The 57,671-nt window shown below is 39.8% G+C and carries 50 protein-coding genes (2 of these 50 cut by a window edge); 13 read left to right on the top strand and 37 right to left on the bottom strand.

All coding sequences use genetic code 11. The features are described from left to right. The 4 genes from murA to AC2VNP_RS09340 all read right to left on the bottom strand — a co-directional run. Positions 1-5, bottom strand: the start of a protein-coding gene (gene murA / locus AC2VNP_RS09355) for a UDP-N-acetylglucosamine 1-carboxyvinyltransferase (protein WP_486917074.1). Its footprint begins 1,282 nt before the window's first position; only the first 5 of its 1,287 coding nucleotides appear in the window; the start codon lies at positions 3-5; its stop codon lies off the left edge, out of view. A gap of 307 nt (positions 6-312) precedes the next feature. Further along, positions 313-957: a fructose-6-phosphate aldolase gene (gene fsa / locus AC2VNP_RS09350; protein WP_486917073.1), complete on the bottom strand. Its 645-nt coding sequence runs from the start codon at positions 955-957 to the stop codon at positions 313-315. 104 nt (positions 958-1,061) lie between these two features. After that, positions 1,062-1,925, bottom strand: a complete 864-nt coding sequence (gene fba / locus AC2VNP_RS09345; protein WP_486917072.1) for a class II fructose-1,6-bisphosphate aldolase — start codon at positions 1,923-1,925, stop codon at positions 1,062-1,064. A gap of 458 nt (positions 1,926-2,383) precedes the next feature. Continuing rightward, positions 2,384-2,758, bottom strand: a complete 375-nt coding sequence (locus tag AC2VNP_RS09340) for a response regulator (protein ID WP_486917071.1) — start codon at positions 2,756-2,758, stop codon at positions 2,384-2,386. Between the two features lie 153 nt (positions 2,759-2,911). Between AC2VNP_RS09340 and AC2VNP_RS09335 the strand changes: the two genes are divergently transcribed. Then, a complete protein-coding gene (locus AC2VNP_RS09335; protein WP_486917070.1) occupies positions 2,912-3,448 on the top strand; it encodes a DUF2529 family protein in 537 nt (178 codons plus the stop codon). A 338-nt stretch (positions 3,449-3,786) separates the two neighbouring features. On the opposite strand, the gene pyrG is transcribed toward AC2VNP_RS09335, so the two are convergent. The 9 genes from pyrG to AC2VNP_RS09290 form a co-directional block, all read right to left on the bottom strand. Beyond that, positions 3,787-5,424, bottom strand: a complete 1,638-nt coding sequence (gene pyrG, locus AC2VNP_RS09330) for a CTP synthase (protein ID WP_486917069.1) — start codon at positions 5,422-5,424, stop codon at positions 3,787-3,789. 536 nt (positions 5,425-5,960) lie between these two features. Continuing rightward, positions 5,961-6,479 carry a DNA-directed RNA polymerase subunit delta gene (gene rpoE, locus AC2VNP_RS09325; RefSeq protein ID WP_486917068.1) on the bottom strand — a complete coding sequence of 173 codons (519 nt, stop codon included), beginning with the start codon at positions 6,477-6,479 and terminating at the stop codon, positions 5,961-5,963. A 684-nt stretch (positions 6,480-7,163) separates the two neighbouring features. Beyond that, positions 7,164-10,427, bottom strand: coding sequence for a fused isobutyryl-CoA mutase/GTPase IcmF (icmF, locus tag AC2VNP_RS09320; RefSeq protein WP_486917067.1), 3,264 nt, complete (start codon positions 10,425-10,427; stop codon positions 7,164-7,166). 37 nt (positions 10,428-10,464) lie between these two features. Then, positions 10,465-11,088 carry a TetR/AcrR family transcriptional regulator gene (locus AC2VNP_RS09315; RefSeq protein ID WP_486917066.1) on the bottom strand — a complete coding sequence of 208 codons (624 nt, stop codon included), beginning with the start codon at positions 11,086-11,088 and terminating at the stop codon, positions 10,465-10,467. Between the two features lie 96 nt (positions 11,089-11,184). Continuing rightward, positions 11,185-12,327, bottom strand: a complete 1,143-nt coding sequence (locus AC2VNP_RS09310) for an acyl-CoA dehydrogenase (RefSeq protein WP_486917065.1) — start codon at positions 12,325-12,327, stop codon at positions 11,185-11,187. A gap of 85 nt (positions 12,328-12,412) precedes the next feature. Beyond that, positions 12,413-13,555 (bottom strand): acyl-CoA dehydrogenase, encoded by a 1,143-nt coding sequence (locus tag AC2VNP_RS09305; RefSeq protein WP_486917064.1) that lies wholly within the window; start codon positions 13,553-13,555, stop codon positions 12,413-12,415. 27 nt (positions 13,556-13,582) lie between these two features. Beyond that, positions 13,583-14,434: a 3-hydroxybutyryl-CoA dehydrogenase gene (locus AC2VNP_RS09300; RefSeq protein WP_486917063.1), complete on the bottom strand. Its 852-nt coding sequence runs from the start codon at positions 14,432-14,434 to the stop codon at positions 13,583-13,585. A gap of 433 nt (positions 14,435-14,867) precedes the next feature. Next, positions 14,868-16,046 (bottom strand): acetyl-CoA C-acetyltransferase, encoded by a 1,179-nt coding sequence (locus AC2VNP_RS09295; protein ID WP_486917062.1) that lies wholly within the window; start codon positions 16,044-16,046, stop codon positions 14,868-14,870. A gap of 184 nt (positions 16,047-16,230) precedes the next feature. Beyond that, complete coding sequence (locus tag AC2VNP_RS09290) at positions 16,231-18,342, bottom strand: (Fe-S)-binding protein (protein ID WP_486917061.1); 2,112 nt, start codon at positions 18,340-18,342, stop codon at positions 16,231-16,233. Between the two features lie 367 nt (positions 18,343-18,709). Here AC2VNP_RS09290 and cls point away from each other — a divergent pair, with 367 nt between their 5' ends. Together cls and AC2VNP_RS09280 are read left to right on the top strand one after the other, a co-directional pair. Further along, positions 18,710-19,906, top strand: a complete 1,197-nt coding sequence (gene cls / locus AC2VNP_RS09285; RefSeq protein ID WP_486917060.1) for a cardiolipin synthase — start codon at positions 18,710-18,712, stop codon at positions 19,904-19,906. Positions 19,907-20,123: 217 nt separating this feature from the next. Then, positions 20,124-21,998, top strand: a complete 1,875-nt coding sequence (locus tag AC2VNP_RS09280; RefSeq protein ID WP_486917059.1) for a heavy metal translocating P-type ATPase — start codon at positions 20,124-20,126, stop codon at positions 21,996-21,998. Here AC2VNP_RS09280 and AC2VNP_RS09275 read toward each other — a convergent pair. From AC2VNP_RS09275 to speE, 6 genes are all read right to left on the bottom strand, one after another. Further along, positions 21,995-22,777 (bottom strand): alpha/beta fold hydrolase, encoded by a 783-nt coding sequence (locus AC2VNP_RS09275; protein ID WP_486917058.1) that lies wholly within the window; start codon positions 22,775-22,777, stop codon positions 21,995-21,997. The genes AC2VNP_RS09280 and AC2VNP_RS09275 overlap by 4 nt on opposite strands. 31 nt (positions 22,778-22,808) lie before the next feature. Further along, positions 22,809-22,979 (bottom strand): XapX domain-containing protein, encoded by a 171-nt coding sequence (locus tag AC2VNP_RS09270; RefSeq protein WP_275119272.1) that lies wholly within the window; start codon positions 22,977-22,979, stop codon positions 22,809-22,811. Positions 22,980-23,719: 740 nt separating this feature from the next. Then, on the bottom strand, positions 23,720-25,387 hold the full coding sequence (gene argS / locus AC2VNP_RS09265; protein ID WP_486917057.1) for an arginine--tRNA ligase: 1,668 nt from the start codon (positions 25,385-25,387) through the stop codon (positions 23,720-23,722). Then, a complete protein-coding gene (locus AC2VNP_RS09260; RefSeq protein ID WP_486917056.1) occupies positions 25,384-25,827 on the bottom strand; it encodes a YwiB family protein in 444 nt (147 codons plus the stop codon). Before AC2VNP_RS09260 ends, argS begins: the two co-directional genes overlap by 4 nt. A 222-nt stretch (positions 25,828-26,049) precedes the next feature. Further along, positions 26,050-26,925 carry an agmatinase gene (gene speB, locus AC2VNP_RS09255; RefSeq protein ID WP_486917055.1) on the bottom strand — a complete coding sequence of 292 codons (876 nt, stop codon included), beginning with the start codon at positions 26,923-26,925 and terminating at the stop codon, positions 26,050-26,052. Between the two features lie 14 nt (positions 26,926-26,939). Further along, the gene (speE, locus tag AC2VNP_RS09250; protein ID WP_486917054.1) at positions 26,940-27,767 is read right to left on the bottom strand and encodes a spermidine synthase; all 828 of its coding nucleotides are present in this window, start codon (positions 27,765-27,767) and stop codon (positions 26,940-26,942) included. Positions 27,768-28,228: 461 nt separating this feature from the next. On the opposite strand from speE, the gene AC2VNP_RS09245 reads away from it, so the two are divergent. Then, on the top strand, positions 28,229-30,298 hold the full coding sequence (locus AC2VNP_RS09245; RefSeq protein WP_486917053.1) for a transglycosylase domain-containing protein: 2,070 nt from the start codon (positions 28,229-28,231) through the stop codon (positions 30,296-30,298). A 771-nt stretch (positions 30,299-31,069) separates the two neighbouring features. Here the strand turns inward: AC2VNP_RS09245 and AC2VNP_RS09240 are convergent. Next, a complete protein-coding gene (locus AC2VNP_RS09240; protein WP_486917052.1) occupies positions 31,070-31,603 on the bottom strand; it encodes a YwhD family protein in 534 nt (177 codons plus the stop codon). Positions 31,604-31,804: 201 nt separating this feature from the next. On the opposite strand from AC2VNP_RS09240, the gene AC2VNP_RS09235 reads away from it, so the two are divergent. After that, positions 31,805-31,993 (top strand): 2-hydroxymuconate tautomerase, encoded by a 189-nt coding sequence (locus AC2VNP_RS09235; RefSeq protein WP_486917051.1) that lies wholly within the window; start codon positions 31,805-31,807, stop codon positions 31,991-31,993. Positions 31,994-32,244: 251 nt separating this feature from the next. Here the strand turns inward: AC2VNP_RS09235 and AC2VNP_RS09230 are convergent, their stop codons facing one another. Beyond that, the gene (locus AC2VNP_RS09230; protein WP_486917050.1) at positions 32,245-32,748 is read right to left on the bottom strand and encodes a YwgA family protein; all 504 of its coding nucleotides are present in this window, start codon (positions 32,746-32,748) and stop codon (positions 32,245-32,247) included. A gap of 14 nt (positions 32,749-32,762) precedes the next feature. Then, positions 32,763-34,058: an HD domain-containing protein gene (locus tag AC2VNP_RS09225; protein ID WP_486917049.1), complete on the bottom strand. Its 1,296-nt coding sequence runs from the start codon at positions 34,056-34,058 to the stop codon at positions 32,763-32,765. Between the two features lie 150 nt (positions 34,059-34,208). Here AC2VNP_RS09225 and AC2VNP_RS09220 point away from each other — a divergent pair, with 150 nt between their 5' ends. Further along, complete coding sequence (locus tag AC2VNP_RS09220) at positions 34,209-34,910, top strand: class I SAM-dependent methyltransferase (RefSeq protein WP_486917048.1); 702 nt, start codon at positions 34,209-34,211, stop codon at positions 34,908-34,910. A 49-nt stretch (positions 34,911-34,959) separates the two neighbouring features. On the opposite strand, the gene AC2VNP_RS09215 is transcribed toward AC2VNP_RS09220, so the two are convergent. Beyond that, positions 34,960-35,181, bottom strand: coding sequence for a YuzB family protein (locus tag AC2VNP_RS09215; protein WP_486917047.1), 222 nt, complete (start codon positions 35,179-35,181; stop codon positions 34,960-34,962). A 144-nt stretch (positions 35,182-35,325) separates the two neighbouring features. Here AC2VNP_RS09215 and lipL point away from each other — a divergent pair, with 144 nt between their 5' ends. Beyond that, positions 35,326-36,168: an octanoyl-[GcvH]:protein N-octanoyltransferase gene (lipL, locus tag AC2VNP_RS09210; RefSeq protein ID WP_486917046.1), complete on the top strand. Its 843-nt coding sequence runs from the start codon at positions 35,326-35,328 to the stop codon at positions 36,166-36,168. A 40-nt stretch (positions 36,169-36,208) separates the two neighbouring features. Here the strand turns inward: lipL and pta are convergent, their stop codons facing one another. Then, a complete protein-coding gene (gene pta, locus AC2VNP_RS09205; RefSeq protein ID WP_486917045.1) occupies positions 36,209-37,198 on the bottom strand; it encodes a phosphate acetyltransferase in 990 nt (329 codons plus the stop codon). Positions 37,199-37,555: 357 nt separating this feature from the next. On the opposite strand from pta, the gene AC2VNP_RS09200 reads away from it, so the two are divergent. The 4 genes from AC2VNP_RS09200 to gerQ all read left to right on the top strand — a co-directional run bounded on the left by AC2VNP_RS09200 (position 37,556) and on the right by gerQ (position 40,587). Continuing rightward, positions 37,556-38,296: an enoyl-CoA hydratase/isomerase family protein gene (locus AC2VNP_RS09200; protein ID WP_486917044.1), complete on the top strand. Its 741-nt coding sequence runs from the start codon at positions 37,556-37,558 to the stop codon at positions 38,294-38,296. A 146-nt stretch (positions 38,297-38,442) separates the two neighbouring features. Then, positions 38,443-39,192, top strand: coding sequence for a hydrogen peroxide-dependent heme synthase (hemQ, locus tag AC2VNP_RS09195; RefSeq protein ID WP_486917043.1), 750 nt, complete (start codon positions 38,443-38,445; stop codon positions 39,190-39,192). 271 nt (positions 39,193-39,463) lie between these two features. Then, positions 39,464-39,895, top strand: coding sequence for a cell wall hydrolase (locus tag AC2VNP_RS09190; protein ID WP_486917042.1), 432 nt, complete (start codon positions 39,464-39,466; stop codon positions 39,893-39,895). A gap of 38 nt (positions 39,896-39,933) precedes the next feature. After that, on the top strand, positions 39,934-40,587 hold the full coding sequence (gene gerQ, locus AC2VNP_RS09185) for a spore coat protein GerQ (protein ID WP_486917041.1): 654 nt from the start codon (positions 39,934-39,936) through the stop codon (positions 40,585-40,587). 141 nt (positions 40,588-40,728) lie between these two features. Here gerQ and AC2VNP_RS09180 read toward each other — a convergent pair whose 3' ends face one another. From AC2VNP_RS09180 to AC2VNP_RS09130, 11 genes are all read right to left on the bottom strand, one after another. Then, the gene (locus tag AC2VNP_RS09180; RefSeq protein ID WP_486917040.1) at positions 40,729-41,100 is read right to left on the bottom strand and encodes a DUF423 domain-containing protein; all 372 of its coding nucleotides are present in this window, start codon (positions 41,098-41,100) and stop codon (positions 40,729-40,731) included. A 99-nt stretch (positions 41,101-41,199) separates the two neighbouring features. Beyond that, the gene (locus AC2VNP_RS09175) at positions 41,200-41,472 is read right to left on the bottom strand and encodes a DUF5327 family protein (RefSeq protein ID WP_275119252.1); all 273 of its coding nucleotides are present in this window, start codon (positions 41,470-41,472) and stop codon (positions 41,200-41,202) included. Beyond that, positions 41,399-43,072: an ATP-binding protein gene (locus tag AC2VNP_RS09170; RefSeq protein ID WP_486917039.1), complete on the bottom strand. Its 1,674-nt coding sequence runs from the start codon at positions 43,070-43,072 to the stop codon at positions 41,399-41,401. The genes AC2VNP_RS09175 and AC2VNP_RS09170 overlap by 74 nt, the downstream gene beginning before the upstream one ends. A 133-nt stretch (positions 43,073-43,205) precedes the next feature. Continuing rightward, the gene (locus tag AC2VNP_RS09165; RefSeq protein ID WP_486917038.1) at positions 43,206-44,987 is read right to left on the bottom strand and encodes a M3 family oligoendopeptidase; all 1,782 of its coding nucleotides are present in this window, start codon (positions 44,985-44,987) and stop codon (positions 43,206-43,208) included. Positions 44,988-45,707: 720 nt separating this feature from the next. After that, positions 45,708-46,061 (bottom strand): MerR family transcriptional regulator, encoded by a 354-nt coding sequence (locus AC2VNP_RS09160; protein ID WP_486917037.1) that lies wholly within the window; start codon positions 46,059-46,061, stop codon positions 45,708-45,710. A 40-nt stretch (positions 46,062-46,101) separates the two neighbouring features. Continuing rightward, on the bottom strand, positions 46,102-46,827 hold the full coding sequence (locus AC2VNP_RS09155) for an exonuclease domain-containing protein (RefSeq protein ID WP_486917036.1): 726 nt from the start codon (positions 46,825-46,827) through the stop codon (positions 46,102-46,104). Next, positions 46,824-47,810: a DUF294 nucleotidyltransferase-like domain-containing protein gene (locus AC2VNP_RS09150; protein ID WP_486917035.1), complete on the bottom strand. Its 987-nt coding sequence runs from the start codon at positions 47,808-47,810 to the stop codon at positions 46,824-46,826. Before AC2VNP_RS09150 ends, AC2VNP_RS09155 begins: the two co-directional genes overlap by 4 nt. A 21-nt stretch (positions 47,811-47,831) precedes the next feature. Then, a complete protein-coding gene (locus AC2VNP_RS09145; RefSeq protein WP_486917034.1) occupies positions 47,832-49,097 on the bottom strand; it encodes an ammonium transporter in 1,266 nt (421 codons plus the stop codon). Between the two features lie 596 nt (positions 49,098-49,693). Beyond that, positions 49,694-50,413 (bottom strand): uracil-DNA glycosylase, encoded by a 720-nt coding sequence (locus AC2VNP_RS09140; protein WP_486917079.1) that lies wholly within the window; start codon positions 50,411-50,413, stop codon positions 49,694-49,696. Between the two features lie 101 nt (positions 50,414-50,514). Next, on the bottom strand, positions 50,515-51,291 hold the full coding sequence (locus AC2VNP_RS09135; protein ID WP_486917033.1) for an inositol monophosphatase family protein: 777 nt from the start codon (positions 51,289-51,291) through the stop codon (positions 50,515-50,517). A gap of 24 nt (positions 51,292-51,315) precedes the next feature. Continuing rightward, entirely contained in the window at positions 51,316-53,292 is a 1,977-nt protein-coding gene (locus AC2VNP_RS09130; protein ID WP_486917032.1) for a sensor histidine kinase, read from the bottom strand. A 252-nt stretch (positions 53,293-53,544) separates the two neighbouring features. On the opposite strand from AC2VNP_RS09130, the gene AC2VNP_RS09125 reads away from it, so the two are divergent. Together AC2VNP_RS09125 and bshB2 are read left to right on the top strand one after the other, a co-directional pair. Then, positions 53,545-53,889, top strand: a complete 345-nt coding sequence (locus AC2VNP_RS09125; RefSeq protein WP_486917031.1) for a YojF family protein — start codon at positions 53,545-53,547, stop codon at positions 53,887-53,889. An 11-nt stretch (positions 53,890-53,900) separates the two neighbouring features. Further along, a complete protein-coding gene (gene bshB2 / locus AC2VNP_RS09120) occupies positions 53,901-54,566 on the top strand; it encodes a bacillithiol biosynthesis deacetylase BshB2 (protein ID WP_486917030.1) in 666 nt (221 codons plus the stop codon). 120 nt (positions 54,567-54,686) lie between these two features. Here the strand turns inward: bshB2 and glnA are convergent, their stop codons facing one another. Together glnA and cshA are read right to left on the bottom strand one after the other, a co-directional pair. Then, positions 54,687-56,045 carry a type I glutamate--ammonia ligase gene (gene glnA / locus AC2VNP_RS09115; RefSeq protein WP_486917029.1) on the bottom strand — a complete coding sequence of 453 codons (1,359 nt, stop codon included), beginning with the start codon at positions 56,043-56,045 and terminating at the stop codon, positions 54,687-54,689. 397 nt (positions 56,046-56,442) lie between these two features. Beyond that, positions 56,443-57,671, bottom strand: the 3' portion of a protein-coding gene (gene cshA / locus AC2VNP_RS09110; RefSeq protein ID WP_486917028.1) for a degradosome RNA helicase CshA. Its footprint extends 292 nt past the window's final position; the window shows 1,229 of its 1,521 coding nt (coding positions 293-1,521); its start codon lies beyond the right edge, outside the window — the gene reads right to left on this strand; its stop codon occupies positions 56,443-56,445.

Below are 57,671 nucleotides of genomic sequence, written 5' to 3'. Positions count from 1 at the left end.
TCCATACTGATTCACTTCCTCATCCAATCTCATCATTTTTAAAGTGAATGACCTATAATTTTGCTCATGTTATCATGCACATACTTCCCATTATAACCAATTTCAAAACCGATAAAGGCTTTTTTTAAAATTTTAAGTATTTTTTCATACCATTTTGGTAACTTACAAAAGAAAAAAGCCGACTCTCAATTTGTGTAGCTCCCTCCCGCACCTGATCAGTAAAATAAAGATGTCTAGCATCAGTAATCGGTAGTAGGGTGCCTGACACTAAGGTTGAGTGAGTCAGCTATTTTTTCTGTTCTTTATCTATATTTACTTTTGTTGTTTTTCCCAGTCGGCTAGAAATTTTTCTATTCCTTGATCCGTTAATGGGTGCTTAACGAGTTGATGAATTACTTTATATGGAATCGTTCCGATGTGTGCACCTCTTGCCGCTGCTTCACTCACATGAACAGGGTGTCTTATCGATGCAGCAATAATTTCTGTTTGAATTCCATGGACGTCAAAAATTTCAGCAATCTGATTGATTAAATCTAAACCATTGTGTCCAATATCGTCTAAGCGCCCAAGAAATGGAGAAACATATGTAGCACCTGCTCTAGCAGCAAGTAGGGCTTGAACCGCTGAGAAGATAAGCGTCACATTCGTTTTGATTCCCAACTCAGAAAAAGCATGTACTGCTTTAAGTCCGTCTACTGTCATCGGGACTTTAATTGTAATATTAGGGGCAATCGCCGCAAGCTCTTTTCCTTCTTCAATCATTCCTGCAGCATCTGTCGCAATAACCTCTGCGCTCACTGACCCTGATACAATTGCTGTAATTTCACGTAAACGTTCATGAAAATCAACACCTTCTTTAGCAACAAGTGAAGGATTGGTCGTCACCCCTGCTAAAATACCTAGATCATTCGCTTCGCGAATTTCATTAATATTTGCTGTATCGATAAAGAATTTCATTTTGCTCCCCCTATCCATTGTCATCGATTGCGTTTTTTCAACCATTAATAATGAAGAGTTAAAAGCAGAAATTTGATTCTGCCCTTAACTCTTGCTGATGAGTATTATGCTTTATTTGAAGAACCAAATTCACGCATTTTGCCTTTAACCGTTTCTTTAATTGCATCACGTGCAGGCCCTAAGAATTTTCTTGGGTCATAAAGATCTGGCTTTTCAGCTAAAACTTCGCGAACTGCTTTCGCTGAAGAAATTTGGCTTTCTGTATTTACATTGATTTTTGCGTGACCATATTCGATTGCTTTTTGAATATCTTTTGTTGGAATACCTGTTCCACCATGAAGAACTAGAGGAATACCAACTAATTCATCGATTTCTTTCATACGGTCAAAACCTAAGTTAGGCTCACCTTTATATGGACCGTGAACTGAACCTAATGCAGGCGCGAAGCAATCTACACCTGTTTCACGAACTAATTGCTCACACTCAGATGGAATCGCGTATGCTGCTTCTGCTTCATCAACGATTAAATCATCTTCTTGACCACCGATACGTCCAAGTTCAGCTTCTACAGATACTCCTAGAGCATGCGCAACAGCAACAACTTGTTTCGTTATAGCGATGTTTTCTTCAAGCGGGTGGTGAGAGCCATCGATCATAACCGATGTAAATCCAGCGTGAATAGCCTCTACACACTTTTCGAAACTTGATCCATGGTCTAAGTGAATTGCCACTGGAACCGTAACATTGTACTCTTCCATTAAAGATTTCACCATATTTACAACTGTTTTGAATCCACCCATGTAGCGAGCAGCACCTTCAGATACTCCACAAATGACTGGAGATTTTTCTTCTTCAGCTGCTAATAAAATCGCTTGAGTAAACTCCAAGTTATTTAAGTTAAATTGTCCAACAGCGTACTTCTCAGCCTTTGCTTTATTAAGCATTTCTGTCATTGAAACTAAAGGCATTTCTTCATCCTCCTTAAATTAAAGCTACATCTAGCCATCTAACTTACCGATATACGCGGGTAAATTCTTTTTCAAGATACCCTTAATGAGAAAAAAATATCCAAAATAAATAGTATGTATTCTAATCATTTCCTTGACTGGTAAGCTTAATATGACCGTAACCCATTATAGCATAACAATGCTTTTTGTAAAAAAGGAGACTGTGTTAATTCTTTAAGGCGAATTTTTGTCTAATAGACGGTGTTCAAAAAGTCAGGGAAAAATCTCTGAGAAAACGATCTTCGACTAAGCCCCTCACGTCCTGTGGGAGCATCGAAGTTACCACATCTGTGGAAGCTCGTTGGTTGTCGCTCTGTTCCCCACGTATTAAAGCATACGTTCCGGTATTCGCAGCTACACCATCTCGAACTTCTCCGATCTTTTTGTCCTCCTTTTTGAACACGAACTAATAACTTTGGTTATCCAATACTTTTTGATTTAAAGTTTTCTTTAATGACATTACGCACATCGTCAATATCGAAAGGCTTAGCGAAGTGATTAATCGCTCCTAAGTTAAGGGCCTCATTAATCATATTTAATTCCCCGTACGCTGTCATCATCATCACATCGACATGAGGTTTGATTTCCTTAACTCGCTTAAGTATTTCAAGACCATCCATTCCAGGAATTTTCATATCTAATAAAACGAGATCTGGTACTTCCTCTTCCACGATTTTCAGCGCTTGAACTCCGTTAGCGGCTTGAAACATTGTATACCCATCTTTTTGAAGAATTTCATTTAATAACACACGAATTCCATACTGATCGTCTACGACTAAGATTTTTTTTGGCAATGGTTTACCCTCCTGTTTGTTATCTATGTTTTAGGTTTTATTCTTTTCATTTAAATCCAATTATTTATATTCTCTATAAATTTGTGATTTTCCTCTTTTTTGGTTATATTCAATGAGAAAAATTATTTGAATGACTTAGAGGAGTATTAAAAAATGATACAAATATTCACAACCCAATTAAGCGGAAAAATGAAGTCGATAAAAGAAAAACACGAGGAATTGATTGAAGATTGCAGCCGTATGATGGCCCAATCAGTGGTTAGCGGACATTCTCTTTATTTATTTGCTGCAGGTGAAATGAAAAGTGTCATTCCGCAGTTTAAAGATGGAAGCGACAACTTTGAAAATGTAAAAGTAATCGAGGGCATGAAGGATTTTCCAGAATTAGACGATCAAGATACCGTTTTGATCTTCTCACCTAGCAGCCATGATGAAACAGCACTTGAAATAGCCCGTGCCTTAAAAGCGAAAAATAAACTATTTGTTGCAGTCATAGGCGAAACAAAAGAAGATCCAGTTGATGGTAACGGTTTACATTCTTTAACCGATCTGACATTTCAATTACAAGCCAGTCCAATGGTTCCTACCGATGACGGCTCCCGTATTGGAACGCCGACAGCTCTTCTTGCGCTGTTTGTCTTTCATTGCCTTCACTTAACAACCACAGATATTTTAGCTGAGTATGAGTGATTGTTTGTTGTTGAGGAACGTTCTAGATGCGTTTATAGAGTAAGCAATATTTGTGCTGACGGCATGTCGTTATATAGAATACATGAGCAACCTACCTATTTGACGTTTCGCCGATATCTGGTGTAGTTTCGCCGATATATTCAAAGTTGTGCCGATATCCGCTCCTGTTCCGCCGATATTTTAAAAGTTACGCCGATATCTGGTACGATTTCGCTGATAACTATACGCTACTTCGCCACCAAACCGCATTCACATCAAAAAAATAGAAAAAAACGAGTAGATCGCACGGATCTTACTCGTTTTTTTGCTTTTATATAAAATTCAGCTTAATTCAGCTCTTAAACTGCACCGTTTGAAGTCGTTTCTTTTACAACAGCGCCTTTATTTAATGAGGCGTTAATAAATTCACGGAATAACGGTTGTGGTCTTGTTGGTCTTGAAACAAATTCTGGGTGGAACTGAGATGCTACGTAAAACGGATGGTCTTGGATTTCAACGATCTCTACTAAACGGCCATCTGGGCTCGTCCCAGAGAAAACAAAACCTTTTTCTTCCATTTGTTGACGGTACTCATTATTGAACTCGTAACGGTGACGGTGACGCTCGTAAACCACTTGCTCTTCGTATGCTTGGTGAGCGACACTGCCTTCCACTAATTTACAAGGATACAATCCTAGACGTAACGTTCCGCCCATATCTTCAACATCTTTTTGCTCTGGTAAAAGATCAATGATCGGATAGTTTGTTTCTGGATTTAGCTCAGCTGAGTTTGCACCTTCTAATCCGAGGACGTTGCGTGCAAATTCGATTGATGCTAATTGCATTCCTAGGCAAATTCCTAACATAGGAACTTTGTTTTCCCTTGCAAATTGAAGCGCTGCAATTTTACCTTCAACACCGCGGTCCCCAAATCCACCAGGAATTAAAATCCCGTCAGCATCTCCAAGTAATTCTTTCACGTTCTCAGGTGTTACTTCTTCAGAATTTATCCATTTGATTTCAATATCTGAATCGAATGCGTACCCTGCATGGCGAAGCGCTTCTGCAACTGATAAATATGCATCCGGTAACGCAACATATTTACCAACAAGGGCGATCTTCGTTTTCTTTGAGAGGTTTTGTACTTTATTGACAAGTGCCTGCCACTCGACCATGTCCGCATCGCCGCATTGCAGACCTAAATAGTTACATACAATATCATCTAAGTCTTGAGCTTGAAGGTCTAATGGTACTTGATATAATGTTTCTGCATCGCGTGCTTCAATGACCGCATTTTTATCGATATCACAGAATAACGCAATTTTTTCTTTCATATCTTGAGGTACTGGCTTCTCTGTACGAACAACAATAACGTTCGGCTGAATTCCTAGACTGCGAAGTTCTTTTACACTATGTTGTGTCGGCTTCGACTTCATTTCGCCAGCAGCTGCTAAGTAAGGAATTAACGTACAGTGAACATACATAACATTGTTTACGCCAACGTCACTTTTAATTTGACGGATCGCCTCAAGGAACGGTAAGCTCTCGATATCACCTACAGTACCACCGATCTCTGTAATAACAACATCTGCTTTTGTTTCACGAGCGGCACGGAATACACGCTCTTTGATTTCGTTCGTAACATGTGGAATAACTTGTACTGTTCCGCCTAGGTAATCTCCGCGGCGTTCTTTTTTAATAACAGTTGAGTAAATTTTACCCGTTGTCACGTTACTGTTTTGGCTTAAGTTAATATCGATAAAACGCTCATAGTGACCTAAATCTAGATCTGTTTCCGCTCCATCATCGGTTACAAACACTTCCCCGTGCTGATATGGGCTCATTGTTCCTGGGTCCACGTTAATATAAGGGTCAAATTTTTGAATCGTTACTTTTACCCCTCGATTTTTTAATAAACGTCCTAGGGAAGCAGCTGTTATTCCTTTTCCTAATGAAGAAACAACGCCTCCGGTAACAAAAATATACTTCGTACTCAATCTCATCTACCCCTTTTGAAAAATATTTATCTGTTAGAGGATGTTCAAAAAGTCCGGGAAAATCTCTGAGAAAATGGATCTTCGACTAACCCCACGTCCTGTGGGAACATCGAAGTCAACACATCCTGTGGAAGCTTGTTGGTTTGTTGCTGTGTTCCTCACGTATTAAAAGCATACGCTGTGGTAGTCGCAACTGCACCGCCTCGAACTTCTCCGATCTTTTGGTCCTTCGTTTTGAACACGCACTGTAAAAAAAAATAATAAATTCCATTCATCGGTTGGCTCAATATGTAACTGTATGTCGGTTAGTATATCCTTGTATTGGTGAAAGAACCCAATAAAAAAACAAAAGTGAGACTTCTCCCTAAAAAGGGGGCGCTCACTTTTGTTAAACTACAGTTTATATATATTCGAATATTTAATTCTTCTTCAATAGCCCAAAAATGATTTTACCTAGTTCGACAAGAAAAGTCAAGATTATATATGTTTTATTCCTAACTTTTGTTTATAGCTCGTCTATTTTCAATGAATGACTTTTAACTTAATTCATCGTCCTCTTCGGCAGCTTCTTCATCTTCTTCATCAAACTCTTCCTCTTCATCATCCGAGAAGCCATCTAAATCTTCCTCTTCAAAATCTTCGCTGTCTTCGTTATCAGCTAATTCATCCAGCTCATCTTCGATTTCTTCAAATTCATCTTCGAAATCCTCGAACTCTTCATCAACTTCGAAGTCATCTTCTTCAGTGGTTTTTGCTTTTTTACGCGGCTTAGCTGTAATGATATCTTCTTCAATTTTTTCAATCGGATACCACGCCTTAAGGCCCCATTCGTTATCGCCAATACACATAAATCGGCCGTCTACGTTTAAATCTGTATAAAGGTATGAGATGCGCTTTTTCTTTTCTTCTTCTGACATACCTTTTAGTTCTACTACTCGGTTTAGTAAGTCAAAATAATTAAAAGTTTTTTGTTTATTTTCTTTTAAAACATGATATGCCACTTCAACCATTGATAGTTCGTCTAGTTCTTCACGGCTGTATGCACTAATACTCATACTCACGCACTCCTTTGTCATTTCGTTCATCTATTATGTAATGCTCTAGTTTAACTAGTTAAAAAATCATACTTTTCATTATAAACATATTTTAAGGTAATATGCTAGAAATGTTAAAAAAAATTCTAAAATCTACTACTTGACGCGAGGACTTAGTTAATTGTTCTATTGCAGTTTATGTCCCAATTTGCTGATGGATGAGACTGCTGTCAAAATTGTTGCCAGTTTTCCGTTTTTTTTGATTATAGTAACTTTTATTGTTGAGTACTGATGTTCAATTGACTGTACCTTGACTTTTTATCTTAGATCGAAGAGTGATCTGGCTTGGTGTTTTAGTTTATTGTCCGAATTGGTGATTTTATTGTCGGATTTCTTATTTTATTGTCCGGATCGAAGAGTTTATTGTCCGATTTTTTATTTTATTGTCCGAATTCGTGATTATATTGTCCAAAGTATGTCCAGCGCCACTTTATTATTACAATATGAGTTCATTTCAATTAATCGATTACTAGTGAGCAATCTACTATAGTCACACGTTGAAGCCGGACTTGAGCGCATATTTAAACGACGAGATACATGCCTCTAAGCTGAAAAAGAAGCTGACTCGCCGGTGTCTGTCAGCTCTTCGCTGTTGCATACACTTTGAGTCAGCTTCTATTACCTTTAGAAGTTTATTTCTACTACTTACATGTTACGACGGTATTGGCCACCGACTTGATATAATGCAGATGTGATTTGGCCAAGACTTGCTACTTTAACTGTCTCCATCAACTCAGCAAAGATGTTTCCACCGCTCATTGCTGTTTCTTGTAGGCGTTTTAAAGCTGCTGCTGATTCGTCTTTATGACTCTCTTGGAACGCTCTTAAGTTCGCAATTTGTTGCTCTTTTTCTTCCTTCGTTGCACGTGCTAATTCCATTTCAAACTCTTCTTCTTCTGGTTGATTTGGATTAATGTACGTGTTTACACCGATGATCGGTAACTCACCTGTGTGTTTTAGCATCTCATAATGCATGGACTCTTCTTGAATTTTTGAACGTTGATACTGTGTTTCCATTGCACCTAACACACCACCACGATCATTGATGCTTTCTAACTCGCGAAGTACTGCTTCTTCCACTAAGTCCGTTAGCTCATCAATGATGAATGAACCTTGAAGTGAGTTTTCGTTTTTCGCAAGTCCTAACTCTTTTGTAATGATCATTTGAATAGCCATCGCACGACGAACAGATTCTTCTGTTGGTGTTGTGATCGCTTCATCGTATGCATTCGTGTGTAACGAGTTACAGTTATCATAGATTGCCATTAACGCTTGAAGCGTAGTACGGATATCATTAAAGTCAATTTCTTGAGCATGTAATGAACGACCTGAAGTTTGGATGTGATACTTTAACTTCTGGCTGCGCTCATTCGCCTCATATTTTTTCTTCATAACTGTTGCCCAAATACGACGAGCGACACGGCCGATTACTGTATATTCAGGATCTAAACCGTTACTGAAGAAGAATGATAGGTTTGGAGCAAAATCGTCAATGTTCATACCGCGGCTTAAGTAGTACTCCACGTACGTGAAGCCGTTAGCTAGTGTAAATGCAAGCTGACTGATTGGGTTCGCTCCAGCTTCAGCAATGTGATAGCCTGAGATCGATACTGAATAGTAGTTTCTTACTCTTTGATCGATGAAATATTGTTGAATGTCACCCATCATACGAAGAGCAAACTCGGTTGAGAAAATACACGTGTTTTGTCCTTGGTCTTCTTTTAAAATATCAGCTTGAACGGTACCACGAACCGTTTGAAGTGTATATTCCTTCACTTGAGCTACTTCTTCTGCTGTTGCTTTTCTACCTTTTTCTTCTTCAAACTTTTGTAATTGCTGCTCAATTGCTGTATTCATAAACATTGCTAGAATGATCGGCGCTGGACCATTAATTGTCATTGAAACAGATGTTGATGGCGCGCATAGGTCAAAGCCAGCATATAGTTTCTTCATATCATCTAATGTACAAATGCTTACGCCACTCTCACCGACTTTACCGTAAATATCTGGACGGTAATCTGGGTCTTCCCCATATAAAGTAACAGAGTCAAATGCTGTACTTAGACGTTTAGCATCATCGTCTTTTGATAAGTAGTGGAAACGGCGGTTTGTACGTTCTGGTGTACCTTCACCAGCAAACTGACGCTTCGGATCTTCTCCTTTGCGTTTGAATGGGAATACTCCAGCCGTGTAAGGGAATGAACCAGGAACGTTTTCCTTCATGGACCAATTTAAAATTTCGCCCCAGTCTTTAAACTTAGGTAGAGCTACTTTAGGAATTTTTAATCCAGATAAGCTTTCTGTTGTCAGTTCTGTCACAATTTCTTTGTCACGAATTTTCGTAACGAAAGAGTCTCCAGAATATTTTTCTTTCAAACCTTCCCAGTTATCAAGAATTGCTCTTGCTTGTGGATCAAGCTTGTTTTCGTAATGCGATTTCGTTTGCTCGAGTTGAGTGATAACGCTCTCGTCTGCATTTCCTACTTCTTGAAGAGCTGAGATTGTTCCTGTAATTTGGAATAACTTGCGAGCAATTTCAACTTGCTCTTCTGTTACTTTTTTATACTCACGAATCGATTGTACGATTTCACGTAAGTAGTGTGTTCTGTCCGGTGGAATGATTAAGTTATCCTTCACCACATCTTTACTTGTTTCAATGTTTGTTACCCAATCTGTTCCACACTTTTTATTTAACGTATCAACGATCGCTTTAAATAATGTGTTTGTACCAATGTCATTGAATTGGCTTGCGATTGTACCGTATACAGGCATGCTTTCTAAGTCTTGATCGAATAAGTTACGGCTGCGTTGGTATTGTTTACGCACGTGGCGAAGCGCATCTTCTGAACCTTTACGTTCAAATTTATTGATCGCGATAAGGTCGGCAAAATCGATCATATCGATTTTTTCAAGCTGTGTAGGCGCACCGAACTCACTTGTCATCACGTACATCGCTACATCAGAAACCTCTGTAATTTCTGCATCCCCTTGACCAATTCCGCTCGTCTCAACGATTACAAGATCATATCCTGCTGCTTTTGCTACGTTAATTGCATCTTGAATGCTTTCAGAAATCTCACTTCTTGAGCTTCTTGTTGCTAAGCTACGCATGAACACACGTGGCGTGTTAATGGAATTCATACGAATACGGTCACCTAGTAGAGCTCCACCCGTTTTTTGTTTTGTAGGGTCGATGGAAAGGATAGCGATCGTTTTCTCTGGGAATTCATTTAGAAAACGACGAACGATTTCGTCTGTTAATGAACTTTTACCGGCTCCACCTGTTCCTGTAATACCAAGGACAGGAACGTTTTGCGTGATTTGCTTTAGTTCATTTAATGTTTTTTCTGCTGTTGCTGCAGCTTCATTTAAGCCTATTGCTTGTTGCTCTGCTAGAGAGATCAGTCTTGCAACTGCACGAGCATTTTTTTCTTTTAGTTGATCGACTTCATCCGAAAGGTCACGTACTGTTGGGAAGTCACAATCTTCAAGCATTCCGTTTATCATTCCTTGAAGACCATGTTGACGGCCGTCTTCCGGGGAGAAGATACGCGAAATTCCATACTCATGTAATTCTTTAATTTCTGGAGGTGTGATTACTCCACCACCGCCGCCGTAAATTCGAATGTGGCCTGCACCTTTTTCTTGCAGTAAGTCATACATGTATTTGAAATATTCCATGTGGCCGCCTTGGTAAGACGAGATGGCGATCCCTTGTACATCTTCTTGAATAGCCGCTTCAACTACCTCTTCAACCGAACGGTTATGACCTAAGTGAATTACCTCTGCCCCACTTGCTTGAATAATACGTCTCATAATATTAATCGAAGCATCGTGTCCATCGAATAAACTTGAAGCTGTAACAAAGCGTACTGCATTTTTTGGACGATAAATTTCAACCGTTTGCATACTTAATTCCACCCTTTCTTCTCTACATTGCTGATGGTTATTTAATAATGCCTTTTAAAATATGTTCTATTTGAAGCTCTGTATATTGTTCTAATGTAAATTGCTTTTTCAATACCCAGCGTCTAAACGTCCACATATGTCCTTGAACAAGAATGTTATGAGCTACTAGCTTGATTTCCGCTTCTTCCTCTAAATCGAGCAGGCCGTCATCAACACAGTCTCGAACGATCGATTCGATCATTTCGGTCATTTCATTTTCTTTTTGAAGAACATATGGTAACGCTTCTTTTGGTAACGATTTAGCTTCTTGGTACATGACAAGTACTTCGTCTTTCATTTCGTCAACGACTTTAAAATAAGAAGCAATGGCTTGTTTGAGCCTGTCAATTCCTGAGCTGTCATTATCTAAATATTGTTTCAGGCGATCACGAACTTCCTCATAAATCGCATCACAGACAAGATATAGAACATCTTCCTTTGAACCAATGTATTCGTAAAGTGTCCCAATACTGAACCCTGACTCTTTTGCTATTTCTCGAGTGGTCGTTCTGTGAAAGCCCTTCTCTTTAAATAAGTTAACTGCACCTTTGATCATTTGCTCACGTCGCTTTTTAATGAGCTGTTGATCCTTTACCATCGAAGGCACTTTCTTTTTTCGCAATATAAGACACCTCACTTTATTCCGGTAGCAGGTACCTTTAGTACTGTACTCTGTTAAAGGTACCTGCTACCCGTCTCTCTTTTTCTATAGAATGAATTAGTCTGCTAGAAGCATTTTTGAGATAACGAGACGTTGGATTTCGTTCGTTCCCTCGTAGATTTGCGTAATTTTCGCATCACGCATGTAGCGCTCTACTGGGTAATCTTTTGTATAACCGTATCCACCGAACACTTGAACAGCTTCTACTGTCACTTCCATTGCAATGTCTCCAGCGAATAGTTTTGACATCGCAGCCTCTAGCGCGTTTGGAATTCCTTCACTTTTTTGCCAAGCCGCTTGATACGTTAGTAGGCGAGCCGCTTCAATTTTTGTAGCCATATCTGCTAGTTTGAAGCCAATCCCTTGTTGTGCTCCGATTGATTTACCAAATTGTTTACGCTCTTTCGCATAGCCGATAGCAGCATCTAATGCACCTTGTGCAATTCCTAATGCTTGAGCAGCGATACCGTTACGCCCGCCATCTAGTGTCATCATGGCAACCTTAAATCCTTCGCCCTCTTTACCAAGAATGTTTTCTTTTGGTACACGTAAATCTTCAAAGATGATCTCAGCTGTAGGCGATGAACGAATTCCTAGTTTCTTTTCTTTCTTCCCTACTGAAAATCCTGGCATGTCGCTTTCTACGATAAATGCTGTAATTCCTTTGTGCTTTTTATCTGCATCTGTTACAGCAAAAACAACATAAATGTCTGCAACTCCACCGTTTGTAATGAAGATTTTAGAGCCATTTAAAACGTAATGGTCGCCATCTTCTTTTGCTGATGTTTTCATGCTCGCTACGTCAGAACCTGCACCTGGCTCTGTTAAACCGTAAGCACCGATACTGCACCCTTCAGCTAATGCACGTAAATATTTTTGTTTTTGCTCTTCTGTTCCGAACTTGTAGATTGGCCAGCTGCAAAGTGAAACGTGTGCTGATAGTGTAACACCTGTCGAAGCACATACTCGTGAAAGCTCTTCAACAGCGATAGCGTAACTTACATAGTCGGCTCCAATTCCGCCGTACTCTTCCGGGAACGGGATCCCTGTAAGACCTAGCTCAGCCATTTTATCAAAAATAGCACGGTCAAAACGCTCTTCTTCATCACGCTCTTCAGCCGTTGGACCTACTTCGTTTTCAGCGAAATCTCTAATCATTTTTCTCAGCATTTCTTGTTCTTCTGTTAATTGAAAGTTCATTGTTATCTCTCCCTTTGTTTTTGGTTTTTAGTTCTCAAACTTATTGACGATCGTCATTTTTTTCGTTTTTATTAACAGGCTTTAATTAATCAGCCATCAAATACTTGTTAATTACCATCTTCTGAATTTCACTTGTACCTTCATAGATTTCAGTTACTTTTGCATCTCGGAAGAAACGCTCCACTGGGTATTCTTTCGTGTAACCGTAGCCGCCGAATACTTGAACCGCCTCAATCGCAACTTCTACTGCCGTACGTGATGCAAACAGTTTTGCCATGGAAGCTTGTTGACCACATTTTAGACCACGGTCTTTTAGATTAGCTGCTTGATAGACTAATAGTTTTGCTGCTTCAACTTTTGTCGCCATATCCGCTAATTTAAAGCCTAGACCTTGTTGAGTCCCAATCGCTCGGCCAAATTGTTTACGCTCTTTCGCATAATTCGTCGCTGCTTCTAAAGCGGCTTCTGCAATGCCTAAAGCTTGCGCTGCAATTCCAATACGGCCATTGTCTAAATTAGACATCGCGATCTTAAACCCTTCGCCTTCTTGACCAAGTAGATTTCCTGCTGGTACGATCGCATCTTCAAACATAAGCATAACCGTATTTGACCCGTGAAGACCCATTTTCTTTTCTTTCTTCCCTACTGTAAATCCAGGTGTATCTTTTTCAACGATAAATGCAGAAATTCCACGCGAGCCTGCTTCTTGGTTCGTTGAGGCGAAGACCACATACGTATCAGCTTCTCCACCATTTGTAATAAAAACTTTAGAGCCATTTAAAACGTAATGATCACCTTTTTTTACCGCTGATGTTTTTAAACTTCCTGCATCAGATCCAGCGCTTGGTTCTGTTAAACCAAATGCTCCTAAAAATTCACCTGACGCTAATTTGGGGACATATTTTTGTTTTTGCTCTTCTGTACCAAAGTAAAGAATCGGGTTTGTACCAACCGAAGTGTGTACCGATAAAATAACCCCAACTGTTGCACTTACTTTTGACAGCTCATTAATCGCAATAATATAAGAAGTAAAATCCATTCCTGCTCCGCCAAACTCTTCAGGAATTGGAATTCCCATTAAACCAAGCTCACCCATTTGGTCTACAATCTGGCGAGGAAATGTATCATTTTCTTCCATTTCTTCAATAAAAGGAGTAATTTGTTCGTTTGCAAAATCGCGAACCATTTTTCTCATCATTTCTTGTTCTTCTGTAAAACGTAAATTCATTTTTTATCACTCCACTATTAAAAAGTCTTAGTTGTAGACATAGAAGCCGCGACCAGATTTCTTACCAAGCCATCCAGCCTTCACGTATTTGCGAAGTAATGGACACGGACGGTATTTATCGTCACCAAAGCCTTCATGTAATGTTTCCATGATGTATAGGCAAGTATCTAAACCAATAAAGTCAGCGAGTGTTAAAGGTCCCATCGGGTGGTTCATACCTAATTTCATAACTTCGTCAACGGCTTCCGGAGTTGCTACTCCTTCAAATACCGTATAGATTGCTTCATTGATCATTGGCATTAAAATACGGTTTGAAACAAATCCAGGGAAGTCGTTAACCTCAACCGGGATTTTACCTAATTGACGAGAAAGATCTTCGATGACACCGTAAACCTCATCCGTTGTTGCTAGACCACGAATAATTTCAACTAGTTTCATAACAGGTACTGGGTTCATAAAGTGCATACCAATTACTTTTTCTGGACGATTTGTTACTGCTGCAATTTCTGTAATCGGTAATGATGATGTATTGGTTGCTAAAATCGTATGTTCAGGTGCAATTTGATCTAATTCACTGAAGATCTTTTGCTTAATTTCCATGTTTTCAACCGCAGCTTCGATCACTAAATCTACTTTTGCTGCATTTTGTAGATCTGTTGAAGGCGTAATGCGTGCAAGGATTGCGTTACGCTCGTCTTCTGTCATTCTGCCTTTTTCTACTTGGCGATCTAGGTTTTTCTTAATTGTGTTCATTCCTCTTTCAACGAATTCAGCCTTTAAGTCATGCATAAACACTTGAACTCCAGCCATTGCATGAACTTGAACGATCCCTGATCCCATTTGTCCTGCACCAATTACCATTACTGTTTGAACTGTCATTGTTTCATCTCTCCAATCTGACTATTTAATTTCAAAAGAATTTAGTTTAGCTTGCTATTGTGAAAAAAGCCTTTCGTGGACTTTGCACTTCTCTTGACATTCATAAGTTTCTTCCTTAGAGGCGGGAGAAGCACGAGTACCGAATTTAGCGGACACACAGGCCTTTATATTCGGTAAAAGCCGCTTTTTTCTTATGGTAACGGACTCTGAGGCCGTTATTTATTAGTTTTCCTAGCTTATATGGGCCATTTTAAGCAAATAAGGGCCTCTCAGTCCGCTAAGTGCTTAAAATTGCTGTTTTTTGTAGAAATAGCGTCTTCTGAGTCCGCTAAAATAGATCGGGTACTTGATTCCTAGAATACAAGGTAGTTTTAGCTGTCATGCGGAGGAGCTCCAGTTCTTACGACGCTGAACGACCGCTTCCGCTTTTCTATTAAACTTGGATCATGATGGCGTCGCCTTGGCCGCCGCCGCTACAAATGGAGGCAATTCCAATTCCGCCGCCACGACGTTTCAGTTCGTAGGCTAGGGTTAAGATAATACGTGTGCCACTTGCACCAATTGGGTGTCCAAGGGCAACAGCGCCACCGTTTACATTTACTTTTTCAGGATCTAATCCAGCTAACTGGTTACTCGCAAGTGCTACGGCTGCAAAAGCTTCATTTACTTCGTATAAGTCGATTTCTTCTAATGTTTTCCCTGTTTTCTCTAGTAATTTATTAATGACTAATCCTGGTGTTTTCGGGAAATCTTTTGGTTCGATCGAAATCGCTGCATGACCGATAATTTTCGCTAACACTTCTTTTCCTTCTTGCTTCGCACGGTCTTCAGACATGAGGACTACTGCACCAGCACCATCATTCACGCCAGGAGCATTCCCTGCTGTAATGGATCCTTCTTTCCCAAATACAGGTTTTAACTTACTTAATCCTTCAACAGATGTTCCAGCACGCGGTGCCTCATCTTGTGAAACGACAATTGGATCCCCTTTTCGTTGCGGAACTTCAACCGGAACGATTTCTTCAGCAAACTTTCCTTCTTCAATCGAAGCGAGCGCTCGCTCATGACTTCTGCATGCCCAAGTATCTTGTGCTTCACGTGTAAGACCAAGTTCCTCTGCCACTGAGTTTCCGTAGGTGCCCATGTGAACTTTGTTAAATGAGCAAGTTAAACCATCATGTACCATTAAATCGACTGCTTTGCTATCACCCATGCGCATTCCCCAACGTGCATTTGGAATAAAATATGGAGCATTACTCATCGATTCCATTCCACCTGCTACGATCACATCTGCATCGTTCGCACGGATGATTTGGTCGGCCATTGTGACACTTCGCAAACCAGATGCACATACTTTGTTAATCGTTTCCGTGTGAACATGCCATGGCAGTCCTGCATAATCACTTGCTTGGCGAGAAGGAATTTGTCCTTGCCCTCCTTGAAGAACATTTCCCATGATCAATTCTTGCACTTCGTTAGGATCTACATTGGCACGACGTAATGCTTCTTTAATCGCAATTCCACCAAGTTGACTTGCCGTTAAAGAAGATAATCCACCACCGAACTTTCCAAATGGTGTTCTTGCTCCCCCAACAATAACAGTTGCTGACATTGTATGTTTCCCCCTCATTTCGACCGAGCGTTCGCTCGACTATTATTCAAAAAAAATAATTCACTATAAAAAGACATAGATTGACAATGTTTACGCTTTCAACTAGCTATATTAATAAAGTATTCACTATTTAATTTATAAGTGCGAGGCTGACTTAAAAAAGGCAGCCTCGACTCTTATATTCTTATTGTACGACTTTTTCTTCTTGCTTCACAATAGATTTTTCTAAAATTTCTGCAAGATCCATTGTTTTTACTGTATCTTCTACTTCTTTCGCTTTCGTTCCATCACTTAACATCGTTAAGCAGTAAGGACATGCACTACCGATCACGCTCGGATTTACTTCTAGTGCTTGCTCTGTACGGGCGATGTTAATACGTTGTCCAGAATGATCTTCTGTCCACATCATACCTCCACCAGCACCACAGCACATGCCGTCTTGACGATTACGTTCCATCTCGACAACCTTCACTCCAGGGACCGCTTCTAAGATTTCTCGTTGCGGACTATATACATCATTGTAGCGTCCTAGGTAACAGGAGTCATGGTAAACGACCGTTTCATTGACTTCATATTTCGGTGTAATTTTCCCTTCTTTGATCAGTTGCGCTAGAAGCTCTGTATGGTGATACACTTCTACACCTTCTAAACCAAAATCAGGGTACTCATTTTTAATTGTATTGTAAGCATGCGGATCGATAGTTACAATCTTTTTCACTTCAAACTTTTGGAACATTTCAATATTCGCTTGGGCAAGCTCTTGGAATAAGAATTCGTTACCAATACGACGAGGCGTATCACCCGAGTTCTTTTCTTTACTTCCGATAATTGCGAATTTCACTCCAGCTTCATTTAATACTTTCGCGAATGATTGAGCAATTTTTTGGCTACGCTTATCGTAAGATCCCATTGAACCAACGAAGAATAGATATTCGAATTCTTCACCAGCTTTTTGCATTTCTTTGACTGTTGGTACGTGAATATCATCACGTCCGTCACGCCAGTTTTCACGCTCTTTACGGTTAATTCCCCAAGGGTTTCCTTGACGTTCAATGTTAGAAATAGCACGCTGCGCTTCAGCTGGCATTTTCCCTTCAGTTAAGACAAGGTAACGACGCATATCAATGATTTTATCAACGTGTTCATTCATAACTGGACATTGGTCTTCACAGTTACGACATGAAGTACAGGCCCAAAGTTCTTCTTCCGTAATGACATCACCAATTAAGTTAACATCATAACCAGCCGCAACTTCTTGGCCTCCAGCTGCTTGAGCAGCCATTTGGTTTCCTGTTGTATGGCTAAATGCAAAAGCAGGTAACCAAGGTGTACGAGATGTTACAGCTGCACCTTTTTCTGTTAAATGATCACGAACTTTGATCATTAAGTCCATTGGCGAGAGCATCTTTCCAGTTCCTGTTGCTGGACACATATTCGTACAGCGTCCGCACTCCACACAGGCATAAAGGTCGAGTAACTGCTGTTGAGTGAAGTCTTCTACTTTACCAACACCAAACACTTCTACATCTTCTTCTTCAAAGTTAATTGGCTTCAGTCTTCCAACCGGACCACCTTTTTTGAAGAATACATTGAACATCGCAAACACTTCGTGTGCTTGTTTAGACTGTGGTACGAATACCATGAATGTTAGAACCGTAACTAAGTGAACCCACCAAGAAGCATAGAATAAAACCGTTCCCGCTGTTGTTCCAATCCCAGCTAAAGCAGTTGCAATTAGACTAGAAAAAGGAGCATACGCGAAGTTTGCTTCATAACCAAACATAATTCTTTCGAAACCAAGCGTTAACAGAATTGTTGCCGACAATGTAGACAATGCGATATATACAAAAAGAGCTTTTCCATCTTTTTTCCATTGTAATCGGTTTAGCTTTTCCCCGTAACGACGGTAGCAAGCATAAAGAATGGCAACAGTCATAAGGAATGCCGTCCACTCCTGCATCGCATGGAATGGTTTGTGCAAGGCACCTATTGGATACTGATAACCTTCGATAAATCCTTTAATAATGATTTCAATTAATCCGACTTGGATAATGAAAAATCCATAGAACATGATTAAATGCATAATCCCACTTTTAACATCTTTAAACATCTTGCGCTGACCAATTACATTTACTAAAACACCTCGAAAGCGTTCTTTGAAATCTCTGTCAAACTCTTCTTTCTTTCCGAGCTTAATGTACTGATAGCGAGTGAATACTAGATTAGCAAATAGATAGATTGCATAACTTGCAACGATAATTAGCAGTACAAGATTAACTATCTTAAATACACCCATAATAAATCCCCTTCCTATTTCAATCCTTAAAAGATAATAACAATAGATAAATTTCTGAAAATTGAATTCGTTTTCAACATTATAACACATTTTACTCATGAATGAGCATTCAGTCGACCAAATTTACAAAAAAATTTTTCAGGATATTACTTCCATCTTAAAACAAGCCCAATTTGGTAAATACTAAAAAGAAAAGAGAAAGCATCTTGCTCAGCGACGTATGGACTGAAGTCCTCCTTATAAGATAAAGGGTATATGGCGACCAACAAGTGAGTCGATGGCAAGCAGCTAAACATTAGAAAAGCGGAAAGAAGCTCAACCTAACATTATAAAAAGTTTAATAATACTAAATACTTAGGAGGTTTATATGGCACTTTTTTTAATTATAGTGAGCATTATTATACTTATTGCAATATTACTTAGATTAGACTTTAAATTTGGCCTCAAAAAACAAAGAAAAGAAGCAAAGCGCTTTCATCAAGAAATGCGCTACAGCAACGTTAACTTACTTACAACTGGCGATGACTTATTCGATCACCTCTTTCAAGATATTAAACAAGCCTCCAACCATATTCATATATTATTCTACATTATAAAGGATGACAATATCAGCAAGAAAATGATGTCATTATTAATGGATAAAGCAAAAGAAGGGGTAAAAGTACGTCTGCTCGTTGACCGGATCGGCGGTGACATTAAAGGAAGCTCCTTAAAAAAACTCAAAAAAGCCGGGGTGTCTTTTTCTTATTCTCATCCCGTAAAATTTCCATATTTATTTTTTACCCTTAATCGACGGAACCACCGAAAAATTACGGTTATCGATGGCAAGATTGGTTATGTTGGTGGATATAATGTAGGAGATGAATATTTAGGGAGGGATCCTAAGTTTGGCAACTGGCGTGACTTCCATCTGAGGTTAGATGGAGACGGCGTTCAGGATTTACAGGAACAGTTTTATGAAGATTGGCATGCCGCAACAAAGGAAAAAATCTCACGAGATTGTTTGTATCCACCTTTAGTAAAAGGAAATGTTGCACTTCGTATTTTGCCAACGGACGGAGTTTATCTTGAAGATACATTTGCTGAGCTTATTCGCCAGGCTGAAAATAAAGTAACCATTGGGACACCTTATTTTATCCCGGGTATGGCACTGCAAGGCGAATTAATTAATGCTGCAAAACGTGGAGTTAACGTTCGTTTAATTGTACCTAAAAAAGCAGATCATCCTTTAGTAAAAGAAGCATCTTACCCTTATTTTAAAGACTTACTTGATGTCGGTGTCGATATTTATCAATACTATAGAGGCTTTTACCATGCAAAAATCCTTATTATAGACGACGAAATCTGTGATATTGGTACTGCTAACTTTGACAAACGCAGCTTTCATATTGACCATGAAATTAATTGCTTGATTTACGATAGTTCCTTCATTCAAAACGTTAATGAAGAAGTTGAATATGATATATCTATTTCCGAAAGACTTACTCTCAAACAATATAACCAACGTTCCATATTCCAAAAAGGAAAAGAACGATTTGCTACTATCTTTTCTGGATTACTTTGAGCCCATTTTTAGATTTACCTATATATTTTTTTCCAGATATAGTATGATTGAATTATAATAAGTATAAAAAAGATGAGTGAATAATTTATAACGTTTCTAACTTTATAACGGTTTTTAATCGTTGTTGAAGTCTGCTGTCACCCTTTGGTGGCAGCTTTCGTTGTTTTAGCAGCCAATTGATGTTGATTGTATTTCTCAATTAACTATTAAGGAGGAAATGATTTTGCTAAGAAAATGGGTAGAACACCGACAACTCCTTCTAGCACTGGCCAGTGGAATTCTTATTGTGATCGCTTGGATTTTAGACCTTTCAGCAAGCCCCGCTTTTTTGACAGTTAGTATTTTTATCAGTGCCTATCTCATTGGTGGTTTTTATAAAGCAAAAGAAGGTATTGAGGAATTTATTAACGAGCGAAAGTTCTCTGTTGAAATTTTAATGATACTCGCTGCGATTGGTGCAGCAACGATCGGTTATTGGATGGAAGGGGCCATTCTCATCTTTATATTTGCGTTAAGTGGTGCCTTGGAAACGTACACGATGAATAAAAGCCACCAAGAAATTTCTGCGCTTATGAACATGCAACCCGAAGAAGCTACCCTATTAAAAGATGGAATGGAAAAGACTGTAGCTGTGTCCGAATTAAGAATAGGTGACCTCGTTCGCGTTAAGCCTGGTGAGCGCATTTCAACAGATGGGGTTATTTTTACAGGAAGAACCACGATCGACGAGTCGGCTCTAACGGGTGAATCATTGCCAATCACAAAACAAGTAAGTGAGGAGGTTTTTACTGGAACCGTCAACCTTTCAGGAATGATTGATGTGTCGGTTACAAAGCCTGCTGAAGATACGTTGTTCCAGAAAATTATCACCCTCGTACAAACAGCTAAAGATGAAAAATCACCTTCTCAACAAACCATTGAAAAGTTTGAAGGGCCTTATGTGAAGATTGTACTAATTTTCGTAACGCTAATGATGTTTCTCCCTTATTTTTTACTCGGGTGGAGTTGGCATGAAAGTTTTTACCGTGCTATGGTTTTGCTCGTTGTGGCCTCTCCCTGTGCATTGGTGGCTTCCGTTATGCCTGCTACACTTTCAGCGATATCGAATGGAGCGAGGCAAGGCATTCTCTTTAAAGGAGGCGTACACCTTGAGCAACTCGCTCACATTAACGCCATTGCTCTAGACAAAACAGGCACAATTACAAACGGTACACCTATTGTGACGAATGTATATATTCACCCTGAATTTAATGAAAACGATTTACTCCATGCCATTTGTGCTATTGAAAACCAATCTTCTCACCCATTAGCAAGAGCTATTGTTACGTACTGTAAACAACAAGGAATCGAACCCATTAAGCCAGATTTCATTGAGAATAAAAGTGGTTGGGGGATTATTGGTACAGTAGACGGTGAAGTGTGGAAAATTGGCAAACCTGACTTTTTTTCATTTGAAGGCGAAGCTTTTCAAGAAATAGCTGCGGGGATGAGTGAATTAGGGCAGACACTTGTTTTTGTCGGAAAAGAAAATCAGGACGAAGTAATTGCTGTATTTGCTATTGAAGATACAATCCGTGACGTAGCCATCGATGCGATCAAAAATATCAAAAACGAAGGTATCGCTGCGTATATGATTACTGGCGACCATGAAAAAACAGCAAAAAAGATCGCTTCAAAAGTTGAACTCGATGGTTATTCAGCGAATTGCCTTCCAGAAGAAAAAGTAATTGAAATCGAAAAGTTAAAAAAACAGTATCAAAAAGTAGCGATGGTTGGAGATGGGATCAATGATGCTCCAGCCCTAGCAAGAGCAAACATTGGGATTGCTATGGGAGCAGGATCAGATGCTGCCATTGAAACAGCTGATATCGTACTCGTTAAAAATAATCTAGCAAAAATTACAAAAGCCATTCAACTTTCCAAACGATTAAATCGAATTGTCATGCAAAATATCATCTTTTCAATTGCTGTCATTCTTTTACTTATCGTTGGAAACTTCATGCAACACGTTTCTTTACCGCTCGGGGTGATAGGACATGAAGGCAGTACAATTCTCGTTATATTGAATGGCCTTCGCCTGCTTAAGAATTAAAGCTGAACTTTTCTCTTTAAAAAATCAACAACGATCCGGTTAAATTCCGGTGCGTGCTTCGTAGGAATTTGATGCGTGGCTTTATCGACTGTAACGATTTCAACATCTTTCAGTCGCTCCATAAACATTTTTGCATAGTGATGGAGATAAAACGATAATCGCCCATAAATGACGAGAACGGGTACTTGAATTTCGCTTAGCCGGTTTGTCGACCGATAATGTAAGCCCTCGTTATAAAGTTGATAGGTGATATGAGGATTAGCATGAGCAAAATAAGCTGCCATTTTCTCTCTAAACGCCGTTTCTGGTTTTTTAGCGTGTGCCATCGCAAGTACATTCGCTAAAAAGTTGATCCCTTTTAAGCGAGTAACGAGAAGGCCAAGCCGAAATTCGTTTCTTAATAAAAAGCTGTTCACTTCAGGAAAAGAACCGCTCATCATTACTGCTAACGTTCGTTCAGGATAGGAGATGGCCACTTCTTGTGCGAGCGAACCGCCATTAGAATACCCTAATATCACTGCCTTTTTAACGTTGAGATCGTCTAAAATACGAATAATATCTTCTGCGAGCAGGGACATTGTGATTCTTTCACTCCCTGCTCCACTTTTCCCATTCCCTCTAATATCGAAAAAGATTAATTGGAAATGTTTCGCTAACTCCCTTTGCTTATCGAAGGTCACCAGCCCCATTCCCGGTGGATGGATGAATACGATCGGAAGCCCTTCGCCTATCGTTTCGTAGTATATCGGCGACTGAAAACGACCTTGTACGTACGGCATGAGAATCCCCCTCAACTTACTTCATTTTTGACTATCCACTAAAATACGGTAGTATCCACTGAAATAATTTGTAACCTAAATATATCCCGACGATTCCGGCAATCCCTGGTAGCGCTGGGGGTGCTGGAATGGGTAGTTTAATTAAGGCAAATAAAAAACCAACAATTAATCCCGCTAATATCGCTAATAAAACTTCTTGCATGCTATTCACACCTTTTCAGTATCTTTTATTAAAGTCTCCAAAAAACAAGCCCTCTATTTATACCAAATAGAGGGACATTTTTTATTTATATGCTCTCCTTGTCGCGATAAGTCATTTTTGGGGCAGTGACCTATTGTAAGGAGGTGATGGTTGGTAGGTAGTGTCTGTCTGGAATTGAATTTTGTGTTTGTCGAGAATATAGCGGACTCCAAGGCCCTTATTTTCATAAAAGACAGCATTTTTTAGCTCTTAGAGGACTGAGAGGCCCTTATTCCATAATAATCATGCTTAATTATAATAAAATTAAGCAAATAGGGGCCTCTCAGTCCGTTAAACTCTGATTTTTATAGGTTTTCGCTAAAATAAAGGTCTCTCAGTCCGTTAAAGGATAAGATCTAAGGTCAACTGACCCTCACCGTGTTTCCTTTATCTCATACGAAGGAGCTCCAGTTCTTACGACGCTAAACGACCGCTTCCGCTTTTCTCACTGTCTAGCTGCAGACGCCATCGGCTCGAGGTCGCTTCGGTCCACCAACGTGTCCAAACGACAGGACACTTTTGGCTGGCCCTCCAGCGCTTGTCGCCGATAAGCAGGCGTCTTCCGCTTTTCTCACTGTCTAGCTGCAGACGCCATCGGCTCGAGGTCGCTTCGGTCCATCCAACGTGTCCAAACTACAGGACACTTTTGACTGGCCCTCCAGTGCTTGTCGCCGATAAGCAGGCGTCTTCCGCTTTTCTAACTACATGCGTTCTGGGGCGGATACTCCGATTAGTTTTAACGCATTTTGTAGTGTGATTTGGACTGATTTTACGAGTGCAAGGCGAGCTTTACTTTTTTCAACGTCTTCTGGGTCGATTACGCGTTCTGCATTGTAAAAGCTGTGTAGAGCCGATGCCAGGTCAAACGCATAGTTTGTTAAGCGGTGCGGTGAAAGTTTTTCAGCACTTTCAGCAATCGCTTCAGGGAATTCTCCGACTTTTTTCAATAAGTAGAATTCTTTTTCAGAAGCAATCAGGTTCAAGTTGCTTGTATCATCGACAGGTAACCCTTGTTCTTCGCCTTGTCTAAGCATACTGCAAATACGTGCGTGTGCATATTGAACGTAGAATACAGGATTTTCATTCGATTTACTTACCGCTAAATCCATATCGAAGTCCAGTTGAGTGTCTGCACTACGCATCGCAAAGAAGTAACGTGTTGCATCAATTCCTACTTCTTCCATTAGGTCACGTAACGTTACGGCTTTTCCAGTACGCTTACTCATTTTCACTTTTTCACCGTTTTGGAATAGAGAAACCATTTGAATGATTTGAACGTCCATTTGTTCTTTGCCGTAGCCTAGCGCTTGAATCGCTGCACTCATACGCGGAATATACCCGTGGTGGTCTGCTCCCCAAATATTGATTAATTTATCAAAGCCACGCTCTAATTTATCTTTATGATACGCGATATCCGGCGTTAAGTACGTATAGGATCCATCATTTTTAATGAGGACGCGATCTTTATCGTCACCATACGTTGTCGAACGGAACCATGTTGCTCCATCTTGTTCGTAAGTCTCGCCCTTTTCTTCTAAAAGCTTTAATGTTTCTAATACTTTTCCTGACGTATAAAGAGAGGTTTCTGAAAACCAGTTATCAAATTCAACACGGAAGTCACTTAAATCTTTTTTCAATTTTTCTAGCTCACGTTTTAAGCCATAAGCACGGAAAAATTCCATTCGTTCTTCTTCGTCGACATTCACAAATCGATCGCCATATTCCTTTGCTAAATCTTGACCAAATCCTACGATGTCCTCACCATGATAGCCATCTTCCGGCATTTCTTTTTCTAATCCAAGTGCTTGATAGTAACGAGCTTCAACAGATGTTGTTAAGTTGTTAATTTGATTACCCGCATCATTAATGTAATATTCTCTTTGAACGTCGTAGCCAGCTTTACTTAACACATTACATAAGGCATCACCGACTGCTGCCCCGCGAGCATGTCCTAAATGAAGGCTTCCCGTTGGATTGGCAGAAACAAACTCGACTTGAATTTTTGTCCCATTACCTACATTTGTCTGGCCATACTCTTCTCCTGCTTGAAGTACAGCTGGAACAATGTCACGTAAATAGCCGTTATCCATATAAAAATTAATAAATCCTGGGCCGGCAATTTCAATTTTTTCAATGGACGCTTTTTCTTTATTAATGTTAGAGACAATATCTTCAGCAATCATACGTGGTGCTTTTTTGGCTACTCGCGCTAATTGCATCGCCATATTCGTTGCATAATCACCATGCGCTTTATCTTTTGGGTTTTCTAACACAACATCTGGAACTTGATTTTCATCTATTCCTGAAGCAATTACGGCAGCTACGATTTCTTCTTTTAATCTTTCTTTCATTTGCTCTACACTGTTCATTCGTTTTCCTCCTCAATGGTAATCGTTACATCAAATGTTCCTGACGGTTCATTTTGTAAATAATAATCGTATTTAAGGTGAAGTTTCCCACTCGTTCGACTCGCAGGCCACTCATATTGGCAGATATGTGTTTTTGCAGAAGTTTGCCAGTAACCAAACGGGCTCCGGTATGTTCCTTCTGTCTTTTCACCAACCGTATAGATTTGCCGCATCGATAGATCACCACTTCGGATGATCGTAGCTTCTTGCTCGCCAATTTTTACGGTCGTCTGAACATTTAATTTATCGTTATGTATTTCTTTAAATAATAAATATGTATACCCGTTTTTCACATAAACGTTACCCTTTCCTTTAAGAGAGAGGTGTTCCTTTTTGCCGCCTTGGCGTATTGTTGTTTTCATTAGTACTGAGATTGGTCTTTTTTTGTCTTCCACGGACATTGGACTTGCCCACCTTTCTTTTTTCAAGTTTAGCGAGTTTGTCGCGCCGTTGCAAGAACAATCCTATGCAGACTGCGGAACGGTGTAACGGTGCCAGGCACCTTTAATAATGTAAAGCATTAAAGGTGCCTGGCACCGATCGCACGTGTGTACGCGTGTGCACCGCATTATAGTAAAGAAGCTGACTCAAGGAACGTATGAGTCAGCTCTTAGGGTGCCGTTTTACTTTTTTACCCATCCTAAAATAATTTCGCGGATAAATTTACTTGCTGCAATTGGTGTTTGTTCTGTCGGATCATATGCTGGAGCGACTTCTACTAGGTCTGCGCCAATGACATTTACGTCGGAATTCGCAATGAGGTGGATGGCTTCTAATAATTCTTTAGATGTAATTCCTCCTGCTTCTGCTGTTCCTGTACCCGGTGCATGTGCAGGATCTAAAACGTCAATGTCGATCGTTACATATACGTTTCGACCTGCTAACTGAGGCAGTACTTCTTTTAAAGGCTCAGCTACATCAAACTTCGACATGTGCATGCCTGACTCTTTTGCATACTGAAATTCCTCACGCATGCCAGAGCGGATACCAAATGAATAGACATTTTCAGGCCCGATCAGTTCACATGCTTTACGAATTGGTGTGGAGTGCGACAACGGTTCTCCCTCATATCGCTCTCTTAAATCCGCATGTGCGTCAATATGAATGATTGCCATATCTGAGTATTTTTTAAACATCGCACGGAAAATTGGCCAAGACACTAAGTGTTCCCCGCCTAATCCAATTGGAAATTTTCCATCCGCAATTAGCTTATCGATATAATCCTCAATCATATCTAGGCTTCGTGCTGGATTACCAAAAGGAAGTGGAATGTCACCCGCATCGAAGAAATTCACTTCTTCAAGATGCTTGTCCAAATAAGGGCTATACTCCTCTAACCCTAAGGAAGCTTCACGAATTCTTGTAGGGCCAAATCGAGATCCTGGGCGGAAAGAAACCGTCCAGTCCATTGGCATTCCGTAAATCACCGCTTCACTTTCTTCATAGCTCGGTCTGCTCATAATAAAAACTTTTCCTGAGTACGCTTCGTCAAATCGCAAAATAAGTTCTCCCCTTACTTAATTAAATCTTCTACAAAACGCGGTAAAGTAAATGCGGCTTTATGAAGATCTTTTGTATAGTATTTTGTCTCAATGTCGTGAAAACGACTGTCTTCAATGGCTAGTGGGTCATGCTTTTTCGAACCAATCGTAAATGTCCAAAGTCCACTTGGGTACGTTGGAATGTTAGCAATGTATAAACGAGTAATTGGAAAAATCTCTTTTACATCACGTTGAACATTCGTAATCAACTCAGGTGTAAACCAAGGGTTATCTGTTTGTGCTACAAAAACACCATCTTCTTTTAGCGCTTTGGAAATACCTGCATAAAACCCTTTCGTGAATAAGTTGACAGCTGGTCCAACCGGTTCTGTAGAGTCAACCATAATAACGTCATACTCATTTTCGCTGTTAGCAATATGCATAAATCCATCATCGACTTTTACTTCAACTCTAGCATCGTCTAACATACCTGCGATTTCCGGTAAGTACTTTTTCGAATACTCAATAACCTTGCCGTCAATTTCAACAAGTGTTGCCTTTTTAACCGAAGGGTGCTTTAACACTTCGCGGATCACCCCGCCGTCACCGCCACCAACAACGAGTACATTTTCTGGGTTAGGATGTGTAAAAAGAGGAACGTGTGCTACCATCTCGTGGTAAACGAACTCATCTTTTTGCGTCGTCATGACCATTCCATCAAGAACGAGCATGTTTCCAAATTCTTCAGTTTCAACCATATCTAGCTTTTGAAAATCTGTTTGTTCTGTATGTAACGTGCGTTTAATTTTCATCGTAATTCCAAAACGCTCCGTTTGTTTTTCCGTAAACCATAATTCCATGTTTGTCACCTCTTAATATGATTTCTTTCTATGTAGTTTGCCCTAGTTTCTAGCTCTTACTAAAAGGTTGTCCAAAAACATTGGAATCATCGTTATTTATAAGTTTCTAATACGACTTAGATTAAAGCACTTTATTGTAATTTCAGTGCCAAACAAAAAAAGTATAAATGAATTGTACAAAAATGCAAGAGAATTTTTAGATATTCAGGTTATTTGTGTTTAAAAATTCATTAATCTTCCAAAAATAGTGATGTTTATAAAAAATAAATCTTGGCTGATAAGCCTCCTTTTTACTATAGAAGCTTGCAGTTTACGAAGCCAGAATCCAATCTATTTCTAATTTTCTTTATCCAAGAATTTAATTCTGAATTTATTTCAATAAGTTATTCTCACTTTTTTGTGATGATACACGTTACGTTTTTATTTATTTTTTAAATCTGAAATGTAAAGAGGTGACTAACATGGAAGTCATCGTAAAGAGACGTTCGAGACGAAAAGTAAGTTGGTTTCGCAGACTATTTCGCTTTTCATTATTTCTGATCGTTTTATCGATGTTGGCAGCGGTCTTATTATTGACGTATTTAAAAATGGAAGGTGCACCCGTATTACAAGTTTCTCAGACGACACGGCTTTTAGATGCGAATGACGTCATTATCGGTGAAAGCCACCAAGGACAAAACCGCTATTGGGTACCCCTTGAAGAGATTAGTGAACAATTGCTGAATGCCACTCTCTCCATTGAAGACCGTAAGTTTTATGATCACTATGGGTTTGATCCGACACGAATTGCAGGAGCTGTTGTAGCAAATGTAAAATCCGGCGGGAAAGCTCAAGGGGCTAGTACGATTACCCAACAGTACGCAAGAAATCTTTATTTAACTCATGATAAAACATGGAAACGAAAGTTTAATGAGGCACTCTATGCGCTTCGTCTTGAAATGTATTATACGAAAGATGAAATTTTAGAAGGATACTTAAATACGATTTACTATGGTCACGGTGCTTACGGCATCGAAGCAGCGTCACGCTACTTTTTTAATAAAAAAGCTTCAGAATTAAGTTTAGCCGAAGCTAGTCTTCTTGCCGGGATCCCTAAAGGGCCAAGCTACTATTCTCCGCAAAATGATTTCGAACGTGCGAAACAGCGACAAGAGCTCATATTACGATCGATGGTACAAACCGGCCATATTACTTCAGCGGAAGCGGCAGCAGCGAAAAATGAGCAGCTACAGCTTGCAATATCTGAGAAAGAGGATACTGGTGCGATTGGCCCGTATTTTCAAGAGTATGTAAGAAATTTATTAATAGAAAAATATAACATCGATGAAGCGTTAGTTGAGCAAGGTGGTTTACAAATTTTTACTACTTTAGATCGCAATATGCAAGCTGAAGCGGAGCGTTGGGTAGAAATTGAACTGGGACCAACTGAAGAGCTGCAAGCTGCACTGGTGGCAGTTGATCCGCGGACAGGAGATGTAAAAGCACTTGTTGGGGGTAGGAATTACCTTCAAAGTCCATTCAACCGAGCCACACAAGCGCGGCGATCTCCAGGATCCACGTTCAAGCCCTTTTTGTATTATGCTGCATTGGAACACGGATTTACTCCGTCATCGACATTATTAAGTGAAGCGACAACATTTACTTTTGATGATGGAAGACCAGATTATTCACCTTCTAATTTTAATGATAACTATGCGAATGATTTTGTCACTTTGTTACACGCACTCGCGTTTTCTGATAATATTTTTGCTGTAAAAACACATCTCTTTTTAGATACTGAAACATTAGTGGAGACAGCAACACGATTCGGCATTAATAGTCCATTGGAGAATATACCTTCGCTCGCTTTAGGTTCAAATAACGTGCAGCTATTGGAGTTGACGAACAGTTATTCGAGCTTTACTAACGGCGGAAAACGAGTAGAACCGAGGTTTATTCGAAAAGTGGTTGATAAAACTGGACAGGTTATTTTTGAAAAAGAGTCAGTGACTGAACAAGTCCTAGATCCGAAATTAGCGTTTATTATGACCGATTTAATGACAGCGATGTTCGATCGCTCCATCAATGATTATGCGAGCGTAACCGGTGGATCTGTTGCACACCTTGTAAATCGTCCTGTTGCCGGAAAGTCAGGTTCTACTCCATTTGACAGTTGGATGGTCGGTTATACTCCTCAGCTTGTGACAGGGGTGTGGGTTGGTTATGATCTAGAAAAACGGCTCAATCACGCAACAGAAGGCCAGATCGCCAAACGCATTTGGGCCCAATTTACCGAACACGCGCTCAAAGATGAACTAAAATTGGATTTCCATAAACCACCAGGCGTAACCGGAGTTTACATAAATCCTAAAAACGGTTTACTTGCTACGGATGAATGCCCTGTTAAGCGCTTAACCTATTTCGTTTCTGGTACTGAGCCGACAGAATATTGCCAAGCCCATATGACAGAAGAACAAGAAGTCGAAATGACCGAGGAAGAAGTCCACGAAAAAGAAAAATTCCTCGACCGCTTTATCAAATGGTTTAACTAGGAAAAGCGGAAGGTGCCTGCTTATCGGCGACAAGCGCTGGAGGACCAACAATAAGTATCCTGTTCTTCGGACACGTTTGATGGACCGAAGCGACCTCGAGCCGATGGCACCTGTAGCTAGACATATAAAAGCGGAAGCGGTCGTTAAGCGTCGTAAGAACTGGAGCTCCTCCGTATGAGATAAAGGAAACGGTGAGGCAACGAACCGCTGTTGACTTATCGTAAGGAGGAGAGCGAAGTTCACTAGACGCTGACCGCTGCAGCTAGACAGAAGAAAAGCGGAAGGTGCCTGCTTATCGGCGACAAGCGCTGGAGGGCCAGCAATACGTGTCCTGTTCTTCAGACACGTTTGATGGACCGAAGCGACCTCGAGCCGATGGCACCTGCAGCTAGACGGCGAGAAAAGCGGAAGCGGTCGTTTAGACCGAAGGTACCAGGCACCTTTAACCAATTAATGTATTAAAGGTGCCTGGTACCGTTATTTTTCCGGATCAAACTACAAAAACGACAAAAAGGCAAAGCCGATGGTAGCAGGTACCTTTAACAATGTAATGCATTAAAGGTACCTGCTACCCTTAATTCGTCGTTGCATAACCAGGAAATGACAAAAGGCAGAGGTGGGTTCCTCTGCCTTTTGTCGGTCCTAGTATAAATATGTGTCGATTTATACTAGTTTTAAGTTTAATTCGATTTTACGAAAAGCTCAACCCTTTGAATAAGAGTTCATAAATCGTTCAAAGATAACAAAAAAATAGGCTAGACAAACTGAAATTTATTGTTCTTCACCAAGAAGTTCTTGTCTTAGCTTAAGTTCAGAGTGATTCCACATGTCTTCATTATGTGATTTAAGGAACTCCCCTAAAATTTTCTTTGATTTTTCATCCATATGGTCGACAATAATGTGGCCTTTTAATGACTTATCCATGCGATTGACGTGTTCTGGTAGACTCTTATAGCCACGTCTCGTTTCCATATCAATGACCATTTCGCATGCCGTTACGCCTGCGTAGAACGGGCTCGCTCCTTTATTGTTCACAGAAACCCACACTAACCAATACAGCTTACCGTTTGGTGAGTCTTCACGATTTGGTGTAAATTTAATTCGTTTTTCTACAGCCGAGCGTGCGTGTAAAGCTCCCATATCAACGAAAGCTTCGTCATTTTCTGGGTTAACGATAATCGGCGAAACATTATTTAAGTCAATAACGCCTGTCCCGTATCCACCGTGTCCGTCTGTTGAATCCGTGCTCAAAATATTAAAGCCCGTTTTTGTTTTTTTCTGCTTATCTTTATCAAAGAGATCCATTCATCGATCATCCCTTCATCCATATTCTATAATCAGCATACACGTTTCATGATGCGTTCATTCTATCTTTTAGTTTATCACATGATGTAAGTTAGGTCATTTCTCAAGTTAACTAACGTCCACACGTGAGTAAATTTTCTTTGTATATGATATGCTAATGAGGAAATTCTAATTTCATCTACATAAAAAAGGAGAATTCCTATGCCGTACGTAACTGTAAAAATGCTTGAAGGTCGTAATGAAGAACAAAAAAGAGAACTTATAGAACGAGTGACAGAAGCCGTATCTGAGACGGTTAACGCTCCAAAAGAAAACATCGTTGTTTTTATTGAAGAAATGCCTAAGAATCACTATGCAGTGGCTGGCAAGCGTTTAAGTGACGCTGAGTAATTATAACTAGCCAAAGGTTGTTCCAATATACTAGCAGCGCTTTAAAGCTGAATAATGTAAAAGAGACACATGAGACCATTTAATTTGTGTTTGCGTCTTTTTAGTAAGTAAAGGTTTTCATTCTATCTCAGACCGAAAAAAAGAAGCTGTAGTAAAAACAAAAAAACGCATGGATGCTCATACACTCCATGCGCCTTCAGCAGATATAAGGCTCGCTTCCTAAAGTTCTCTTTAAAAAGTAAGCTCCTGCATTAATGCTCAACTGATTTTAATTGTTCAATATATGTGAAAGCTCGTTCCATTTCTTCTTCTGTGTAATTCTGTTTCTTTTTTACCGTCATGACCTTTTCGACAATTTCCTCTTTTTCCATCTCATCAAAATAAAGGACCGTCGATACTAATTCAAGAAACCGTGAACTTTGACCATTCATGCTAGAAACGCAAGGTTGAATGTTCGGTAAATCAAGGTTATACATATCAAGGAACTTCTCGCCTTCCTCTGTTAAAATGTACCGGTATTGCTGGTAACCGCTTTTTGTTTCAAGAATTTCTTGTAAGAAACCAAGATTACAAAGTTCCTCGATCCGAAGCGTTAGCTCTTCAGAGTACGGGCCAAACATATGAAATTTAAACCGTTCTGAAAATGGAATGTCTAACTTTTTAGAAATATAAACGATCTTCTGCAGTTTTTTCCGCCCAACAATTTCACCTGCTTGTTGGAACATCGATAGCAGCTTTACATGTTCCTTTAGCAAAACGCTCCTCCCCTTCATTTAAAAAGTATAGCTTTAATTTTTTGTTTTATCGTTGCATTCTCTGTTTCATCTTCTAGAAAATCGAATGGAAAGTATAATTTATGATCGGTTCGTTTTTTTCCAGATATCGCCTCAACGACGTCTGATTCTCGTGACAACTCACGAATTTTTCCGTTCGGCATTTGCAAGTGGATCGGCAGCCGCTCTTCTTCCTCACCAGGACGATAAAAATCGTACGGCAGGTCAGAAGATGAGTCTACTACAAGGTAATATTCAGGGTCAATACCAGCCTCATGGAAAAGTTGGTAAAGAATTGGCCACTCTTTCATCTGCAAATTCGGATTAAATTCGACGTATTTAAACAATCTTCTATTTAAAAATCTACCACAAAGATCACGTAAAATGCGATCATCTTCATCCTGCCAAATTTGGAAATAATACAGGATTATCGCCTCATCAAGCCGCAAATAGTCTTCAATACTCTTTTTTTCATTAAAAAAAGAATAAAAATGTACAGGCTCTTGTTTAAACTCATATCCTGTCTCATATAAATGTTTTGTACGCATTAAAATTTTACTTAAAATGACTTCGGCACTTCTTGTGACGGGATGGAAATACACTTGCCAGTACATTTGATAGCGACTCATAATATAGTCCTCCACCGCATGCATGCCACTCTCTTTAATCACGACTTGGTCTTCCATCGGGCGCATAACCCTTAAGATTCTCTCCATATCAAAATGACCGTAGCTTACCCCTGTAAAGTAAGCATCTCGCTGCAAGTAATCCATTCGATCCGCATCAATCTGGCTTGAAATTAAGCTAACGACTAGCTTATTGCTGTACGTTTTTTCAATCACATCAGCTACCTTCTGCGGAAAATCGTCTCCCATTTTACGTAAAACTTGATTAATCTCGGTTTCTCCTAAAATAATTTCTCGCGTCCACTCTTCATGGTCCGTATTGAACACTTTTTCAAAGGAATGCGAAAAAGGTCCATGACCAACATCGTGTAAAAGGGCTGCACTTAAACATAATAAGCGTTCATTATTATCCCAATGCGGACGACCTTGAAACACTTCAATAATTCTCCGCATAATTTCATAAACTCCGAGCGAATGATTAAAGCGAGAATGTTCAGCACCATGGAACGTAAAAAAGGTTGTCCCTAATTGACGTATTCGTCGTAGACGTTGGAATTCCCTTGTACCGATTAATTCCCAAATGAGTGTATCACGGACATGAATATATCGATGGACAGGGTCTTTAAATACTTTTTCTTCACTTAATTGACCGTTTATATTTTGCATCAAGCACACTCCATCTCCATTTTATCTAACTTTATTATACAAAAGTTGCCACAGGATGTCTCAAGTCCCCTAACAGATTAACGAAATTATAATCTTTCAGAATTTTATGGTAAAATAATGGAAGTTTGTCTAGGGGGAGGGATTTTAGAGATGAATATAGATTACATTCGTCAAGAAGAAGCGAGGTACCACAACGAATTTTACAAAGAAAATAAGTTGTTTGAAAAAGGGTCTTGGCTTTTTAAGCCTGTTCCAAACGTGCTTCATTATTTAAATGCTGTTAGTCAGGATATGCGAGTTCTAGATCTTGGCTGCGGAGTAGGGCGTCATAGTATCCCTCTTGCTGAAAAACTAAGGCAAACAAACGGGATTGTCGATTGCGTGGATTACTTGGAAACGGCAGTTGAAAAATTAAGCGAGTACGGTGCTCAATTTAATGTTCGAGCAAATCTTCGTCCGGTTTTATCGCTGATCGAGCAGTTTCCAATTGAGGAGCAAGCCTATGATTACATAGTAGCTATATCCAGTTTAGAACATGTAAGGTCCGTTGATCATTTTATAGATGTTTTACAAAAAATGATCCGAGGTACGCGTGCGGGCGGGGTCCATTACCTTGTGATCAATTCAGAGGTTGAAGAAATCGATGTGGCAACTGATAACGAGCTAGATCCGCTGTTTGAAGTTAATCTACCGACAGAAAAAATGATGAGTTTACTCCAAGAGGTTTACCGCGATTGGGCCCATCTTGAGGTCGTGGTTAAACCGTTAGAGTACAAAATCAATCGAAAAGAGAAAGCCGTATTATTAAAAACAAACGCCATTACTTTAGTCGTACAAAAGCCAGTCGATTAAAAGTTAACAAAAAGAAGTTACCTGCGACCAAATGGATGGTCCAGATAACTTATTTAAGTTTTTTATCAATTTTCTCAATGAGTTGATCTTCATTTGCAGCCGATATCGGACGGTTGTTAACCATCGTAAAAGACTTTTTTCGGCCTGGTCCGCAGTAGGATTGGCACCCGATATGAATTTCTGCATCAGGATCCAGTTTTTTTAACCGAGGCAATAAAGTTTTTATATTCGTGGCTTGGCAAATGTCACATATGCGAAATTCGTTTGCCATTGGAGTTAATTCCTTTCGTTTCTTTATGGTAATATGAGATAGTGTCTTTTATTCACAAAGGATAGTATACCATATCTACTATCGTTCGCAATCTTTAGTAATTTTAGACCTGCTTATATTTTTTATCTTTGAGGAGTATAGAAAATGAACACAATAACCCATCATCTCTCCAATCAAACTTGGCGTTTTATAGATCAGTCGACACTAGGCGTTTATTTTGACGCTCTTCAATCGTTTGCTTATGATGATGCATTATGTATCTCTGTTGGAAACGACTGCTCAGACTCTTTATTAAGGACGTGGGTCCATCACGATACGATTGTCCTCGGTATTCAAGATAGCCGACTGCCTTTTGTTCAGGAAGGGATCGATTTCTTAAATGAACAAGGCTATAACGTCATTGTTCGCAATTCAGGCGGACTTGCTGTCGTACTTGATGAAGGGATCTTAAATGTATCCCTTATTTTAAAGGAAGAGAAAAAGTTTTCGATTAACGAAGGCTATGAGCTTATGTTTGCATTAATTCAGGAAATGTTACATCCTTATGGCGTTACGGTTGAAGCCCGTGAAATCGTCGGATCTTATTGTCCAGGCTCATATGATTTAAGCGTTGACGGCAAGAAATTTGCCGGCATTTCTCAACGTCGCATACGCGGGGGTGTGGCGGTTCAAATATACCTCTGTGTGTCAGGAAGTGGCAGCGAACGCGCGAAGCTCATTCAAACGTTTTATGATCATGCGGTCCAAGGACAGCCGACAACGTTTGAATACCCTCGCATCATCCCTGAAACGATGGCGTCTTTAACGGAACTAACAGGTGAGGATCTAACAGTACAGTCGGTTATTCACCGTCTCCTCCTTACCTTTAAAGAGCAAGGGGCACACCTTTCCTCTTCTTCCTTTACAGAAGAAGAAAGACAAGCATATGAAGATCAATACATCCGTATTATCAAACGCAACGAACGCATAAGTGCCAGGCACCCTTAATGCTTTACAGCATTAAAGGTGCCTGGCACCGTTTATTATTTTATGCAAGTACTTTTCTTGTGATGGACTGCATCGCTGTGATTAGTGAAAGTTTATACACATCGGCTACGTTACATCCACGGGATAGGTCGTTTACTGGTTTATTTAATCCTTGTAAGATTGGACCAATTGCATCGTATCCACCAAGACGTTGTGCGATCTTGTAACCTAAGTTCCCTGACTCTAAGCTTGGGAAGATAAATACGTTTGCCTCACCTTTTAATGGTGAATCTGGTGCTTTCTTTTGAGCAACTGCCGGCACAAATGCAGCATCGAATTGGAATTCACCATCGATGACTAAGTCTGGGCGTTGTTGTTGTGCTAACTTCGTCGCTTCAGACACTTTACGTGTTTCAATCGATGATGCCGAACCTTTAGTCGAGAAGCTAAGCATCGCTACTTTCGGATCAAGTCCGAATACTTTAGCTGTTTCAGCTGTAGCAATAGCAATTTCCGCTAACTCTTCTGCATTAGGAGCAATGTTAATCGCACAATCACCGAAGACAAACTTTTTATCGCCCTTTACCATAACGAATACACCGGATGTTTTTTGAATTCCAGGCTGTGTTTTTATAATTTGTAGGGCTGGACGCACAGTATCTCCTGTTGAATGTGCAGCTCCACTAACTAAACCGTCTGCTTTGTCCACATGTACAAGCATCGTACCGAAATAATTTTCTTGCATTAATTTTTCACGTGCACTTTCTTCTGTTTCTTTCCCTTTTCTTCGTTCAACAAAAGAAGCAATTAATTCATCTAAATGTTTATATGTTGCAGGCTCAATAATTTCAACGTCTTTAAAAGTAACGCCGAGTTCTTTCGCTTTTGCGTAAATATCACTTTCTTTTCCTATGATGATCGGCTTCACGACTTCATCATTTGACAACTGACTAGCAGCTTCAATAATTCTCTCATCCATACCTTCTGGCAATACTACATTCGGATAATGACTTTTGACTTGCGCTTTAATTTCTGTAAAGAGATCACTCACTATAAATTCCTCCTACAATTGATCAGATGACCTTACCAATAAGCATACTCCTCTTTATTTAAAAAATAAACTACTTGGGTTAATGTAGTAAAAATAGAAATTTTCTCACGGTTTTGCTAATTTAAGAATTAGTTATATTAGAAAAATTTTTTTCGAGTTTGTACGGCTTCTACTACGATTAAAGTACTCTTTTTCATCGTTTCCTTATTTGATTACACTCATGCAGAAGCGCGTTCGTTAATATTTTACAGAAATAACAGCTTGACGTTTTTTCAGAATTTTCGTATTTACATTGATAAAGTGAATGACTATTCATTATAATGGAAGAAGTTTCAACTATTTAAGGGAGTGAATGGAATGGAGCAAAAAGCTGTAATCTATGATGTACAACAGAACGTAGCAACAATCTCATTAAATCGCCCAGCGGTGAAAAACGCAATTAACTCAGACATGCATCGTGAGTTATATAGTGCCTTTGTACAAGCCAATGAAGATCCAGACGTACGTGTTATTGTTTTGACAGGATCAGGAGATGCCTTTAGCTCTGGAGCTGACCTGAAAAGTGTGGCGACAGAAAAATTAGGAGATATTGATTACGGTGACTACCTAAAAGAAACATACAATAAGCTGTTACTCTATATGGATACGGTCCAAAAACCGACTGTAGCTTATATCAATGGAATTGCTGTTGGAGCTGGGTTGAGTCTCGCACTAGCTTGTGACTTCCGTATTGCGGAGTATGATGCAAAGATGGGAATCAGCTTTTTAAAAATTGGTCTCGTTCCTGATGCAGGAGCTTCCTATTACCTTCCACGTCTCGTTGGGGTAGGTAAAGCACTAGAAATGTCTCTTGGAGAGCCTATTTCAGCCGAGGAAGCATACCGTATTGGACTCGTCCATAAAATAGGACAACCAGATGAGTTTGTTCAGCAACTTCTTACCCTTCCAACAACAGCTTACGGGCTAATGAAGAACGTTATGGGTAGTAGTTATGAGCATACACTAGCTGAAGTACTTCAAATGGAAGAAGACGCTCAAACGGCTGCCGGAAAAACAAAAGAACACATCATGGCCGTACAACGTTTCCTAACCAAATAAATATAAATTACGGTGCCAGGCACCTTCAACACAGTAAAGCGTTGAAGGTGCCTGGCACCGTTTGGTTTGATTATGGAATAGATTTATCTGTTTATGGTATAGTATGGTTTGATACATATATTTTATAATTTAAAGGAGTGGAAAGTATGAGTGAAGCAGCAGTTACTCTAGATGGTTGGTATTCATTACACGAATTTCGCGCAATCAATTGGCCTGCATGGAAAACGCTTTCTAGTGAAGAGCGTCAACAAGTATTAAATGAATTTATCGGTATGCTAGAAGAGTGGAACCAAACCGAAGAAAATAATGAAGGTAGTCATGCGCTTTACACGATTGTTGGTCAAAAAGCTGACTTTATGCTTATGCTACTTCGTCCAACTATGCAAGAACTTAATGAAATTGAGACTGCCTTTAATAAAACGCGTTTTGCAGAATTTACAATTCCGATGTATTCCTACGTTTCAGTCGTTGAATTAAGTAACTATATGGCTGGTAAGGACGGCGGAGACCCAATGGAAAATCCAGAAGTCCGTGCACGTCTTTTCCCTAAGTTACCTAAAGCACAGCATGTTTGTTTCTATCCAATGGACAAGCGTCGCCAAGGTAATGATAACTGGTACATGCTACCAATGGAAGACCGTCGTAACATGATGCGCAGCCATGGTATGATCGGACGTCAATATGCAGGAAAAGTAAAACAAATTATTACTGGTTCTGTTGGATTTGACGATTGGGAATGGGGCGTAACGCTGTTCGCTGACGATGTTCTTCAATTCAAAAAGCTCGTGTATGAAATGCGTTTTGATGAAGTATCAGCACGATACGGTGAATTTGGCTCTTTCTACGTTGGTAACCTTTTAAATATCGACGGTGTTGAGCGTTATTTTCACGTGTAAGCTTTAATTTAAATTAAACTTAGCTAACAAGCCTTTAAACCTTAAAACTAAAAGGCTTAATGCCTAAAAAAGATCCAGTTTCTCGACTAAAGAGACTGGATTTTTTTAATGAGGTTTTTATGAAAAAGTCATAGTCCCATTTTTCATTACATATATTTGAACTAACTGTGCTTGGGTATGCCGTAACACGATTAAGCTGTAAAAAACCATAGTCAATTGACAATCCTCCAACTCACCACGTACGGCACCTAATGAATTAGGAGGTGAACAGATGGCCGTTATTAAAGCCAACAGCAGTGATATTGACTTGATGGCTCGCTTAATGCGCGCTGAAGCAGAAGGTGAAGGAGAACTTGGAATGTTAATGGCAGGCAATGTAATGGTCAATCGAGTTCGATCTGCGTGTCTAGATTTTGTTGATATCAACTCGATTCAAAGAATGGTTTGGCAATCACCAGGTGGATTTGAGGCCACCCAAAAAGGCTACTTCTACCAAGGTGCGCGTGACAAAGAAAGAAGATTGGCCCGCAAGCTTATACAAGGTGAAAGACATCATCCAGCAGAATTCGCCTTATGGTTTTTCCGACCTGAGGGATCTTGCCCTGCTCAATGGTGGGGACAGTGGAACTCGGGCCGCTATAAGCTCCATTGCTTCTATACACCTTTAGCATCAGAGTGTCCGCAAGTTTATAGTACATTTTAAAAAAATAATACATTCAGAAAAGATAAAGGAGTGATACAATGTATCAGCAACAATGGGATAATCAACCTACAATGGATGGCCACACACATATGCAACACCAACAACCAACAATGGATCCAATGATGCAACAACCTATGATGGATCAGCATAAGATGCAGCAGCCTATGATGGACCATCATATGATGCAACAACCCATGATGCAGCAACACATGATGCAACAGCCTATGATGCAGCAACCCATGATGCAGCAACCCATGATGCAACAACCCATGATGCAGCAACCCATGATGCAGCAACCTATGATGCAACAGCCTATGATGCAACAGCCTATGATGCCACCGCTATTTTATGCACCACAGCCACAATTACAGCAGCAATTCCCGCAAATCCCAGGGATGCTACCAATGGAGATGTCCTATATTGAAAACATTCTCCGTCTCAACCGTGGGAAACGGGTAAGAGTGTATATGACGTTTGAGAATAACCCAGAATGGCCATCACGGGTATTCACAGGAATCGTCCGTGAAGCAGGACGCGACCACATTGTTATTAGTGACCCACAAACAGGTATGTGGTACTTATTATTAATGGTTAACCTTGATTATGTTGAGTTTGATGAGGAAATCGAATACGATTATCCGTTTGGTCAGGTACCCTTAGCTGCATACCCGCCACGCGAAGAAGAAGATTAATAAATAACAAATTAATACAATAGGCTGGCTCATAAAACAAAGTCAGGCCCTCCCTACACACTATAGTTGCAATCATTTGTTATCGATCTGCATTGTCTGTGTGCACATGAGGGCCTGACACTAAGAGTCAGCCTATTTTTTTTATGCTCTAAACATACTTACAGCAAGAAGTACCCAACCAGCGATAAAGGCTACTCCGCCTAATGGCGTAATCATTCCTAGCTTTGAAATTCCCGTAACTGCTAGAACATACAAACTTCCAGAGAATAAGATAATTCCTAATACTATAAGCCATCCCGCCCAGTGAACTAAACTAGACTCGACACCTTTCCAGCTGATTAATCCAATTAAAATTAGACCTAGTGCGTGATACATATGGTACTGTACACCCGTTTGATAAATTTTAAGATAGTGTTCTGTCAGACGACCTTCCAATCCGTGGGCTCCAAATGCACCTAAAGCAACACCTAATGCCGCACCGATACTGCCAAGTACAATAAATATGTTAATCATCTAAAAATCTCCTTTACTTTTCATTCTAATAATCATAGAATATCATATCTCATCAGGTAATTAACAAAATGGAACTTTAAGCTTCTATCATCCAGCCTTTTAAAAATCCAACAAACTACCTTCATCTTTGTTTGAATTCAAACTGCTTGTTGAAGGTGTCGTCACATTAGCACTTGGTAAAATACGTGGTTGTTCCGATACGGTCGTTTTTTTTGTAGCCGTACTTTCTTTATCCAACACTAGCTCACAATAAGCTTTAATCAGCTTAGCCGCTTCTTGCACTCCCCGTTCATTACCTTCAGCCGCTTCTGACTTCATTTCGTTCAGTTGCTGTTCGACTTTGGCGATAATATTCTGGACTGGTATATTCATATCTTCCCTCCTGTTCACTAATCACTTTATTTAAAGAAATAGTTACGGTTGTGCCTTTTCCTTGAATACTTGAAATGTCCATTTTCCCGTAATGATGCTCAATAATACGATCACAAATCATTAAGCCTAACCCTGTCCCTTTTGGTTTTGTCGTAAAAAATGGCTCACCGATTCGTTCAAGAACATCGTGGGGGATTCCATTTCCTGTATCTTTCACTTGAATATGAATCATATTATCCTTCTCAAAGACGTGGATATGAATTTGTCCTCCGTCATCCATCGCTTCAATACTATTTTTCAGTAAGTTAATGAGCACTTGCTTGATTTGATCAGGATCACATTCGACTGTCGTATCGTCAATTGAAAACTCGGACGTAATCGAAATACTTTTCATGATTGCTGAAGTGTCTAACAGCGTCACTACTTCTCGGATTAAATAACAGATTTTTACGTTTTCAAACTTTTGAACCCCCGGTTTGGCTAATAACAGAAACTCACTGATAATTTTATTGATTCTTGCAAGCTCACTTAACATAACGGGTACATGGTTATTTGTATTTTGTTCTCGTTGCTGCATTAACTGAAGGAACCCAGAAATAACCGTAATCGGGTTACGGATTTCGTGAGCAACACCCGCTGCTAACTGACCAACCACAGAAAGTTTTTCCGACCTTCTCATGAATTCTTCGGTTTGTTTCTGTTCCGTAATATCTCTAATAATCGATGCTAAGGCAACAATTCGCCCATCTTCCGTTCGAATCGCTGATACCGATATAGCAACGTCTAATTGTTTTTCATCCTTCGTCCCATTCTTTAATTCGATTTCTCGGACCGTTTCACCCCTTGAAACCGACTCCCATTGCTCTTGTAAATACTTAAGTTGGACTTCGTTTAATTGCGGCATCGCTTGGCCGACCACTTCTTCAGTTTTCCAACCAAATGTTTCTGTAAACCCATGATTCACTTGATAGATCCTGCCTTTTTCGTCATGGATGACGATCGGATCCTTTAACTGGTTAAATAAAGTATTTATATAACCTTTGGCCTCGATTAACGCTTTAGATGTTTTCGCCGTTTTCAGTTGCGCCTTTTCCAGTAAATCTTCCGTAAAACGACTAGAAAACACTAAAAATATTGTGACGAGTATTCCAAATAGCGTAACATAGATCACATCCACTTGGTCGGACCCTGGGAATAACTCGTTTTGGTACTGAAAGAAAAAATAGATGGTCGCCACTGTTGTCAGAAAACTAGCAAACAAAATCGGCCGTACCATATGAAACATGGAACTAATGATTAACCCTAACCATATGTATATAAAATTAATGAGTAACGGTTCATAGATAATCAATAAGGAGAAAAAACTGAACACAAAAAAGATTGATAAATACATCGTTAATATCGCAAACTGTTTCTGTTTTGATAAAAAATAAACAAGAACACTAATAAAAAAACCTGTAGGGGCAATGAACACAAGTATGGCCGGATCAATAAAAGTATTAATCACTATGCTGGATGCATAAAAAATCATTAAGAGTTTTGCCATTAATTGATTTCGTTTGAAAATAAGGTCTAAACGCCTTTGCTTATCGATACCCATATACTTCTCCATTTTCCGACATGTTTTCCTCTATTATACCATTACTTCAAAACTGATGTTAACGCCCAAAAGAAAAAGAAAAAAGAGGTGCCAGGCACCTTTAGCGAACTAAAGGTGCCTGGCACCATATTTGTTACTTTGTCAGCTCTAAGAATTGGTCTACATCTTTAACGACGAGGTCAATGGCTTTCTGCCAAAATTCTGCTTTAGTTAAATCAACATTTAAGTGTTTTTGTGCTAATTCTTCGACATTCATACTACCTGTGTCACGTAACAACTCAACATAGCCATCTTCAAATGATGCACCCTCTTCAAGAGCATGTGCGTATACACCAAGGCTGAATAAGAAGCCGAATGTGTACGGGAAGTTATAGAACGGTACGCCTGTAATATGAAAATGTTGCTTAGCCGCCCAGAAATGTGGATGGTATTCTGATAAAGAATCACAATACGCTTCTTTCTGTGCTTCGACCATTAAATCGTTTAACTCCTGTGCCGAAAGCAGTCCTTCTTTTCTCTTCTCATAAAATCTCGTTTCAAATAAGAAGCGCGCATGGATGTTCATAAAGAAAGCAATGGCTCGACCGAGTTTACTTTCAATAAGAACTAGCTTTTCTTCATCCGTTTCTGCCTGCTGCACAGCTGCATCACTTACAATAAGCTCAGCAAAAGTTGAAGCCGTTTCTGCAACATTCATCGCGTAAGACTGCGCAAAGTTCGGCATGTCACGCATTACATATGCATGGTAGGCATGACCTAGTTCATGTGCTAAAGTCGACACGTTCGATGCACTACCACTGTACGTCATAAAGACGCGCGTCTCACCGCTTGCCGGTAACGTTGTACAAAAAGCGCCTGGGCGTTTTCCAGCACGATTTTCTGCTTCAACCCAATCTTTTTCGAACGCCATTTTTGTGAACTCAGCCATCTTTGGACTGAACTTACCAAATTGATCGATAATTGACTCTGCAGCTTCTTCATATGGGATTGATGAGCTTGCACTTCCGATTGGAGCATGTACATCATACCAAGCTAATTTTTCTAAACCTAGATACTTCGCTTTTTGCTCTAGGTACGGCATAAAGCGTGATTTATTTTTAGTAATCGTATCCCACATCGCATGTAATGTTGCTTCTGACATCCGGTTAATTTCCAGCGGTTCTTTTAAAACATTTGTCCAGCCTCTTTTTTCGTAAAGGCCAAGTCTAAAACCAGCAAGGTGGTTAATCGTCGTAGCAAATAAATCTTCGTTTTCTGTCCATGTCTTTTCCCACTTTTCAAAAGCATCAACACGAACGTTACGGTCATTATTTGCTAATTTATTTTCAGCTTGCCCGACTGAAAGTTCTTCTGTTTTTCCATTTTCTTCAAACGTAATTTTCATACTATTTACGAGGGCATTGTACATATCTGCCCACGCATGGTACCCACTTGTCGATAACTTTTGAGCCAATTTTTCCTCGGCTGGCGATAACTTATCTTTGGCACGCTCAGCTCTTTCATTTAAATAAAATGCAACATCAGGAAAATGGTCATTGATCATTGCCTGTAATTCTGTTTCTTCCAATTCTAGAATTTTTTCATCAATACTCGTTAAAACCCCTTGATAAAGTGATGAAAGCTCTTTAGCTGTTCCACTTAATTGGATCGCTTTTTTGTCTGCCATATTTTGCGCTGTTAAACAACCGACAAATGCACCGACTTCTCGTACTTTTGCAGCTGCGTTTTGTGCGCTCTCAATAATTTCAATTAATTTTTGTTGTTCTTTATGTAGTTCCGTTAATTGTTGAAGAGATTGTTCAAGTGCGATCAACTCTTCTTTAGTCTCTTGAATAAACCCTCTTAATTCAGTTGATTCGCTGCCACCTGGAAAAATGCTGTCTAAATCCCATAGTTGATTATACTTTGTTTGCATGCCTCTTACTCCTCTCAAACTTTGTTTCGCTACCCTAAATATTTTACAACACTTCCCGGGGAAATAAAACGAAAATCCCCTATCCACACTTAGTAAAACTCATTTTTGAGTAAACCACTTCATATTGAAATGATCCATGGTATTTATTATGACTCAGTTGGCTAATTTTATTGAGTCTTCAAAACTGAAATGAGAAAAGTCCAAGCACGCGATACAGCAATCATATGGTAAAGTTTGATACTTGATATACAGGAAGACGCGCATGCAGTGTATGGATCTTTGAATGATTTATTTCCTGACAGCAAAGAGCCATAATCATAGGGAAAAGGATTTTTTGCGGACTCAGAAGCCCCTACTTTACTAAAAACCATCGTCTTTTCAAGTTTAGAGGACTGAGAGGACGCTAAATGCCTCAATTCATCAAAAGTAACCTCGAAAACTAGGAAATAAAGGCTTCTCAGTCCGCTCAGCTCTAAAAAGTACAATTTTAATCGAAATAGCGGCCCTGGAGTCCGCTAAATTTCCAATAGCGATAATTCTATCAATGTCACCTCTCTTGCTAACTTGTTAACTAAATCGCAGCTACAGAATGGACGCACCAGCTCTCCTCGTATTCGCTTAACACCGCTTCTAAAAAACAAAATAAAGACTCGGGTTCCCCAGCCTCTCCATGGTCTGGAATTCCCAAGTCTTTTCACAGTCTAGAAGTCCTAAAATTTTTTACGAAATTCCACCTGCCCTATACCTTTCAATCAGGTCAAACCATTCTTCCTCGGTGAAACGTAGCATCGAGCGGTCTTTTAAGGTAGGAACGACATTTTCTCGATCCTGGCGTCTAGTCATAAAAATTGCTTTAATTCCAGCAATATTTACGCCTTGGTCAATGAGAGTCTTAATTTCTGTAAATCTCTCAATGTCGTTTAGTGAAAAAATCCGGTGATTCCCTTCATTACGAGCCGGTTTGATGAGTCCTTGCTCTTCGTAGTAACGAATTTGTCTTGCTGTTAACTGGGTCATTTCTTTAACAACACTAATTGGGAAAATCGCCACATGACGAGGGAAATTTTTATTCATCCCCTCCCTCCTTTAAGCTCTGTAATGGGTGTAATCTTCTTCATTTCGCTAACTCGGTATACACATCTTGCAAGGTGTGAAAGCCTAACCCTTTTACCTTTTGTACATTCTTAATCCATAATTGAGCGGTCATTTTCGCATCTTCCAACGCGTGGTGCCGTGTTAAAACCGGAATATCAAAATAATCACAACACTCATCCAATGTTTTTAAACTTTGATGCGGCAGGGCTACTTTGATCAGAAATGATGTGTCAATCACACGATGGATAAAATTTGTCCGTAACACATGCCAAGAGACATGCTGCATGAACGCTTTTTCATGCTGCGAATGATGGGCCACTAATGTACGCCCTTCAACATAATGAAAAAATTGCTCGAGAACTTGCTCAATCGTCGGCGCTGTAAAAAGATCTTCTTGTTGAATTCCGGTGAACGCTAAAATTGGCTGAGGCAATGGCTCTTCATGACGGACTAACGAATAAAATCCTTCCTCTTCCACAAGCGAATCTCCTTTTACTTTTACCGCCCCAATGGAGAGAATTTTGTCCCCTCGATCTGGATAAAAGCCTGTTGTTTCGATGTCAAACACAACGACTTCAAGTTCTTCAAATTGTTTATTTAGCACACTTTCTTTCTTTAATTCTTTTTGGAGTTGTCTCATGTAGGCCATTTGTGAAGCACTCGATTGGTGCTGTACAGAGGTATATACATTCGGACTTAACTTTCCTGATAGTTGTTTCATATATTGAATCATGTGGTTGATCACTTCATGCCACACCCTTTATCGATGTGCTTTTTCGTTAGTTTATAGAGGCGCGCACCCGAGCGGATATACTCTTTTAACTCCTGCTTCTCAATAGAAGTTAACTTGTCGACTTTTAATAGATGAATCGTTTCATAGCTTTGTTCATTTCCTTGGAAACGAAGCCTGAACTGTAAAAGTCGTTCAAATGTCTCTCTCAGTTTTTTTACTTCTGTCAATTGATCAGGAAGTTGCTCAAACCTCACTAATGTTTCAGGCGCTTTAATCTGCTCTTGTAACGCTAAAAGCCGTAACGAATTTACATACGGAAAAAGAACAGTATTCTTTAAATGAATAACATTTTTATGTGAACCATACGATTCAACCAACAACTGACCAAACACACCAATTGCTTTTTTACGTCGCTCTACATTGTCATACAACCGTTGAATTAAGGTTGGTTTTTCATTTAATTGTAAAAAAATAACGTCTTTTAACTCATCTAACAGTAACGGGTTTCCAATAAACACTCGTGAATCAAAAAAGGTGAGTAAGTGACGCAATGTTTCAAAACTCTCTTCTTCGATCCAGCCTTGGATTTGTGCCTTCCAAGATAAGAGTGATTTGCACCATCTCTCACTCGAGGCCATGACCAATCCATCACATCTAACGTAACCAACACACTCTAATGCTAATGAGATTTCTTTTCCGAGCTTTAAAAAGTAGTCTCTTTCACGATCATCTGTAGAAATATATACGAGCCCATGATCCTGATCACTCCAAAGTGCTTGTTCAAAACGTGCAGCACTTCCCATCATAAAGAAAGCAAAGTGAGCAGGGGGAGGACCCCACTCACTTGTTACGTTTTCGATGGCTGCTTTTACTGTTTTTGTGATCAAATCGTCGTGGAATTCATTTAGTTTCGTATGATCATATTTTACATGCTCGATAGACGACATTCTCCACCTTTTTAACTGCTCATACGAATTCACCAAAGGTTGTTTCATGTGGTATACACCACCCTATTCTTAAGCACCTGTTTTTTCTGATTTCATACTTTCAGGGTATCCATAGCTTCCATGCTCACTGATGTCTAGACCCATGATTTCTTCTTCTTCCGTTACACGAAGTCCTCCCATTACTTTATTCATCACATATAGGATGATGAATGAAATGACAAATGCGTAAATTCCTCCAGCGACAACACCTAACGTTTGAACGCCTAATTGTGTAAAGCCACCACCGTAAAATAATCCAGCTTGACCCCAACCTACTTCAGTAGATAATGCGGGAACTGCGAAGAAACCAGTTGAGATGGTTCCCCAAATACCTGCCATACCGTGAACTGATAAGGCAAAAATCGGATCATCAATTTTCGCACGATCAAAAATTTTCATACTTACGACTACGATCAGACCACCAATAATCCCAATAACAACTGCTGCCCAAGGTGCGACGAAACCACATGATGCTGTTATAGCAACTAAACCTGCTAAAGCACCGTTTAACGTCGTCGGAACATCTGCTTTTCCGCTCATCATCCAGATTAAGAACATCGCGGCAATCGCCCCAGCTGCTGCTGCTAATTGCGTGTTAAGGATGACATATCCAAAGAATGCATCAGCCACTTCAAATGTACTAGCACCATTAAATCCAAACCAACCTACCCATAAAAGAAGAACCCCTAAAGCAGTGTAAACTTGGTTATGACCCGCTAAATCATTAGATGAACCGTCTTTATTATATTTTCCAATACGCGGTTTTAAGATAATCGTTGCAGCAAGAGCTGCCATCGCACCTGTTAAGTGAACAACTGTTGAACCTGCAAAGTCTTGTTTTCCAAGGCCACCTAACCAACCATCACCCCATACCCAGTGTGCGACTACTGGATAAACTAGAGCAGAGAATAAAACTGCGAAAATGACGTAAGCTGATAGTTTTGCACGTTCAGCGAAACCACCGAATGCAATGGTTAAAGCGATAAGTGCGAACATCATTTGGAACATGAAGTCTACAGATCCTGCTAATCCACCATCTGGACCTGAAGCATCCCCGAAGAAGAAATCAGATATTCCGAGAAATCCACCTGCTGACTCGCCATAGATGAAGCCCCAACCGACTGCCCAGAAAACAATCGAACCAAGACTAATTGTGAAAATTGTCTTTCCTGCAATGTGACCCGCATTTTTCATTCGAGTCGAACCTGCTTCTAGTAAAATAAATCCACCTTGCATAAGTAAAACTAAAAAAGTACCAATAATGACCCACAAATTATCCATTAAAACTTGTTCCATCTGTCAACCTCTCCCTTCGTTTCTGCGTTAGCTTAGCTAACATCTTTTGTTAACTTAATTATACATTCCCAATTTTCAGAAACTATATTTTTGGAAGATGATCTGACACAGTTTCTCGAACAACGTTTTTATGGGGAATTAAAGTGGGCTCCTCTTCTAGTTGTTTCAGGGGGTTCCAGCTATTAAGAGGGTCGGTTGGCCGTTTCCTTATCTTTGTTCTGTTTTATTGTGAGTTTCTATAATAAAATACGGATCTTCAGCTGTTTTAATGATATCTCGATAGTCATATGGTGTTCACGCAGCTTCTATCAACGTTCAAAATGATCATATTTTCAATCTGGCCGTGTTTATTTTTAACTTTGATCGGTTTATTTTTAACTTTCGATGATTTATTTTCAAGTTTAGTCGATATCTTTTCAACTTCATCCCATTTATTTTCAACTTCTCCTGTTTTAAAGATTTCTCGACAAAAGAAGTCAATTTTCAACAACTACCAACTTCAATTCATATCTCCTAATCCAATAATAAAAACACGGTTGAGCCCAGATAAAAGAAGCAACCGTGTTCAAAATTAATTTTTATAACCACTTCATTTATTAGATGATTTGCCACTCGATCGGTGTTTCGTCCATCCTCATTAAATACTCATTTACTTTCGAAAATGGCTTACTTCCAAAAAAGCCGCGGCTTGCTGAAAGCGGACTTGGGTGGGCAGATTTAATGATGACATGCTGTTCTCCTGTCACTAACACTTCTTTTGCTTGGGCGTGGCGTCCCCACAAGATGAACACGACTGGTTTTTCACGTTCATTCAAGCTTTGAATTACACGATCCGTAAATAACTCCCAGCCTATTCCTTTATGCGAATTCGGTTCACTTTCTCTTACGGTCAATACAGTATTCAATAGGAGAACCCCTTGCTTGGCCCACTTGATTAAACAACCATTTTGACTAGGCTCACATCCAAGGTCATGATGAAGCTCCTTATAAATATTTTTCAGCGATGGCGGCAGTTTTTCTCCAGTGTTTACTGAAAAGCTTAATCCGTGCGCTTGATTGGGGCCATGATACGGGTCTTGTCCGAGAATAACGACGTTCACTTCTGAAAAAGGGGTATAGCGAAAGGCATTAAAAACGTCGCACTGACTCGGATAGACTGTTGCATTCCTATATTCGTCTTGTAAAAATTGCTGCAGCTTCAAAAAATAGTCTTTTGTAAATTCATTTTCTAGTACCCTGTTCCAATCATTGCTTACATTCCACAAAACCGTTTCTCTCCTATCCCAGACTGTAGGTTTAATCCCGCTTAAAGTCATTAAGTTCCTTAAGCTGTTAAACTTCTGTTCTAATTCACTGTTTAGTATACTTAAATCCCGCATACTGCGAATTTATTTCTAAACCACAACTTAGCTTAATGTTATTTTTCCCACTCAAGAATCGCTGAAAGTTCATCATATATCGCTGGCGTTCCTACTAACACTTGATAGCCCTTTTCTTTTTTTACACTAAAGGTTTGCCCTTTTGCTTCTTCGACGATTAATAGACCTGCGCAAATGTCCCATTCTTTCAGCTTGATCTCCCAATAAGCGTCAAAGCGCCCTGCTGCTACTTGGCATAAATCAATCGCTGCACTTCCTGTTCTGCGAATACCACCGATTTTCGTAATAATGGCATTGAAGTTATTCACGTTGTTATCCGGGTCCGTTGCACGGTCATACGGAAAGCCTGTCGCTACCACAGCTTGATTTAATCGCTCCGTAACAGAAACAGTAATGCTTCTTCCATTTAACATCGCACCGCTTCCTTTAACAGCCTCATACATTTCATCCAGCTTTGGCACGTAAATGACTCCAATGACTGTTTCTCCTTTATATTTAACACCGACAGAAATACAAAAGAAAGGAAAGCGATGAGCAAAGTTTACCGTTCCATCAATTGGATCGATCACCCATTCGTAATCTGCTTGCCCCTCATGCCATCCGCTTTCCTCTGACATAATGGAATGATCCGGGTAATCCGTATGAATTTTATCCATAAGAAATTGCTCGCTCCATTCATCGACTTCAGTTACCAAGTCAATGTCAGATGACTTTGATTTCATCTGAAACGGCTGTTCCATACGAATTAACTGTTCTTTTCCTACTTCCCTTACCCACGTCTTTATATTTTCTTTGATTGCTAGCCATTGTTCCATTATTGATCCACTCCTAAGAAATACTTACTCGTTTACTATTGTAGGCAACTCTTGTTGTAAAGGCAAAGTTATGATCAACTCGCAGCCGCTGCCTTTTTCTGTTTTTACCGTCAATTTGCCATTCAGCATCTGAATTCGATTTTTCATGGCATTCAAACCAAACCCATATTCTATCTTTTCCTCGCCGACACCGTTATCGATTAATTTAAATTCTAGAAGCTTATTCTTCACTTGCAATGTAAAATGAAAGTGCGTACTCTTCCCGTGGCGGATTCCGTTGGTTATTCCTTCTTGTAGCGCATGATAAATCACTTTCTTTTGTGCGTGATTCAACTTTGGCAACTCTTCTATTGAACTTGTAATCAACACACCTGTTGCTTTCACTGTATCATCGACTAACCCTTTTAATGCCTCTTCTATTTCAATCGATTCTTGCACTTCACCAAGCACTTTTACAGACTCTCGGATTCGATCTAACCCTTTACGCAACAATTCCTGTGAAAGTTCCATTTTTTCATAGACTTGGTCTGGCTTTGCCTTGGACAGACGCTTTCCTGCCTCAAGTTGAACAATGACAGTAGTTAACGAATGACCGATAATATCATGAAGTTCATGCGCAATTCGGTTTCTCTCTTCAAGTACCGACATTTCAATTAGTGCTTCTACCGTCTCTTTTTGAGATTTTTCTAGCCCAACCGTTCGTTCCTCTACTTTCTTTTCAAGGTTTTCATTCAATTCTTGCAGCTCTTGTGACATTTCCTCCACTTTTGAAAACGCGCGTGAAAATTGGGTAGATAACTGAAAGGATTGTCCAAACAAAAAGATAAACAGTCCAAATGGTGATAATTCTCTCGTTGTAATCAACTGATTGTAAAATAAGAAATCATTAATAACCGTTATGACATAAATAACCCCTACTCCAAGGTTAAGTCTAATCATATCCCGTTGATTTTTTAATGCCTTAATACCTGCCACCACCACTAACAAGATAGCGACAATGGTGATGATTTGATAGGCAGTTAATGTAAGGGTAAAAACTCGCGCTGGTGTAAAAAGGATTACGAAAACGAACAAGCTGGCAATCCCCCATAGCGTACGCGTCATATTCTTATGAACTTCATTGGGATACAACTGTCTAGCAAATGAAACAAAAAGCGGCACTGCGATATAAAAACAAATATATTCGACTTTCTTTAACCACTCCCATGGGAAGTCTGGTAACACTTGATTGAAAAAAACTTCACCTACCATCATCGCCCGTATGCCAATGACGAGACAAAATAAGCCAAAAAATAGCGTTGATTTCTCTTTTCGTCTTAACATAAACAACCCTAAATGATAGAGACCCATAACAAGCAGGCTGCCAATGAGGAACATTTCAAATGCTAGCTGTTTTTCTCGCAGGCTTGTAATCACTTTGTCTTCCCCTATTCGAATGATGCGCCATAATCCACCTTTCGAATGATGAAAGTTAGCAACATGAAAAACGAGATCAATTTCTTGAGAATTTGGCTTAAAGTAAATAACTTGAGGTTGATAGGCCGGTGTCGTAGCTTCCCGAGTGGTACCAGGTACCCCTGCTCCGCCAAGCTCTTCACCATCGATCCACACTTTATAGGATGTAAAAGCATTCGGTAAATAAAGTCCCAACATCGTATTTAGGTCATCTTCAGATAATACGACTTTCAACTGATAGGTTGCATAACCTTCTCCTGGCACCTGCTCCCCTCGCCACACCTGACCATTCCATTTGGCCGGCATGTCAATCAGCATCCCCGAATCAGTCGGTATATGTTTTGGGTCTAACCACTCGTTCCAATAAAAGTACCATTCTCCCGTTAACGATGTAGGGCCCAGTTCTTTAATGGAAGTAGCTGATAAGTCTAGTTTCCCGTCAACTGCAGAATAAACTTTTTCACTTTTTTCATAGAAAAATAAGAAAAAAGCTGCAACAATGACGGTTAGTATAGGAATGATATAAAGGGGAATTTTATTTTTCATCAAACTACCTCTAGTTTTTCATTTTAAATACGCATATCACCTTCACTTATTATAAAATTTTCATAACAGTATGAATAGTTTATTGGCTAAAATAGTAAAATAAGAGCTTCAAACTTGCTTACTACGTGCGAACCCTTTTACTATTTAGTATGATAAGGTTAAGTGAAATAATGGACAGTTACATTTCCCCCATTACTTACGAACAAATAATACAAACTTTACAAACGAATTGTGTAAAGGAGGAATAGCAAAGTGGAAGCGATTAATAAAGCGTTCGTTCAACAAATGATAGATAAAATGGCCAATCAAGATGTATACCTTCATCTCGAAACAACAAACGGGGCCTATACCGCTTACCGGAATGGAACCCCTTTTACATCAGGCGTTTTTATTCGAAACGGTAAAGTGTCTTACGAACACGGAAAAATCACAGGTAACGGTCCCCACCGAGTAGGACTTAAAATAGACCTAGGCTGGGTCTATGCAGAAGGGCTTACGCATTGCGAAATGAACGGAGACCAATTACTATTAGCCGGCTTAGATGATAAAGGACGTTTAGCCGTATCACTTCAATTAAGTCCTCAACCATTTAAATAAAGGAGGCTCTTATGGAAAATCATTTACTAGTGATCTTGCCGCACCCTGATGATGAGTCATTCGGTGTCGCAGGAACGATGTTGAACTATAAAGAAAACGGGTGGAAAGTTACATACGCATGTATGACATTAGGAGAAATGGGGCGAAACATGGGGAACCCACCAATTGCCAACCGTGAAACTTTACCCCAACTTCGTAAGCAGGAGCTTGAAGCCGCTGCAAAGATTTTAAAAATTGATGATTTAATCTTTCTTGGGTTGCGAGATAAGACGATTGAGTTTGAAGATGAAAATAAATTAGCCGAGCGAATGAGGACATTAATAGAAGATTGCAAGCCGACGCTCGTCATTACATTTTATCCAGGATATGCCGTGCACCCTGACCACGACGCATGTGGTGCTGTCGTGATAAAGGCTGTCGCTTCAATACCAAAGGAGAAGCGCCCACCGGTACATGCACTAGCCTTTTCAAGAGACTGCATCGATGATTTAGGTGAACCACAAGTTATAAACGAAATTAGTCGTTTTCATCAAGAAAAGCTAGATGCCTTAAAAGCACATAAAACACAAACTCAAGAAGTGGTTAGACAAACAGAGATTGCGCTTCAAGAAGGTAATGATGAAGCGATGGACCGACTCAAATATGAACGGTTTTGGCTTTATTCTTTTGATGACTAAATGAATGGTTAACAAAAAGCATCGACATATTTTCGCTACTTTTTGCCAAAACTGACAAAAAAACGTTTCACGTGAAACACCGCATAGCGTCACTGCTATGCGGTGTTTCTAATTCTATCCTTAGAATTTTGTTTGGTAATTGTCAATTTCCCAGCCATGAACTGCTGTTCTGAAGCTGTCATATTCTGCACGTTTTAAATCTACAAACTCTCCAAATACGTGATCCCCTAATGTTTCGCGTCCAATCTTCCCCTCTTCTAGCGAGTCTACTGCCGCTTCTAAGCTCGTTGGCAAGTTGCGAATGCCTCTTTCTTTTAACTCGGCTGGTGACATACTGAAAATGTCATCCACTACTTCAGCAGGTGCCTCTAGCTTACGATTTACACCATCTAGACCCGCTGACGCAATAATCGCAAAGGCTAAGTAAGGGTTAGCTGATGGATCTGGGCAGCGAATTTCTACACGAGTTCCTGCACCGCGTGTTGCTGGAATACGGATTAACGCTGAGCGGTTCGATGCTGACCAGGCAACATAGCATGGTGCTTCATAACCAGGTACCAACCTCTTATAAGAGTTAACTAGCGGGTTAATCACCGCTACGAAGTTATCAATGTTATCAATTAACCCACCGATAAATTGATACGCTTTCTCAGAAAGCTCTCGGCTGTCACTTGGATCGTAAAACGCATTTTCTTGCTTTTCAAGATCAAACAATGAAATGTTCGTATGCATTCCGCTTCCATTCGCCCCTGCAATCGGCTTTGGCATAAACGAAGCGTGAAGTCCAAATTGTCTCGCCACTGTTTTTACTACCCATTTATACGTTGTTGCATTGTCTGCTGCACCAAGTGCATCGGCATACTTAAAGTTAATTTCATGCTGACCTTCAGCCACTTCATGGTGGGACGCTTCAATCGTAAAGCCCATCTCTTTTAACGTACGATAGATTGCTAGACGAACTTTCTCACCATAGTCATGCGGAGACGGTTCAAAGTATCCACCAACGTCTTGTGTATTTAATGTAGGACGGCCTTTTTCATCCGTTTCAAATAAGAAGAACTCTAATTCTGGACCAACACTAATCCCATAACCTTGTTCATTTGCTTTTTCTACCGTTCTTTTTAGTACATGGCGCGGATCTCCTTCAAAGTCAGTACCGTCCGGATTTTTTACCCCGCAAAGAAAGCGAGCTTCTGAGTACCCTTCTTCTACAGACCAAGGAAGGACACAAAATGTATTTAAGTCAGGCAGTAAATATAAGTCCGATTTATTAATTGGAGAAAAACCAGTAATCGACGATCCATCAAACATAATTTTCCCTTCAGCCGCTGCATCGATTTGTTCTGCTGTAATCGTTACATGTTTTAATGTACCTTCAATGTCAACGAATTGCATATGCAGAAGCTCCACATGCTTTTCCTTAATAATCTCTTTAATCGCCTCTAAAGTTAACTCTTTTGTAGAAGAAACTGTACTCATAATTAACACTTCCCTTTCATGTAATCTTTATTAACATCTCTTGTTAACTCTTATTTTAAATTATCTAAAAATTACTTCAATGATTTTGTCAGGTAATCTGACACAGTGATTTTTATTTATTTAAAATGGCCTGAGTACAAAAACATTAGGACATCCTTCCACTCCCTTTTTTCCTATATATCACGTTTGTTAGGTCGCCCTTACTAAGCATTAGCTCAACAAAAAAACTGCACCCCAATTGTTTGTTGCGTCTAACAATTGGAGTGCAGTTCAAATTTGAGCGTTTTTGTCCTATCTTAATGTTTGATCAATAAAACTTAGAACATAGGTGTAAACAATTCCACAAAAATAAAAAGGGAACGATTTATTATTCGTCCCCTTTCCATATGTTATTTCATTAGTCTTTTTTCTTTTTACGTGACGCAGCAACTCTTACTTTGTTGCTGTTTTTAGAATTGCCTCCTCGTGATCCACCTTTACGGTCACGATCGCCACCACGATTACGATCACGGTCTTTATTTCCACGGCCATAACTACCGCCGCCGCCACCGCCTTTACCTTTGCCTCGGCCACCGCCAGATTTAAAGCCTTTGATGCGTAACGGTGCTTCTTCTGTTAACTTAATTGGAACATCATTTGGCTCCTTCGTTAACATTTTTAAAGCAGCTGAAAGTAACGTAACCGAATCCGTCTCGTCAAGCAGCTGTTCAGCAGACATGCGGTACGATTGGAAGTCATTTTCTTCTACCATCTTCATTAGGCTTTCAACCGTCATACGGAGTTGACCTTCCATTGCCTCAGCTAAAGTCGGTACTGGCTTGCGCGTAATTTTACGATTCGACGTTTTTTCAATTGTTTTTAAATGTGGAAGTTCTCTTGGTGTAACTAAAGTTAACGCTAGCCCTTTATTTCCTGCACGACCTGTACGTCCAATACGGTGAACATAGCTTTCAGGGTCTTGCGGAATATCAAAGTTATAAACATGCGTCACACCTGAAATATCCAAACCACGAGCAGCAACATCTGTCGCAACAAGAACTTCAACTGTACCTTCTTTAAATTTCTTAATCACTCGGTCACGTTGGTTCTGGTTGATGTCACCATGCAACCCTTCTGCTCCGTAACCTCGTTTATTTAACGCTTCAGACACTTCATCAACACGACGCTTCGTACGACCAAATACGATTGCTAGTGTTGGTGAGTGAATATCTAACATACGACATAGTACATCGAATTTTTTTGATTCAGGTACTTCCATATATTCTTGTTCCACGTTGGCTGTTGTGATTTCAACTGATTTCACAACAATTGCTTCAGCGTCTGGTTTCATAAATTTTTCTGCAAGACGACGAATTTGCTTTGGCATTGTTGCAGAGAACAATAGCGTTTGACGCTCATCAGGAACTTCCGCTAAAATTGTTTCAATGTCCTCAATGAACCCCATGTTCAGCATTTCATCTGCTTCGTCTAGAACAACCATTTGAATGTTATCCATACGAACGGTTTTACGACGCATATGGTCCATAAAACGACCAGGTGTTGCTACAATGATTTGAGGTTTACGCTTTAATGCTTTAATTTGACGGACAATATCTTGTCCACCGTAAATCGGTAAAGCTTTGACGC

The sequence above is a fragment of the Alkalihalobacterium sp. TH-98 genome (assembly GCF_057473385.1).
Note: the sequence above shows the minus strand (reverse complement) of the source record. Positions and strands in the feature narration are given on the sequence as shown.

Coding starts and splice junctions, on each gene's coding strand:
- gerQ (WP_486917041.1), top strand. CDS start 39,934: ATGTATCAGCAACAATGGGATAATCAACCTACAATGGATGGCCACACA.
- AC2VNP_RS09130 (WP_486917032.1), bottom strand. CDS start 53,292: ATGAAAAATAAAATTCCCCTTTATATCATTCCTATACTAACCGTCATT.
- AC2VNP_RS09215 (WP_486917047.1), bottom strand. CDS start 35,181: ATGGCAAACGAATTTCGCATATGTGACATTTGCCAAGCCACGAATATA.
- AC2VNP_RS09305 (WP_486917064.1), bottom strand. CDS start 13,555: ATGAATTTACGTTTTACAGAAGAACAAGAAATGATGAGAAAAATGGTT.
- AC2VNP_RS09275 (WP_486917058.1), bottom strand. CDS start 22,777: ATGCCGTACGTACAAGGTCGTTTTCAGTCGCCGATATACTACGAAACG.
- cls (WP_486917060.1), top strand. CDS start 18,710: ATGGCACTTTTTTTAATTATAGTGAGCATTATTATACTTATTGCAATA.
- AC2VNP_RS09180 (WP_486917040.1), bottom strand. CDS start 41,100: ATGATTAACATATTTATTGTACTTGGCAGTATCGGTGCGGCATTAGGT.
- AC2VNP_RS09335 (WP_486917070.1), top strand. CDS start 2,912: ATGATACAAATATTCACAACCCAATTAAGCGGAAAAATGAAGTCGATA.
- hemQ (WP_486917043.1), top strand. CDS start 38,443: ATGAGTGAAGCAGCAGTTACTCTAGATGGTTGGTATTCATTACACGAA.
- AC2VNP_RS09270 (WP_275119272.1), bottom strand. CDS start 22,979: ATGCAAGAAGTTTTATTAGCGATATTAGCGGGATTAATTGTTGGTTTT.
- lipL (WP_486917046.1), top strand. CDS start 35,326: ATGAACACAATAACCCATCATCTCTCCAATCAAACTTGGCGTTTTATA.
- AC2VNP_RS09300 (WP_486917063.1), bottom strand. CDS start 14,434: ATGACAGTTCAAACAGTAATGGTAATTGGTGCAGGACAAATGGGATCA.
- AC2VNP_RS09220 (WP_486917048.1), top strand. CDS start 34,209: ATGAATATAGATTACATTCGTCAAGAAGAAGCGAGGTACCACAACGAA.
- AC2VNP_RS09290 (WP_486917061.1), bottom strand. CDS start 18,342: ATGGGTGTATTTAAGATAGTTAATCTTGTACTGCTAATTATCGTTGCA.
- AC2VNP_RS09135 (WP_486917033.1), bottom strand. CDS start 51,291: ATGGAACAATGGCTAGCAATCAAAGAAAATATAAAGACGTGGGTAAGG.
- AC2VNP_RS09165 (WP_486917038.1), bottom strand. CDS start 44,987: ATGCAAACAAAGTATAATCAACTATGGGATTTAGACAGCATTTTTCCA.
- bshB2 (WP_486917030.1), top strand. CDS start 53,901: ATGGAAAATCATTTACTAGTGATCTTGCCGCACCCTGATGATGAGTCA.
- AC2VNP_RS09200 (WP_486917044.1), top strand. CDS start 37,556: ATGGAGCAAAAAGCTGTAATCTATGATGTACAACAGAACGTAGCAACA.
- fba (WP_486917072.1), bottom strand. CDS start 1,925: ATGCCTTTAGTTTCAATGACAGAAATGCTTAATAAAGCAAAGGCTGAG.
- AC2VNP_RS09240 (WP_486917052.1), bottom strand. CDS start 31,603: ATGGATCTCTTTGATAAAGATAAGCAGAAAAAAACAAAAACGGGCTTT.
- argS (WP_486917057.1), bottom strand. CDS start 25,387: ATGAACAGTGTAGAGCAAATGAAAGAAAGATTAAAAGAAGAAATCGTA.
- AC2VNP_RS09160 (WP_486917037.1), bottom strand. CDS start 46,061: ATGAATAAAAATTTCCCTCGTCATGTGGCGATTTTCCCAATTAGTGTT.
- rpoE (WP_486917068.1), bottom strand. CDS start 6,479: ATGAGTATTAGTGCATACAGCCGTGAAGAACTAGACGAACTATCAATG.
- glnA (WP_486917029.1), bottom strand. CDS start 56,045: ATGAGTACAGTTTCTTCTACAAAAGAGTTAACTTTAGAGGCGATTAAA.
- AC2VNP_RS09245 (WP_486917053.1), top strand. CDS start 28,229: ATGGAAGTCATCGTAAAGAGACGTTCGAGACGAAAAGTAAGTTGGTTT.
- AC2VNP_RS09310 (WP_486917065.1), bottom strand. CDS start 12,327: ATGAACTTTCAATTAACAGAAGAACAAGAAATGCTGAGAAAAATGATT.
- icmF (WP_486917067.1), bottom strand. CDS start 10,427: ATGCAAACGGTTGAAATTTATCGTCCAAAAAATGCAGTACGCTTTGTT.
- AC2VNP_RS09170 (WP_486917039.1), bottom strand. CDS start 43,072: ATGGGTATCGATAAGCAAAGGCGTTTAGACCTTATTTTCAAACGAAAT.
- AC2VNP_RS09225 (WP_486917049.1), bottom strand. CDS start 34,058: ATGCAAAATATAAACGGTCAATTAAGTGAAGAAAAAGTATTTAAAGAC.
- AC2VNP_RS09280 (WP_486917059.1), top strand. CDS start 20,124: ATGATTTTGCTAAGAAAATGGGTAGAACACCGACAACTCCTTCTAGCA.
- AC2VNP_RS09140 (WP_486917079.1), bottom strand. CDS start 50,413: ATGACTTTAAGCGGGATTAAACCTACAGTCTGGGATAGGAGAGAAACG.
- AC2VNP_RS09190 (WP_486917042.1), top strand. CDS start 39,464: ATGGCCGTTATTAAAGCCAACAGCAGTGATATTGACTTGATGGCTCGC.
- AC2VNP_RS09150 (WP_486917035.1), bottom strand. CDS start 47,810: ATGAAACAACCTTTGGTGAATTCGTATGAGCAGTTAAAAAGGTGGAGA.
- AC2VNP_RS09145 (WP_486917034.1), bottom strand. CDS start 49,097: ATGGAACAAGTTTTAATGGATAATTTGTGGGTCATTATTGGTACTTTT.
- AC2VNP_RS09295 (WP_486917062.1), bottom strand. CDS start 16,046: ATGTCAGCAACTGTTATTGTTGGGGGAGCAAGAACACCATTTGGAAAG.
- AC2VNP_RS09235 (WP_486917051.1), top strand. CDS start 31,805: ATGCCGTACGTAACTGTAAAAATGCTTGAAGGTCGTAATGAAGAACAA.
- AC2VNP_RS09260 (WP_486917056.1), bottom strand. CDS start 25,827: ATGTCCGTGGAAGACAAAAAAAGACCAATCTCAGTACTAATGAAAACA.
- AC2VNP_RS09175 (WP_275119252.1), bottom strand. CDS start 41,472: ATGAATATACCAGTCCAGAATATTATCGCCAAAGTCGAACAGCAACTG.
- fsa (WP_486917073.1), bottom strand. CDS start 957: ATGAAATTCTTTATCGATACAGCAAATATTAATGAAATTCGCGAAGCG.
- speE (WP_486917054.1), bottom strand. CDS start 27,767: ATGGAATTATGGTTTACGGAAAAACAAACGGAGCGTTTTGGAATTACG.